Annotated in this window: 40 protein-coding genes (1 of these 40 running past the window's edge); 28 read left to right on the plus strand and 12 right to left on the minus strand. The window is 71.2% G+C overall.

What is annotated here, in order from left to right; all coding sequences use genetic code 11:
- Positions 1-359: 359 nt before the first annotated feature.
- Positions 360-4,145, plus strand: coding sequence for a BREX-2 system adenine-specific DNA-methyltransferase PglX (gene pglX / locus ACWEQO_RS27635; protein WP_452985653.1), 3,786 nt, complete (start codon positions 360-362; stop codon positions 4,143-4,145).
- Positions 4,146-4,191: 46 nt separating this feature from the next.
- On the opposite strand, the gene ACWEQO_RS27640 is transcribed toward pglX, so the two are convergent.
- Complete coding sequence (locus ACWEQO_RS27640; protein WP_452985654.1) at positions 4,192-4,383, minus strand: DUF397 domain-containing protein; 192 nt, start codon at positions 4,381-4,383, stop codon at positions 4,192-4,194.
- On the minus strand, positions 4,380-5,273 hold the full coding sequence (locus tag ACWEQO_RS27645) for a helix-turn-helix domain-containing protein (protein WP_452985655.1): 894 nt from the start codon (positions 5,271-5,273) through the stop codon (positions 4,380-4,382). Before ACWEQO_RS27645 ends, ACWEQO_RS27640 begins: the two co-directional genes overlap by 4 nt.
- A 208-nt stretch (positions 5,274-5,481) precedes the next feature.
- Here ACWEQO_RS27645 and ACWEQO_RS27650 point away from each other — a divergent pair, with 208 nt between their 5' ends.
- Both ACWEQO_RS27650 and ACWEQO_RS27655 read left to right on the plus strand, forming a co-directional pair.
- Complete coding sequence (locus tag ACWEQO_RS27650) at positions 5,482-5,925, plus strand: ATP-binding protein (RefSeq protein ID WP_452985656.1); 444 nt, start codon at positions 5,482-5,484, stop codon at positions 5,923-5,925.
- A 213-nt stretch (positions 5,926-6,138) separates the two neighbouring features.
- Positions 6,139-7,734 carry a hypothetical protein gene (locus tag ACWEQO_RS27655; protein ID WP_452985657.1) on the plus strand — a complete coding sequence of 532 codons (1,596 nt, stop codon included), beginning with the start codon at positions 6,139-6,141 and terminating at the stop codon, positions 7,732-7,734.
- Between the two features lie 63 nt (positions 7,735-7,797).
- On the opposite strand, the gene ACWEQO_RS27660 is transcribed toward ACWEQO_RS27655, so the two are convergent.
- Complete coding sequence (locus ACWEQO_RS27660) at positions 7,798-11,088, minus strand: AAA domain-containing protein (RefSeq protein ID WP_452985658.1); 3,291 nt, start codon at positions 11,086-11,088, stop codon at positions 7,798-7,800.
- A gap of 209 nt (positions 11,089-11,297) precedes the next feature.
- Between ACWEQO_RS27660 and ACWEQO_RS27665 the strand changes: the two genes are divergently transcribed.
- From ACWEQO_RS27665 to ACWEQO_RS27710, 10 genes are all read left to right on the plus strand, one after another.
- On the plus strand, positions 11,298-15,269 hold the full coding sequence (locus ACWEQO_RS27665; protein WP_452985659.1) for a PglY protein: 3,972 nt from the start codon (positions 11,298-11,300) through the stop codon (positions 15,267-15,269).
- Positions 15,269-18,070 (plus strand): BREX-2 system phosphatase PglZ, encoded by a 2,802-nt coding sequence (pglZ, locus tag ACWEQO_RS27670; protein WP_452985660.1) that lies wholly within the window; start codon positions 15,269-15,271, stop codon positions 18,068-18,070. The genes ACWEQO_RS27665 and pglZ overlap by 1 nt, the downstream gene beginning before the upstream one ends.
- On the plus strand, positions 18,067-19,401 hold the full coding sequence (brxD, locus tag ACWEQO_RS27675) for a BREX system ATP-binding protein BrxD (protein WP_452985661.1): 1,335 nt from the start codon (positions 18,067-18,069) through the stop codon (positions 19,399-19,401). The genes pglZ and brxD overlap by 4 nt, the downstream gene beginning before the upstream one ends.
- Entirely contained in the window at positions 19,398-21,557 is a 2,160-nt protein-coding gene (locus ACWEQO_RS27680) for a DEAD/DEAH box helicase (RefSeq protein ID WP_452985662.1), read from the plus strand. The genes brxD and ACWEQO_RS27680 overlap by 4 nt, the downstream gene beginning before the upstream one ends.
- A gap of 113 nt (positions 21,558-21,670) precedes the next feature.
- Complete coding sequence (locus ACWEQO_RS27685; RefSeq protein WP_452985663.1) at positions 21,671-23,317, plus strand: TIGR02677 family protein; 1,647 nt, start codon at positions 21,671-21,673, stop codon at positions 23,315-23,317.
- Positions 23,314-24,561, plus strand: coding sequence for a TIGR02678 family protein (locus tag ACWEQO_RS27690; RefSeq protein WP_452985664.1), 1,248 nt, complete (start codon positions 23,314-23,316; stop codon positions 24,559-24,561). Before ACWEQO_RS27685 ends, ACWEQO_RS27690 begins: the two co-directional genes overlap by 4 nt.
- Before the next feature lie 8 nt (positions 24,562-24,569).
- The gene (locus ACWEQO_RS27695) at positions 24,570-28,859 is read left to right on the plus strand and encodes a TIGR02680 family protein (protein WP_452985665.1); all 4,290 of its coding nucleotides are present in this window, start codon (positions 24,570-24,572) and stop codon (positions 28,857-28,859) included.
- Positions 28,856-30,223 (plus strand): TIGR02679 family protein, encoded by a 1,368-nt coding sequence (locus ACWEQO_RS27700; protein ID WP_452985666.1) that lies wholly within the window; start codon positions 28,856-28,858, stop codon positions 30,221-30,223. The genes ACWEQO_RS27695 and ACWEQO_RS27700 overlap by 4 nt, the downstream gene beginning before the upstream one ends.
- Before the next feature lie 382 nt (positions 30,224-30,605).
- Complete coding sequence (locus tag ACWEQO_RS27705; protein WP_452985667.1) at positions 30,606-31,550, plus strand: SDR family oxidoreductase; 945 nt, start codon at positions 30,606-30,608, stop codon at positions 31,548-31,550.
- 118 nt (positions 31,551-31,668) lie between these two features.
- Complete coding sequence (locus ACWEQO_RS27710) at positions 31,669-31,998, plus strand: hypothetical protein (protein ID WP_361455268.1); 330 nt, start codon at positions 31,669-31,671, stop codon at positions 31,996-31,998.
- A gap of 55 nt (positions 31,999-32,053) precedes the next feature.
- Here ACWEQO_RS27710 and ACWEQO_RS27715 read toward each other — a convergent pair whose 3' ends face one another.
- Entirely contained in the window at positions 32,054-34,090 is a 2,037-nt protein-coding gene (locus tag ACWEQO_RS27715) for an ABC transporter ATP-binding protein (protein ID WP_361455265.1), read from the minus strand.
- 241 nt (positions 34,091-34,331) lie between these two features.
- Positions 34,332-35,465, minus strand: a complete 1,134-nt coding sequence (locus ACWEQO_RS27720) for a glutathione-independent formaldehyde dehydrogenase (RefSeq protein WP_361455262.1) — start codon at positions 35,463-35,465, stop codon at positions 34,332-34,334.
- A gap of 163 nt (positions 35,466-35,628) precedes the next feature.
- Here ACWEQO_RS27720 and ACWEQO_RS27725 point away from each other — a divergent pair, with 163 nt between their 5' ends.
- The gene (locus tag ACWEQO_RS27725) at positions 35,629-35,820 is read left to right on the plus strand and encodes a hypothetical protein (RefSeq protein WP_030931808.1); all 192 of its coding nucleotides are present in this window, start codon (positions 35,629-35,631) and stop codon (positions 35,818-35,820) included.
- Between the two features lie 48 nt (positions 35,821-35,868).
- Here ACWEQO_RS27725 and glpK read toward each other — a convergent pair whose 3' ends face one another.
- From glpK to ACWEQO_RS27740, 3 genes are all read right to left on the minus strand, one after another.
- Positions 35,869-37,386, minus strand: a complete 1,518-nt coding sequence (glpK, locus tag ACWEQO_RS27730) for a glycerol kinase GlpK (RefSeq protein ID WP_452985668.1) — start codon at positions 37,384-37,386, stop codon at positions 35,869-35,871.
- Positions 37,387-37,449: 63 nt separating this feature from the next.
- Positions 37,450-38,340, minus strand: coding sequence for an MIP/aquaporin family protein (locus ACWEQO_RS27735; RefSeq protein WP_452985669.1), 891 nt, complete (start codon positions 38,338-38,340; stop codon positions 37,450-37,452).
- 159 nt (positions 38,341-38,499) lie between these two features.
- Positions 38,500-38,904, minus strand: a complete 405-nt coding sequence (locus ACWEQO_RS27740; protein ID WP_452985670.1) for a YybH family protein — start codon at positions 38,902-38,904, stop codon at positions 38,500-38,502.
- 63 nt (positions 38,905-38,967) lie between these two features.
- Here ACWEQO_RS27740 and ACWEQO_RS27745 point away from each other — a divergent pair, with 63 nt between their 5' ends.
- The 5 genes from ACWEQO_RS27745 (at position 38,968) to ACWEQO_RS27765 (ending at position 44,280) form a co-directional block, all read left to right on the plus strand.
- Positions 38,968-39,909 carry a LysR family transcriptional regulator gene (locus tag ACWEQO_RS27745; protein WP_452985671.1) on the plus strand — a complete coding sequence of 314 codons (942 nt, stop codon included), beginning with the start codon at positions 38,968-38,970 and terminating at the stop codon, positions 39,907-39,909.
- A gap of 269 nt (positions 39,910-40,178) precedes the next feature.
- Positions 40,179-41,717, plus strand: a complete 1,539-nt coding sequence (locus ACWEQO_RS27750; protein WP_452985672.1) for a pectate lyase family protein — start codon at positions 40,179-40,181, stop codon at positions 41,715-41,717.
- A gap of 135 nt (positions 41,718-41,852) precedes the next feature.
- A complete protein-coding gene (locus ACWEQO_RS27755) occupies positions 41,853-43,076 on the plus strand; it encodes an MFS transporter (RefSeq protein WP_361455247.1) in 1,224 nt (407 codons plus the stop codon).
- A 52-nt stretch (positions 43,077-43,128) separates the two neighbouring features.
- Positions 43,129-43,710 (plus strand): sugar O-acetyltransferase, encoded by a 582-nt coding sequence (locus ACWEQO_RS27760; RefSeq protein WP_452985673.1) that lies wholly within the window; start codon positions 43,129-43,131, stop codon positions 43,708-43,710.
- Between the two features lie 12 nt (positions 43,711-43,722).
- Positions 43,723-44,280, plus strand: a complete 558-nt coding sequence (locus ACWEQO_RS27765; protein ID WP_361455241.1) for a TetR/AcrR family transcriptional regulator — start codon at positions 43,723-43,725, stop codon at positions 44,278-44,280.
- A gap of 76 nt (positions 44,281-44,356) precedes the next feature.
- Here ACWEQO_RS27765 and ACWEQO_RS27770 read toward each other — a convergent pair whose 3' ends face one another.
- Complete coding sequence (locus ACWEQO_RS27770; RefSeq protein ID WP_452985674.1) at positions 44,357-45,148, minus strand: GntR family transcriptional regulator; 792 nt, start codon at positions 45,146-45,148, stop codon at positions 44,357-44,359.
- 380 nt (positions 45,149-45,528) lie between these two features.
- On the opposite strand from ACWEQO_RS27770, the gene ACWEQO_RS27775 reads away from it, so the two are divergent.
- The 4 genes from ACWEQO_RS27775 (at position 45,529) to ACWEQO_RS27790 (ending at position 50,214) form a co-directional block, all read left to right on the plus strand.
- Positions 45,529-46,803 (plus strand): extracellular solute-binding protein, encoded by a 1,275-nt coding sequence (locus ACWEQO_RS27775; RefSeq protein WP_452985675.1) that lies wholly within the window; start codon positions 45,529-45,531, stop codon positions 46,801-46,803.
- An 88-nt stretch (positions 46,804-46,891) separates the two neighbouring features.
- Entirely contained in the window at positions 46,892-47,878 is a 987-nt protein-coding gene (locus ACWEQO_RS27780; RefSeq protein ID WP_361455232.1) for a carbohydrate ABC transporter permease, read from the plus strand.
- The gene (locus ACWEQO_RS27785) at positions 47,875-48,705 is read left to right on the plus strand and encodes a carbohydrate ABC transporter permease (protein ID WP_361455229.1); all 831 of its coding nucleotides are present in this window, start codon (positions 47,875-47,877) and stop codon (positions 48,703-48,705) included. The genes ACWEQO_RS27780 and ACWEQO_RS27785 overlap by 4 nt, the downstream gene beginning before the upstream one ends.
- Before the next feature lie 9 nt (positions 48,706-48,714).
- Positions 48,715-50,214: a glycoside hydrolase family 3 protein gene (locus tag ACWEQO_RS27790; RefSeq protein ID WP_361455226.1), complete on the plus strand. Its 1,500-nt coding sequence runs from the start codon at positions 48,715-48,717 to the stop codon at positions 50,212-50,214.
- Positions 50,215-50,290: 76 nt separating this feature from the next.
- Here ACWEQO_RS27790 and ACWEQO_RS27795 read toward each other — a convergent pair whose 3' ends face one another.
- Both ACWEQO_RS27795 and ACWEQO_RS27800 read right to left on the minus strand, forming a co-directional pair.
- Positions 50,291-50,878, minus strand: a complete 588-nt coding sequence (locus tag ACWEQO_RS27795; protein WP_361462991.1) for a YdeI/OmpD-associated family protein — start codon at positions 50,876-50,878, stop codon at positions 50,291-50,293.
- Positions 50,879-50,945: 67 nt separating this feature from the next.
- Positions 50,946-52,592 (minus strand): MFS transporter, encoded by a 1,647-nt coding sequence (locus ACWEQO_RS27800; RefSeq protein WP_361462994.1) that lies wholly within the window; start codon positions 52,590-52,592, stop codon positions 50,946-50,948.
- 345 nt (positions 52,593-52,937) lie between these two features.
- On the opposite strand from ACWEQO_RS27800, the gene ACWEQO_RS27805 reads away from it, so the two are divergent.
- A complete protein-coding gene (locus tag ACWEQO_RS27805; protein ID WP_361462996.1) occupies positions 52,938-53,579 on the plus strand; it encodes a TetR/AcrR family transcriptional regulator in 642 nt (213 codons plus the stop codon).
- A 140-nt stretch (positions 53,580-53,719) separates the two neighbouring features.
- Here the strand turns inward: ACWEQO_RS27805 and ACWEQO_RS27810 are convergent, their stop codons facing one another.
- Positions 53,720-54,496, minus strand: coding sequence for an IclR family transcriptional regulator (locus ACWEQO_RS27810; protein ID WP_452985676.1), 777 nt, complete (start codon positions 54,494-54,496; stop codon positions 53,720-53,722).
- Between the two features lie 107 nt (positions 54,497-54,603).
- Between ACWEQO_RS27810 and ACWEQO_RS27815 the strand changes: the two genes are divergently transcribed.
- From ACWEQO_RS27815 to ACWEQO_RS27830, 4 genes are all read left to right on the plus strand, one after another.
- Positions 54,604-55,773: a cupin domain-containing protein gene (locus tag ACWEQO_RS27815; RefSeq protein ID WP_452985677.1), complete on the plus strand. Its 1,170-nt coding sequence runs from the start codon at positions 54,604-54,606 to the stop codon at positions 55,771-55,773.
- Positions 55,770-56,615, plus strand: a complete 846-nt coding sequence (locus ACWEQO_RS27820; RefSeq protein WP_361463003.1) for a fumarylacetoacetate hydrolase family protein — start codon at positions 55,770-55,772, stop codon at positions 56,613-56,615. The genes ACWEQO_RS27815 and ACWEQO_RS27820 overlap by 4 nt, the downstream gene beginning before the upstream one ends.
- Positions 56,615-57,325 (plus strand): maleylpyruvate isomerase family mycothiol-dependent enzyme, encoded by a 711-nt coding sequence (locus ACWEQO_RS27825; protein WP_361463005.1) that lies wholly within the window; start codon positions 56,615-56,617, stop codon positions 57,323-57,325. The genes ACWEQO_RS27820 and ACWEQO_RS27825 overlap by 1 nt, the downstream gene beginning before the upstream one ends.
- 65 nt (positions 57,326-57,390) lie before the next feature.
- Positions 57,391-57,671, plus strand: partial view of an FAD-dependent oxidoreductase gene (locus tag ACWEQO_RS27830; RefSeq protein ID WP_452985678.1) — the start only. 1,027 nt of this gene lie beyond the right edge of the window; 281 of the gene's 1,308 nt are visible here — the first part of the coding sequence; it begins with the start codon at positions 57,391-57,393; its stop codon lies off the right edge, out of view.

Here is a 57,671-nt window from a genome sequence, read left to right on the forward strand (position 1 = left end):
GTCAGCCCGCCTCCCTGTGGATACCGCATGCCCCGGTGATACCGCACGGGCGACGAACCGTCAGCCCCTACGACACCACGAGTTCAACTTCAGTAACCGGTCGGCGGCGGCCAGCCTGGCCGAGTGGTAATGATGGCCGCTCGCCGCCCGGAAGGCCGGTGGCGGGGCGGCGGAAGTCGTCGGAGCCGTCACGACGATCACCTTATCGGCGTGATCGGCGGGAAAGGGAGCGTTTCCGCACACCAGGCGTCCTGCGCTCACCGTGAGCGACCTGGCAGGATTGGCGTTCTGAGCGCGGACCGCAACGGTGGACGAGGGAGCCGTGAGGAACGCGCAGTGCGTCGAGAAGGAAGCGGAACGTGACGGACGTCAAGGCTGGTGTGGACCCGACGGCCCTGCTCAAGGACCTCAAGCGGCAGGTCGTGGCCCTGGAGGATGACCTGCGGGCGCGCACGGAGTCCGTGGACGAGATCCGCGACCGCCTGGAGGCCGAGTACCGGCACGCCCGGGAGGCCCGGCGCACCGCGGCGACGTACGGCGCCTGGCGCGACGAGCGGGTCACCCAGTCCGCGGCGGCCTGGGTGCTGGCCTGCGTCTTCGTCCGCTTCTGCGAGGACAACGGCCTCATCGACGAGCCGTACATCGCGGGCCCGGGGGAGCGGCTGGCGGAGGCGGAGGCCCGGCACGAGGCGTACTTCCGTGAGTACCCGACCAAGAACAACCGCGACTGGCTGTTCGCCGCGTTCGACGCCATCCGCAAGGCGAACGACACGGCGGCTGGCCTCTTCGACGAGGCCCACAACCCCCTGTGGGATGTCACGCCCAGCTACGAGGCGGCGACCGAGCTGCTGTCCTTCTGGCGACGGTGGGGTGCCGAGGGCGAGATCCGCTACGACTTCACCGACCCCGAGTGGGACACCCGCTTCCTCGGTGACCTGTACCAGGACCTCAGCGAGCACGCCCGCAAAACGTACGCGCTGCTCCAGACCCCGGAGTTCGTCGAGGAGTTCATCCTCGACCTCACCCTCGAACCGGCGGTCTCCACGGACGCGTTCGGACTGAACCCGGTGTGGGAGGGCCCGGACGGCGAGGAACGGCGCGGCCTGCGCACCATCGACCCCGCCTGCGGGTCCGGGCACTTTCTGTTGGGTATCTTCCACCGCCTGTTCGACAAGTGGCGTGCGGTCGAGCCGGGGACCGATGTGTGGACGCTGGTGCGCCGCTCACTGGAGTCCGTGCACGGCTGCGACAAGAACCCGTACGCGGTGAGCATTGCGCGCTTCCGGCTGCTGGTGGCCGCGATGCGGGCGGCAGGGGCGGAGAGGCTGAAGGACGCGCCGCCGTTCCCGATCAACGTGGCGGTGGGGGACTCGCTGCTGCACGGGCGGGATGCGGCGGGTATCCAGACGGACTTGGACACACTGTTCGCCGAGATGCAGATCGGGCGGGAGGAGGGGGCGTTCGCGTATTCGACGGAGGATGTGTGGGAGTACGCGAAGCGGGTTGATCTGCTGGGGCGGGGATCTTATCACGTGGTGGTGGGGAATCCGCCTTACATCACGGTTAAGGATAAGCAGGAGAGCGATAATTATCGCGCTGCGTACGATGCGTGCGCGGGGACTTATGCATTGTCGGTTCCTTTTGCTCAGCGGTTGTTCGAACTGGCGGTGAAGGGAGTGGGTGGTCGTCGCGGTGGTGGCGGCTTCGTAGGGCAGATTACTGCGAACTCTTTCATGAAGAGGGAGTTCGGTAAGAAACTCATTGAAGTTGTTTTTCGGAACCGCGTCGAACTTTCTCACGTGATTGACACTTCAGGAGCATATGTTCCGGGGCATGGGACGCCTACGGTGATTCTTGTCGGGCGGAATCGAGTTCCCAGCCCTGAGCGAACTATGCGAGCGGTACTTGGTGTGCGCGGTGAGCCTGATCAGCCGAAGGTTGCAGCGCAGGGGCGTGTTTGGCAGGCGATCGTTCGACAGGTGGGTGACCCTGGCAGCGAGTCCGACTGGGTCACGGTGGAGAATATCCTTGCTGCACGTTTCATGGATCATCCGTGGGCTGTGACCGGGGGCGGTGCAGGTGAGTTGCAGCAGTTCATTGAAAGTCACTCGGCCTCGGTCTTGGGTGCACGTGCCTCCTCTATTGGGTTCGGTGCCGTGACGCGAGCGGACGATGTTTACACGCTAGGAGAAAGGGCTCTCTCGCGCGCCCGTGTTCCGGGAAAATTCCAACGCCCGATGGTCGATGGTGAGTCGAGTCGGGACTGGCGTATTTCTGAACCGGTAACCGTTCTTTGGCCATATTCTGAGGTATTCCCTCATGTCGCGGTCGCTGATGAAGCGACCCTTCGGTTGGCGTGGCCCAATCGGGCGATCCTTCGGGATCGCGTTGCATACGGTAAGACCCAGTTGGAGCGAGATCTCCAATGGTTCGAGTATTCGATGTTTTTCCACCGTCGATTCGGTGGTTTCAGTCTCGCTTTTGCGTGTGTTGCGACCCATAATCATTTTGTTTTGGGGCGAGGTGGGGAGGTGTTCAACAGGCATGCCCCTATCGTCAAGTTGCACGATGGAGCTAGTGAGGATGAGTACCTGGAACTTATGGGGGTGTTGAATTCTTCCACTGCTTGCTTCTGGTTGAAGCAGGTCAGTCAGGACAAGGGAAATCGAGGAGGCGAGCGATCCACGGGGCGGTATGCCTGGGAAAGCTTCTATGAGTTCACTGGTACCAAGCTTCAGGAGTTCCCTCTTCCCGAGCGGCTTCCGCTTGCGCTCGGCCGCATGTTGGACTCGGCGGCGAGCGAGATCTCACTGCGTGAGCCAGGGGCTGTGGTTGCAGAGCAAGTCCCGTTGAAGCGTGTGCTTAGCGAAGCGCGCATCAGCTTTGGACGTATTCGTCGTGGCATGATCGCTTTGCAGGAGGAGCTGGACTGGCAGGTCTACGGTCTCTACGGACTGCTTAGTCCGGCAGACGTGGCGAGGACTACCGTTCCTTCGGAACGGCTGGCTGATTGCCCCGAGGTCGACTTGGGGCAACGCGCCTTCGAGCTCGTCATTGCACCCGACGCTGAGCAGGATGAGGCCGTCGAGCAGTGGTTCAAGCGGCACGGGTCCACCCCCGTCACCGAGATCCCTGCCCACTGGCCCGACTGGTACCGGGAGATCGTCCAGGCACGTATCGACATTATCAATTCCCGCAAGGACATCGCCCTCATCGAGCGCCCCGAGTGTAAGCGGCGCTGGGCTGCCGGGCCGTGGGAAGAAGGGGACATCGCCTCAATTGAGCGCTCCGAGGGTAAGCGACGCTGGGCTGCCGGGCCGTGGGAGAAGAAGGAGCGGGCCGCGCTGCGGAACTGGTTGCTGGACCGGTGTGAGAAGGCCGAGCTGTGGTACGAGGTCCGGGACGGGCTCAGGCGGCCCCGTCCGATGACCGTCAACTACCTTGCCGACCAGCTCAGTACGGACGAGGACTTCGTCTCCGTCGCCGCGCTCTACGCCTCCGACCATCTCGGCAAGCCCGACCTGCCCCTCGCGCAGATACTGACCGAGGTGATCGCCGACGAGCACGTGCCCTACCTCGCCGCGATGCGTTACAAGGACCCTGGACTGCGCAAGCGCGCTCAGTGGGAAGAGGTCTGGCGGCAGCAGCGCGAGGAGGACCGTACCGGGCAGCGGCTCGACATCCCCGTACCGCCCAAGTACACGTCCGCCGACTTCGCCCGCGCCTCCTACTGGTCGAACCGTGGCAAGCTCGACGTGCCCAAGGAGCGGTTCATCTCGTACCCCGAGGCCGGGCCCGACAGTGACTCGACGCTGATGCTCGGGTGGGCCGGTTGGGACCACAAGGACCAGGCGCAGGCCCTTTTCGAGCTGCTGGCTGCCCGCACGACACGGGACGGCTGGAGTTCCGAGCGGATCGTTCCGCTGCTCGCCGGCCTCCACGAAGCCATGCCGTGGGTCAAGCAGTGGCACGGCGAGTACGACGACGAGTGGGGCGACGTACCGGCGGACGAGCTGGAGGCCGAGTACGAGAACCAGCTCCGCAAGCACCAGGTCGGCGTGGAGGAGCTGAAGGCATGGCGTCCGGTGCGGAAGACCCGTGGCCGTAAGGCGGCAGCGAGGCAGCCCGCGCTGGACGTTGAGTAGTCGAAGAGGTTGGTGGGGCAGTGACGCACACTGCCCCACCGGAAGTTCAAACGCGCGAGTCGGCCGCCAGCGTCGTGAACGTCGACCAGGCATCACGGGACACGGCCAGCGCCTGCCTGTCTGTGTCCTTCGAGTCCCGGACGAGAACGGCCTCAGTGCGTACGGCGACCTCGACGCAGTTGTCGCCAGAGCTGCCGCTGTAACTGCTCTTGAACCAGGCCAGTTCAGAGGTACTCATAGTGCTCCTCGCATCTGCTCCAGCAGGCTTACTGTGGCTTCACGGCCGAGGGCCTGCGAGCGCAGCTTGCCATAGCGCTGGAGCATCGCGCTGACGTCTTTCGACGACGTGATCAAAATGCTCGACTGCTGGCCTTCGGAGTAGCCCACCCACTCGTGCCGAGGTGTCTCCGCCAGGTACATCAGACCGTCGATGCCCGCGTGATCGTACTGACACAAAGGCATCACCTGGATCTCAACGTTCCTTCGAGCACCTTCCCGCAGCAGGTGGTCCAACAGGTGACGTGCGACCTCCGGCCCACCCATCTGCCGCTCCAGGAGAGCCTGCTCGATGACGAAGCTGAAAGCTGTGTTCGGGCGATCAGTCAGCAGCTGTTGCCGTTCCAACCGTGCAGCGACCTGGGTTTCGATCTGATCCTCCGAGAGGGGTGGCAGTCGCCGCTCGAAGATGGCCCTGATGTACGGCTCAGGCTGCAACAACCCTGGAATCGCCCGGCACTCGTACGCATACAGCGAGACCGCCTCCTCCTCGACCCCCGCCCACTGCCGGAACCACGACGCCAGCCCAGCCTTCCGCGTCAGGCTCTTCGCCGCCGCCCGCAGTACCCGCCCTGCGACCGCCCCCAGCGCCTCCTCCGACCGCTCCAGCAGGTCCCGTGGCGGGAACCGCTTGCCCTGTTCGATCTTGGCGATGTATGCGACCGAGTACCGCACCAGCGGCGCGAACTGCTCCTGTGTCAGGCGGGCTTCCTCCCGCAGGGCCTTGAGGACCGCGCCGAAGGTCTTCAGGCTGTCGGAGAGTTCCGGTTCGCAGGTGTTGCCCCCGTTCCCGCCTCCGCCCCCGCCCTGCCCGGCGTTCCCGCCCGTCCCGCCGCCGTTGCCCGTCGTCATCGCAGCCGCCTTCCCCTGTGCCGCCGGGCCGTACCCGTGCCGGGCCCGGACGCTTGCCGTACCGTCTGCCGTACGCGCTGCGCCACGCTCGGCACACTCATCGTCACGTACGGCGACCGACCCAGTCCAGCGAGTCGACCAGTACAACGCGATCTGTATCGGCGCCGGGCCTGCCGACGGACCGTCACTTCTCGGCAGGGTGGCTGCCATGTCAGTCCCCCACACCCAGAGCCCCACCCCGGCGCGTACGTTCGCCCAGCGCTTCTCCGCCACCCGCCGCGGTGCGCGCCTCGCCCGGCTGCTCGCCGCGCACCAGTTCACCGAGTGGGGCCACCCGCACGGCACCGAGGCGCACGACACCGCCGTTCTCGTCGTCGCCGAACTCACCGCGAACGCCGTTCTCCACGGCCGCGTCCCCGGACGGGACTTCGCCCTGTCTCTTTCCCACGACGAGGGCCGGGGTGTCGTCCGGATCGAGGTGACCGACACCCACCCCGCCCGGCCGGCGCGGCTGGCCCCCGGCACGGACGAGGACGGCGGTCGCGGCCTGCTCCTCGTCGACGCGCTCGCCGCCGACTGGGGCGTACACGACCGCCTCGGCCCCGGTAAGACGGTGTGGGCCGAGTGCGCGTTGGGCAGCTCCCGGATCTGACTGTCGTTGACCGTGGACGTTCCGTCCGGACCTGCCGCACCCGTACGGGAGCAGGCTGCCCGCCCGAGGCCCTCAGGCCGGGCCTGCGCCCCGCCCGAGGCATTGGGCCCTCGGGCACAGCGGCATTACGGTGACCCTTCAAGGGATGCCCCGACCGCGTTCGAGGAGGAATCGGTCACCTTTGCAGGGCATCCGGGGGCGAGGGGAGCCACCGTGCAGGTGCTGTATGCCGTCAGTTTCGATGTCCAGGACGCCCAGTCCGCCCAGGAGCCGGGGCATGTCTTCGAGCGTCTCCGTCACCATCTCGCCGACTGGATCGGTGACCGCGGGCGTATACAGGCGCCGGCCGTAGCCGAGCTGGACCACGCCGGGAGGGCGGTGCTCGTCGGAAAGTTTCCCGGCCACGGCGAGCGGAACGTGAACTGGTCGGTGGCGGGTGACGAGCGCACCCGTGCGCTGCGGATGACCATCCACCAACCGCTGTCCGACAGCCCGGCCCAGTTCGTCACCCGGGTCACCGTCTCCCAGGCGGAGGAAGGCGGCGGTGGCCTCAGGATCGTCATGGGCAGGGAGATTCCCGACGGCTGGATCGCGCCTGTGCAGGACCCGCGGCTCAGGCGCCCCAACCTCCTGCGGGCCGTACTCGCCGACGAAAATCTCGATGTGCGGGTACTGGGCCAGCGCGCCACAGGGCGGTACGAGAGGATCCGGGAGGAGGGGCATGCGGACGTGCTTCTCGAATCCCTGGCGCTGAGCACCCGTCTGCCCATCCTCCTGGTGCATCCCCGGGATTCGGCGGGTTGGAACGCGGCAGCCGAGGCCTCGGGGCAACTCGCCGGACTGGCTCAGGTGGTGACCTTGAACTATGTGACCGCGCAGGCCGTCCGTCGGATCCACGAGCAGGTGGCCGTCCCCAGCGGTGGTGCCCGGCTGGTCTGGCCCAACCTCGACCTGGAGCATCCCGCCTACTCGCGTGAGGAGGTGTCCCAGCCGTCCTTCGTGGAAAGTCGGCTGATGCCGTCGCTCGCCCATCTCTCCGTCATCGCGCGTGGTAGTGACACAGCGTGGGAGAGGGCGCGGCAGGCCTCGTACCGTGCCGGGGCGCGCAGGGCGGCAGAGCAACTGTCGCGCGCGCAGGCCGCCGGGGACAGGAACGCCGAGCTCGAAGCGTTGAAGGAACGTGCACAGCAGCTGGAAGAGGACGCCAAGTCGTGGGAGGACATGGCACAGAGCTGCATGGAGGAACGTGACAAGGCGCAGTCCGAAGCTGCCGCCGCCGAGGTGCTGCGCCAAGACCGGGACTACTGGAAGCAGCTGTATCTGGACCTGTCGAAGGGCGGAACCGGGCAGGCGGCCGAGTTCGACGCCTGGAGCGAGATCCCGGCCCTGGGAACGGACGCCCTGCCCACTTTCGATTCCCTCGTCAAAACGTCGGAGAAGCACATCGTGTTCACGGCAAAGGCGGCGCGCGCCTGGAAGGCCTCTCACTATCCGTATCCCCAGGAGATGACCGACCAGCTGATCGCCCTCGCGCAGGCCGCGATGGACCTGTACGCCAAGCCCGGCAACATACCCCGGCTGACGCAGTGGTTCTACGACAACCACGGGCTGAAGTACGCGCCCAACGACGAGAAGCTCAGCAAGGACAAGGACAAGCGCTACTTCACGTTCGACGGGAAGCGCTGCGACGGACTGCCGCACATCAAGGTCCGGGACGCCGTGTCGCCCAACGAGGTCGGACGGATCTACTTCGCCCTCGACTCCGAGGGCAAGCGTTTCATCGTGAACCACGTCGGACTTCACCTGTAGCCGGCTGCGCGGGCCACCCGCCCGCAGGCCGTACCTCCGGGCCGTACCGGCCTCGCAACGTCCTCAGTTCCTCCCTCCACCCACCCTGATGTCCTGGTTCCAGGCGTCGCTGCGGCCGTTGCGTCCCGTCTTGCAGACCGTGTCGTAGCAGCGCCAGAACCAGACGCCGTTCCTGCGGCGGCGCAGTTCGATGCTCGTGCCGCCGCAACGGCCGCACTTCGGCGGGCACGTGAACAGTTCGGCGTGCTCGTGCTCCAGGAGCTTGCGGGCGAAGTGGCCGCCGCGGATCGTCACCATGACCTCGCGGGTCCACGACTGGGACAGGGTGTTGAGGCTGCCGAGCATCACCGTCCGCTCGTCGATCACCGCGATCTTCTGGTGCATGACGTTGACGGGAACGACCGTGTGGACGACGGCCCGGAGGTCCGCGATGAGGCTCTGGCTGGCCGGGCGGGCCTGGAGCTGGTCGGTGTCGTCGCGGACGAACACGTTCACGCGCACGCCGCGTCCGGCCGCCTCGCGCAGCAGGGGCAGGATGCCGCGCACCCGGTTCGCCACCCACGGCGCCCACAGCCAGACCGAGGCGCGAGCCGTGCGGATCTCGTCCTCGAAGGTGCTGAAGAACGTCGTCTCGTCGTCGATGCCCGTGATCTCGACGTGCCGGGCGAGCACGTCGGCGAGGGCGGCGCCGAACGCGCCGCGGTTCGGCGCGTCCTCGTGCGGCGGAGTGATCAGGTGGCCGGCCCGCAGACGCCGTACGCCCGGGGTGCCGACCAGGTCGGCCAGGTGGGAGAAGGCCGTGCCCTTCTTCGCGGAGCGGATGCGCTCCCAGCTGCCGATGACGTAGAGGCGGGTCCGGACGCGGGTGGCCGCCACGTTGAACAGGCGCACGCCGTTGCGCGCCCAGTCCGACGCACCCGGCTCCCGGTGCGCCAGTGACATCCACAGCTCCTTGCCGTCGGCGCCCTCGACCGTGTCGAAGACGACGACGGGGAACTCCCGGCCCTGGAAGCGGTGTGCCGTACCCACCTCCGCGAGCGGCCCGCCGCCGCTCTCCACGTCCCGCAGCGCCTCCAGGGTCGCCTCCGCCTGGACGCCGTACGGAGTGACGATGCCGGTGTCCTCGCCCCTCGCCCGGTGGTACTCCACCAGTGCCCTTGCGATCAGGGAGCCGGCAGGCCACCATCCGCTGCGGCTTCCGGTCAGATGGGGCCTGGCCAGTTCGTGCAGTCCGTCGGTGTCGACGACGACGATCTCCGGGTCGTCGAGGGGCCGTGGTGCCGCGGTCTGCTTGCCGCCCCGCAGCATTCCCCCGTACGCCAGCGAGTTCGCCAGGCCCATCACCGCCGGGCCGAAGCGGTGCTGCTCGGTCAGGGCGACGCAGGCCGGATGCCGCCGGGCGTCCTCGGGGTCCTGGATGCCGCAGTGTCGGAAGACGTCCGGGAGCAGCCAGCGCCTGACGTCCGGGCGGTCGAGATCCTTCAGCCGCTCCTCGACGACCGGGCCGAGCTGCATGAAGTCGCCGAGCAGGACGGCCGTCCGGGTCGCCTTCGCCGTCGCCAGGATCACCTCGGGCAGTGTCGCCGCGCCCGCCTCGTCGACCAGGACCACGTCGTACGGGCCCTCGAAGACCGCCTTGTTGGTGCGGAACCGGGCGAGTGTGGTGGCGACCAGTTTCGCGCTCCTGACGATCTCGCCCTCGGCATTGCGGGCGAGGCGTTCGTACTCCTCCTGGACCTGCTGGAACTCCTCCTCCAGCGCCGGGCGGCGGGCGGTGCCGGCCGTCACCCGGGGCCGTAATCGCTCGGCGCGGGCGTGACGGGCGGGCCAGTCCTGCTGCTCTGCGTGGGCGGTGAGCTCCGCGGCGTCCAGGGCGCGCACGACGGCCCGTTCCAGCCGGGTGGTCTCCTCGCGACGGGCGGCCACGAGGTCCAGGGCCGACCTGTACACGGACTGCGCCGAGGCCAGTGCCTGTTCCAGGGCCGTGATCCGCTCCGGGGTGTGAGTGATGCCGGCGACCAGGTCCGCCAGTTCCTTCTCCAGCGCGACGACGTGCGCCTCGGCCGTGGCGCGCGCGGCCTGCGCCGCCCGGCGGGTGCGGGCGACGTCCTCCTCGGTGACGGTGAGCTGCTCACGCAGCTCCTGCCGTTTCTCCCGGGCGCGCCACCGGGCCACCGACCGCTGGGCGTCGAGCTGCCCCAGCTCCTCGCGCAGCTCGCGAAGGTATTCCTCGGCCATCAGGGCGTCGGCCTGCTTGCGCTCCGCGGCCTGGAGGACACGGAACTGCTCCTGGCGCAGCCGTTCGACTTCGGTCCACTTCCGGCGCGACTCCTCCGCCGCGTCCCGGCGCCGCTGAGCCGCCACCGCGGCCTGCTCCGCGGTCTCCCTGCTCGCCACGGCCTCCTCCAGCAGGGCCGCCGCCGTCTCCGCCCGCTCCCGTACGGACACCGGATCCTGGCCGGGCGTGCGCAGCAGCTTCAGCGCGTCGAAGTACGCGGCCGGATCGAAGCGGACGAGGGAGGCGTCCAGCGCGGCCAGTTCCGCCGCACGGGCCCGGACGTCGACCAGCGCGGCCTCGATCGCGCGCCGCCGCCCGGCCGTCTCGGCCAGGCGCTCGCGCACCATGAGCGGTAGTGACACCTCGGGGTTGTCGGCGACCTCCCGCAGCTGCGGCGGGCCCACGCGGACGATGTCACCCGGGCCGTGCCTGTTCTCCTTCACCACCCCCGACAGGGCGTTGTCCACGGCGATGTTGGTGGCGGAGACCAGCAGGACCCGGTCGCCGCGGGCCATCAGGTCACCGATGGCACGCTTCAGCACCGTCGTCTTGCCGGTACCCGGCGGACCCCACACCAGATGAACCCCCTGGCCCAGGCACGCGCGGTAGGCGTCCCCCTGTGCCGGGTGGAACCCCGGGGGATCCGGGACGGGAGCGGACGCGCCGCCGATCGAACCGGCGGCCAGGGCGCTCGCCAGCGGCGCCTCGCCCAGCCCGGCGATGCCGTCGCGCAGGGCGGTGACGAGGAAGGTCGGCGGCTGCTTGAGAAGCCACAGGTACGCGTCCGCGAGGTCGGCGAACTCGGCGACCTTCAGCGTCAGCAGGGAGCCGTTCTGCACCGTCTCCGAGACGGTGAAACCCTCCGTCTCGATGCCGTCCGGCTCCGGCCCCGCGAGGCGCAGCGCGTCCAGCTGGTCCGGCCCGATGTCGGAGCCGCGCAGGTCCACCGCGTACCAGCCGGCCTCCTTGGTGCGGACCGCGCGCCCCACCCGGTGCCAGCGCGGCTGCCTGCCGGTGCCGCCGGTGATCGCCACCAGTTCGCCCAAGGCCGCGGCGATCTCCTCGCGCCACCCCACCCGCCGTCGCCCCCGCTCCCCGTGCCGCCGACAGATCCCGCGCCGACCCTACCCAGCGGAAGCTGCCCGTGATCCCGCGGGCACCGTCGGTACGGAGAATCCGCACCGACGGACATACGTGTCGATGCCACCTGGCAGGATGGGGACGCGTCGAGAAGTGCGCGAGCCGTGCAGCCGAGCCATGAGCCGAGAGAAGGAACGACCGCCTGATGCCCACGAGCGAGTTCCTGCTGAAGGACGTCATCGAGATCAAGGAAGACGTCCACGCCGGCGACTTCAAGATCGAGCTTTCGCAGGGTTTCAGCGAGACCGACGCCCGGGTGGCCGAGTACGTGGTCACCGAGCAGCTCCAGGAGGCTTTCCGGCAGGCCCTGGACCTCGTGGCGGCCTGCGTCAGGTCGGGCAATTCGGAAGCCGCCTACCTGCACGGTTCCTTCGGCTCCGGCAAGAGTCACTTCCTGACCGTGCTGCACGCCGTGCTCAACAACCACCCGGCCGTCCGCACCAAGTCCCGGCTGGTGGAGGTGGTCGCGCCGCACGACGAGTGGCTGCGGCGGAGCAGGTTCCTGATGGTGCCGTACCACCTCGTCGGCTCCGCCGACCTCGACTCCGCTCTCCTCGGCGGCTACGTGCACACGGTGCGCGAACTGCACCCCGACAAGCCGCTGCCCCCCGTCTACCGGGCCGACGCCCTGCTGGCCGACGCCCGTAACCAGCGCGAGTTCCTCGGCGACGACGCCAAGTTCCTGCAGTGGCTCGGCAAGGGGGCCGCGGCCCTCACCCCGAGCGCGGCCGCGCCCGTGGAAGCCGACCCGGACGACATGCCGATGATCGACGGCGAGGCCGTGGCGCTGCCCGCCGGGACGTGGACCGGCGCCGACTTCGACCGGGCCTTCGCCGGAGCACCTGACGACCCCTACCGCGAGCGGCTGGTCTCCGCCCTGCTCAGCGGTCCCATGGCCGCCTACGCGCAGGGCATGCGCGGCGAGGCCAGCGCGTTCCTGCCGCTGGAGAACGGCCTCAAGGTAATCTCCCGGCACGCCCAGTCCCTGGGGTACACCGGAGTCGTCCTCTTCCTCGACGAACTCGTCCTGTGGCTCCAGGCGAAGATGGGCAACCAGGACTTCGTACGCGACCAGGTGCAGCGGCTGGTCAAGCTGATCGAGTCGGGGGACAGCGGCCGGCCGGTGCCGATCGTGTCGTTCATCTCCCGCCAGCGCGACCTGTCCCAGCTGATCGGCTCGGACGTCGTCGGCGCCGACGTGACCAACCTCGAAGCCCAGATCGAGTACCTGGCCGAGCGGTTCAACGTCGTCGACCTCGAGGACAGCAACCTCGTCGAGATCATCAAGCACCGCGTGCTCGCCCCGAAGCCCGGCATGGAGTCCGTGCGCGACGACGCCTTCAAGCTGGTGGAGTCCTCCAACGACGAGGTCCGGCAGATCCTCCTGGACGCGCAGGGCCGCACCGAGGCCTCCTGGGACGACTTCCGGGAGCTGTACCCGCTCTCCCCGGCGCTCCTCAACGTCCTCGTCGACCTCTCGGGCGCCCTCCAGCGCGAGCGCACCGGCCTCAAACTCGTCCAGGAGCTGCTGCGCCGCCGCCGCGACGACCTGAAGCTCGGCGAACTCATCCCGCTCGGCGACCTGTGGGACGTCATCGCCCACCGCTCCGGCGCCGCGTTCACCCCCCGGCTGCGCAAGGACGCCGAGACCGCGGACGACTTCCACGGACGGGTGCGCGAGGAACTGCTGCGCAAGTACAAGACCCCCGACGACAAGCGGTTCCAGGCCGACGAACGGCTCGTCAAGACCCTGCTGCTGGCCGCGCTCGCCCCCAACGTGCCCGCCCTGACCCGGCTGACCGGCACCCGGCTCGCCGCCCTCAACCACGGTTCGATCCGGACCCGGGTCGGAGACGCCGGCTCCGTCGCCGCCAAGCGGCTGCGGGAGCTGCAGGTCTCCTTCGACAGCGAGCTGCGCAGCGAGGGGGACAGGACCGACCCCGTCTTCCACCTGCACCTCTCCGACATCGACGTCGAACCGCTCCTCGAAGAGGTGCAGGGCGTCGCCGACCAGCTCGGCTACCGGCGGCAGTGGATCAAGGACCAGCTCTGGCGCGAGCTGGGCATCCAGGACACCCAGCCCTTCGTCTGCGAACGGGACGTCGTCTGGCGCGGCACCAAGCGGACCGTCGAGTTCGTCTTCGGCAACGTGCGCGACCCCCACCTGCCCGACGACGAGTTCGCACCCCAGCAGGCCGGGAATCTCCGCATCGTCTTCGACTACCCCTTCGACGACGGCGACCACGGCCCCATCGACGACCTCCAGCGCGTCAAACGGCTCCGGGGAGCGGGCCGCACCGAGCCCACGCTCGTCTGGCTGGCCGACTTCTTCTCCGAACAGACCTCCCGGCAGCTCGGCCGCCTGCTGAAGATCAACTATCTGCTGGAGCGCGACCGGCTCGAAGAGCACACCGCCACCCGCCCCGCCGAGGAGCGGGCACAGATCCGCAACCAACTCAAGGCGTCCCGCGACAACATCAGCGGCCACCTCACCGAAGCACTGCTCCAGCTCTACGGGATCAACCGCGCCGAGCCGGAGACCGTCGGAGCGACCGTCCCCGACGGCCAGCACCTGGTCTCCCTGCTGCCGGGCTTCACCCGCACCCGCCCCGAGCCGTCGGTCGGCTTCGAACAGAACCTGCTGCTGCTCGCCGACGGCATGTTCGCCGCCCGCTACCCCAAGCACCCCGACTTCGACCCGCGGCTGACCCGCAAGGCCATCACCGTGCGCGAACTCAAGACCACCATGGAGTGGATCGCCCGGGCGATGGAGGACGGCTCCCGGCGGGTCGTCGTGGACAGCCACCCGCTGCCCGTCGTCAGGAAGATCGTGCACGCGCTCGGTCTCGGCGAGGTCCACGACGGACCGCTCAACGTCAGCAACGACTGGCGGCTGCGCATCAACAAGAAGGCCGCCGAGAACCCGGACAGCGGCGACGACCTCGCCGTCGAGACGATCCGCGACTGGATCACCGAGCTCGGCTACGAGGGCCTCGACCGCAACGTGGGCAACCTGATCATCGCGACCTACGCGCTGCTCGACGACCGCACCTGGATCTACCAGACCCAGGTGGTCCCGCAGGCCCCCGAACTCGACCGCATAGTCCCCGGATACGGACTGCGGGCCGTCCCCCTCCCCGACGAGGACACCTTCGCCACCGCACTGCGGCGCGCAGGGGCGGTCTTCGGGCAGAGCGTGTCGCCGGTGCTCTTCGCCAGGAACGTCTCGCGGCTCGCCGCGCAGGTGCGCACCGTCGCCGAAGAGCACCGCACCGCCGTGGGGGAGACCCGGACACTGCTCCAGGACAACGCCGTACGACTCGGTCTGGAAGGAGCCGGCGGTGTGGACGCGCCGCGGCTGAAGTCCACGAAGGCCGCCGCCGACCTGATCGCCCGCCTGCTGCGCACCACCGACGCCACCAGTCTCACGCGGGAACTCGCCGAAGCCGCCTACGAGGTGACGGACCGCCAGATCGGTGCTGCTCTCAAGCAGGCCCCCGAGGTGCTGCAGGTGCTGCGGGCCCAGCGCGACGGCCGCTGGTCCGACCTGGACATGGTCCGCGAACTCGCGGGCCGGGACGACGGCGTCGGCGACCGGGCACAGCGGCTGCTGGACACCGTCCGCCGGGTGGCCAACGCCCACGAGGAGGACGAATCGCTCGTCCCGGTACTGGACTCGCTGCAGGAGTCGGCCGTGGCCCTCATGCGGGAGGCCACCCGGCTCGCCCAGGCGGCCCGGCCGGTGGAACCCGTACAGCCCGCCGAGCCGACCGCGGAAGACGTACGCCTCACCGAGCACGGCACACCCCCGGTGCCCGTGGCTCCCGCCGCCGTCCCCGCCGAGCCGGACCGGGACCGCCCGCGTTCCGGACCGGCTCCGCGGGACCCGCGCGTGGGCTACGCGGCCGAGTCCGCCCGCCGCCCCGGCGCGTACGTCGTCGAACCCACCCGGCTGGAGAGCACGCTCGCGGCGACCGTCGACGGGCTCAGCGCCGACATCCGCCGCTTCCTCACCGCGCACCCCGGAGCCCGCGTCCAGGTCACCTGGCAGGTGGTCGAGGACGCCCACGGCGAGGCCGGCGACACCGACCGGGACGAGAAGGAGACCGAACGCTGATGGCGCTCCTGCCACAGGTGGGACGGCGCACCGTCGAGGCACTCCTGGACCGGCACGCCAAGAAGCTGGCCGAGCACAGCCTCATGCTGGTCCACGGCCAGTACGCGGCCGGCTCGGCCACCACCTTCACCGCCGAGGTCGGTGAGCGGACCCGCCGCGTCACGGTGCGCGACGAGTCCTCCGTCCTCGGCATCCTGACCGCCTGGCACAGCCACCGCGACGAGGCCGCCCCCGGCGACCTGCTGGTGGTCACCACCGGCGTCGACGACGACCAGCTCGGCTGGGACGTGCGCGGACACGCGGTGCACCGGCGCACGCTCAACGTCGAGAAGGCCGAGATCGTGACGCAGCGGTTCGGGGCCACCGGACTCGACGTGCGCATGTACCGCGAGGACTGGCTGCTCCAGGCCCTCGTCGACGCCGAACCCGCCGGACGGGGATGGCCGCGCACCGCGGGCACCCTCACCCGGGACGCCGCCCTGCGCGCCCTGGTCGTCGAGCGCCTCGGACTCGACCACCCGGACATCTCGCCCCACGCCCCGGCGGAGGCCGCCGTGGACGCGGACGTGCTGCTCGCCTGGTCGCGCACTCCCGCCGGGCCGCGCCGTTTCGCCGAACTCGGCGACACCGAACGCGCGGAGCTGAAGAGGTGGCTCGGTGAGGTCGCCGGGCCCGCCGTCCCCGTCCTGCTCACCCTCGCCGAGATCGGACGGGGACACGACGCGATGGCGCTCGGCCTGCTCGGTGCCGCGCTGCGCGACCCCGCCGCCGACCCCGACGTGGCCCTCGCCGTCGGCGGACTGTTCGGCAAGGCCGGACCGCGCCGGGGCGAGATCGGCGCCTTCACCGACGCGGTGGAGGGCACCCTCCTGCGCTGGATAGGGGAGGCCGCGGGTTCGGTCGACGCCCGCCACAAGGTGTTCGCCGTACTGCAGCGCGCCGACGATCTGGCCCGGGACGCCGGTCTCACCGCAGGACTCGACACCAGCCGTTTCCTCCTGTCCAGCTTCGCCGCCCAGCTCGCCGCTGTCGTCGAGGGCGCCCGCAGGTCCCCCGCGCAAGGCGAGAGTGCCCTGGCCGAGCTGACCGGGCACGCCTTGGCCGGACTCTTCCCCGACCGGGTGCGCGTCGCCGAGATGGCCGTGCGTCTCGCACGGTGGTTGCGTCAGGGGCCGCCCGCCGTCACCTCCGTGGCCACCGGCGTGCGCGACCACGTCGCCGAGTGGGGGTGGGTGGACCGGGCGCTGTCCGTTCTCTGGGTCGGCGATCCCGGCGGTGACCCGGCTGTCGCACGAAGCCTGCGCGACCTCTACGAGGACGGACGGGCCCAGCGTGAACGCCTCGACGAGCAGTTCGCCCGGCACCTGGTCGGCTGGACCCCGAACGCCACAGCCCAGCAGCCGGGCGGCTGCCTGGTCGTCGAGAACGCCCTCGACACCGTCGTCCGCCCCCTGACGACCGGCGGAGCGCCTCTGGTGATCGTGCTCGACGGAATGAGCAGCGCCGTCGCCGCCCAACTGGGGGAGGAAGCCGAACGCGAAGGCTGGCAGGAGATCGTGCCCCGGCCCGGTGAAGGCGCACGGCGTACCCGCCTCGCAGCCGTCTCCATGCTGCCCTCGATCACCCGCACGAGCCGGGCGTCCCTGCTCAGCGGCACGGCCATTCAGGGAGGACAGTCCGTCGAGGCCTCCGGGTTCGCGACTTTCTGGAAGAAGCGGCGCAAGGACGCGGTCCTCTTCCACAAGGCGTCGATAGGGGGAGACGCGGGCCACTTCCTCGCCCAGGAACTCACCTCCGCGCTCGCCTCCGACGCGGTCGTCGGCGTCGTCCTCAACACCATCGACGACGCGCTCGACTCCGGCCAGCAGGGGCAGCGCACCGTGTGGTCCCTCGGCGACATCACCTACCTGCGGGAACTGCTGGCCGCCGCCCGCAGCTACGCGCGCCCCGTCGTCCTCGTCGCCGACCACGGACACGTCATCGACCGCGGCCGGGGCCGGGTCACCCCGGCCGCGGACGGGGGCGGCTCGGCACGCTGGCGGCCGGACGCCGACGCCGGCGACGGCGAGGTCGTGCTGAGCGGACCGCGCGTCCTCGAAGGCGGCGGCACCATCACCGTTCCCTGGCACGAGGACATCCGGTACGCCGCCCGCCGGGCCGGCTACCACGGCGGGGCCTCCCTCGCCGAGATCACCGTCCCGGTCCTCGTCCTCCTCCCCTCGAAGGAACTCGCCCCGCGCGACTGGGAACCGCTGCCCCGCGAACAGGCCGCGCCCTCCTGGTGGAAGGCCACCGCCGCGCCCCCCGTCGAGGTGCCGGAATCCCGGACGGAGAGCGCCGCGCAGCCGGTGCGGAAACCCGCGAAGCCGACACGTCGGCAGGACGAGGAGCTGTTCGGCACCGACGACGTGGTGATGCCGGAAGCGGCACCGGAGACCACGCCCGCTCCCGCGACCCTCGGCGGGCGCGTGGTGGCGAGCGAGGTGTACGAGGCGCAGAAGGAGTACGTGCGCAAGGCCCCGGAGGGCAAGGTCGTCGCCGCCGTCATCGACGCGCTCGCCGCCGCCGGGGGCACCATGTCGCCCGCCGCCCTGGCCGCCGCCATCTCGGCGACCGGCCGGGTGCGGCGCAACATCGAGGGCTTCGTCGCCACCGTGCAGCGCCTGCTCAACGTCGAGGGGTACCCGGTACTCGGCTTCGTCGACGCCGGTCACGCGGTGAAGCTCGACGTTGCCCTGCTCCGGGACCAGTTCCTGGCGGACGAAGCCAGGGCCGGATCGTCGAAGAAGGAGACGTCATGAGCGCGGCGGCTCCGGCCAGCCCCGTACGCATGCGGGAGGTCGTGGACGCGCTGCGGCGCGGCACCGTACCGCAGGCCGGGCTGGACCTGCTCGCCGTCGGCCTGGACCGGTTCGAGACCGCGCTCGACGACGACCTGGCGGCAACGGCACGGGGCGGGGCCGCGTTCCACGCCATCCGCGGCGAGTACGGCTCCGGGAAGACGTTCTTCGCACGGTGGCTCGCCGAACGCGCCAAACGGGCCGGACTGGCCACGGCGGAAGTCCAGATCTCCGAGACCGAGACTCCGCTGCACCGGCTGGAGACGGTCTACCGCAGGCTCACCGAGCGCCTGACGACCGCCACCCACCAGCCCAGCGCACTGCGCGCGGTCGTCGACTCGTGGTTCTACACACTGGAGGAAGAGGTCCTCGACGCCGGGGAGACGGACGAGGATGACGAGGCGGCACTCGCCGCGGCCGTCGACGCGCTCATGGAACGCAGACTCGCCGACGTCGCCAGGACTACTCCCGCCTTCGCCGCCGCACTGCGCGGCTACCGGCGGGCAGTGATCGCCGGAGACGGGGCGACGGCGGAAGCACTCATCGCCTGGCTCGGCGGCCAGAAGTCGGTCGCGGCCTCCGCCCGCCGCAGCGCCGGCGTCCGCGGCGACCTCGACCACTTCGCGGCCCTCGGCTTCCTGCAAGGACTGCTCACCGTGCTGCGCGACTGCGGCCACCCGGGCCTCCTCCTCGTCCTCGACGAGATCGAGACCCTGCAACGGGTACGGGGTGACGTCCGGGAGAAGGGCCTCAACGCATTGAGGCAGCTGCTGGACGAGATCGACGCGGGCCGGTTCCCGGGACTCTTCCTCGTCATCACGGGAACCCCGGCGTTCTACGACGGACAACAGGGGGCACAGCGGCTGCCTCCGCTCGCGCAACGACTGGCCACCGACTTCACGACCGACCCGCGCTTCGACTCCCCGCGCGCCGTCCAGCTCCGGCTCCCGGGATTCGACCTGTCCCAGCTCGGCGAGCTCGGCCGTACCGTGCGCGACCTGTACGCCCGGATCGCACGCAATCCCGAGCGGGTGGCCGAACGGGTCGACGACGCGTATCTGAGGGAGCTGGCCGGAGCCGTCACCGGCGGGCTCGGCGGCAAGGTCGGCGTCGCGCCCCGCGTGTTCCTGCGCAAGCTGGTGGCCGACGTCCTCGACCGCGTCGACGAGTTCGAGGACTTCGACCCCCGCACGCACTACGCGCTCACCATCACCTCGTCCGAACTCACCGAAACCGAACGCAACGCGGCCGCGTCCGGCGACGCCGGCGCCATCGAGCTGGAACTGCCGTGAGCTCAGGGGACCTGGACCCGGCACTCCTCCACCACATCGTCAACACCCTGGGATGGCGGAACCTGCGTCCACTTCAGGAAGCAGCCGTCACCCCCCTGGTCTGCGGAGACGACGCCGTCCTGCTCGCTCCCACCGCAGGCGGCAAGACCGAGGCGGTCGCCTTCCCCCTGCTGACCCGGATGACGGGGGAGCGGTGGAACGGTACGTCCGTCCTCTACGTCTGCCCGCTCAAGGCCCTGCTCAACAACCTGCTGCCGCGGTGGGAGACCTACGCCTCCTGGCTGGGCCGCACCGCGGCCCTGTGGCACGGAGACACCACGGCCGGTGCCCGCAAACGGATCCTCGCCGCACGTCCCGACGTCCTGCTCACCACGCCGGAGTCGCTCGAAGCGATGCTGGTGAGCGCCAACGTCGACCACACCTCGTTCTTCTCGGGACTGCGGGCCGTCGTGGTGGACGAGGTGCACGCCTTCGCCGGCGACGACCGGGGATGGCACCTCCTCGCCGTACTGGAACGGCTGCAACGGGTTGTGGGCCGACCGGTGCAACGCGTCGGCCTCTCGGCGACCGTCGGCAATCCCGACGCACTGCTCACCTGGCTGCAGGGCTCAGGGGCGAGCAAGCGGCCGGGACAGGTGATCGCCCCCCACCTCACCGAGTTCCCCTCCACGGCAACCGAGGGTGCTTCCCCATCCGCAGCAACCGGTGGGACGGTCACCGTCCCACCGGGAGACGTCCAACTCGACTACGTCGGCTCGCTTGACAACGCGGCCACCATCATCGCCGCACTGCATCGTGGCGAGAAGCGCCTCGTCTTCTGCGAGTCACGGCGATACGTGGAGGAACTCGGTGAGAAGCTCCTGGCGAAGGGCGTCACCACCTTCCTCTCGCATGCCTCGCTCTCCCTCGACGAACGCCGACGTGCCGAGGCGGCCTTCGCCGAGGCCCGCGACTGCGTGATCATCTCCACCAGCACGCTGGAACTCGGCATTGACGTCGGTGACCTGGACCGGGTCATCCAGATCGACGCCCCCGCCTCGGTGGCTTCCTTCCTCCAGCGGCTCGGCCGTTCCGGACGCCGTGAGGGCACCACACGCAACTGCCTGTTCCTCGCCCTGGACGAGGAAGGCCTCCTGGGAGCGGCCGGACTGCTGCTCAAGTGGTCGCAAGGATGGGTGGAACCCGTCGTGGCACCACCGGAGCCCCGGCACATCGTCGCCCAGCAACTCCTCGCCCTGTGCCTGCAGGAGAACCGTGTCGGCGAGCACCTGTGGCAGGAATGGTGGAACGGACTCGGCCCCTTCGGCGCGTCGGCCGAGCCGATCGCGCGCCACCTCGTCGACCAGGGGTACCTGGACCGGGACGGCGGCATGCTGTTCATCGGCCCGGAGGCGGAACGGCGCTTCGGACAACGCCACTTCATGAACCTCACTGCCGTGTTCACCGCGCCCCCGCAGTTCACCGTCCTGCAGGGGCGTACGGAGATCGGCCGGACCGACCCCAGCCTCCTCACCGAACGGGTCGACGGCCCGCGTCGACTTCTGCTGGCCGGGCGGAGCTGGCAGGTCACCTACATCGACTGGCGGCGCAAGCGCTGCTTCGTCGAACCCGTCGACGGGGGAGGCAAGGCCAAGTGGAGCAGCCCCGGATTCGGTTCGGCGGGCTCCTACGAGCTCACCCGCGCGGAACGCCAGGTACTGCTGGGTGAGGATCCGCCCGTGAAGACGACGGGGCGGGCGACCAGCGCCCTGCGGCGGGCCCGTGAGGAGTACCTGGAGCGGGTGCATCCCGGAGGAACCCTGATCGTTCAGGACACGGGGGGACAGGTGCGCTGGTGGACCTGGGCGGGCCACCGCGCGAACGCCACACTTGCTGCGACTCTCGACACGGTTGCTGTGCCGGGACAACACATCAATGACCGCTGGATCCGGCTGCGCGAGGACGTCACCGTGCACACCTGGAGTGATGTGAAGAAGGACGCGACCGACCGGTTGTGCCTGCCGGACGTCGATGAACGCGCGGTACGGGGCCTGAAGTTCGGTGAGGCCCTTCCACCCCGCCTGGCCGAGGCCACACTGTCGGCCCGGCTGGCCGACACGGAGTCCGCCGCCGCCGTGCTCACAGAACCGGTGCGCTTCGTCCGGCACGAACGGTGATATCGCCCGGTGTTCCGGCGGGGCGAGGAGAAAGGGCAGCCGGACGGACTGAGCATACGAAAAACGGACATCGAGCACAGTCGCTGCCACAGATCCGGAACAATGAACCGACGATGACCTCGCAGACCTCCTCCTCGGCTTCCCGCCTCCACAGCCCCACCCCCGCCGACTACGCCCCCTTCGCCCACCTCACCGCCCCCAATGTGGCCCTCTACCGCCAGGTGATGCGCGCCTTCCTCGCCGCCAAGGAGCGGTTCGCGGTGCATCTGCGGCCGGAGGACGTGCACGCCGCACTGGACGCGGGGAGTCGGCCCGCCGACCCCGAGGCGGTGACGCAGGCGCTGGACAAGCTCGTGGAGTGGGGCAACCTGCGGGCCGATCCGGACCACGCGCGGGTGACGGCGGTCGAGGACTTCTACCGCAGGCGGTTCATCTACCAGCTCACCCGGGCCGGTGAGGCCGCCGAGGCGGCGCTGGGGACGTACGACGAGGTGCTGGGGCGGCGAGGGGAGCTCCAGGCGGTCGCGCTGCACGACATCGTCACGCAGCTGCGGGCGCTGCTGGTGATCGCCGCGGAGGAGGAGCCCGACCCGGCCAAGACGTACGTCGCCCTGTCCGTGCTGACGGCGCGGTTCACCAACCTCGCGGACAACGCCCGCGCCTTCATGGGCTCGCTCCAGCGCACCATCGACCTGCACGACATCGAGGTCGAGGCGTTCCTCGCGTACAAGGACCGGCTGATCCAGTATCTGGAGCGGTTCATCCAGGACCTGATCACCCTCGGCGGGCGGATTGCCCTGCTGATCGGCGAGTTGGAGGAGCAGGGGAGGGTGCGGCCGCTCCTGTCGCTCGCCGCCGCCCGTGAGGCCGCCGACGCCGCTCCCGAGGATGCCGGGCGCGCTCAGGCGGTGGCGTACGAGCGGTGGGCGGCCCGGTGGTCCGGGCTTGCCGAGTGGTTCGTGTCGGGGGAGGGACGGGAGTCGCAGGCCAGGCTGCTGCGCGGGCGGGCGCTCGGTGCGATCCCGCAGCTCCTGGCCGTCGTGCGGCAGCTCAACGAGCGGCGGGCCGGGCGTTCCGACCGCTCGGCCGACTTCCGTACCCTGGCCCGCTGGTTCGCGCAGGCGCCGGACGACGCGGCGCGGCACCGGCTGTGGCGGGTGGCGTTCGGGCTGCACTCCTCGCGGCACCTCACCGTCGACGCCGACACCCTGGCCGAACGGACGGCCTCCCCGGAGCCGGCATCCACCCCGTGGAGCGAGGCGCGACCACTGCGGATCAGCCCCCAGCTGCGCCGCACCGGCAGCTACGAACGGCGCGGCAAACCCCGCAAGGTGGCCGACCGGGGCGAGGCGAAGCGCAGGCTCGCCGAACTCGCCGCCCGGCAGACGGAGGAGACCCGGCGGGCCCGGGACCGTCTGGTGACGGGCGGGCCGGTGCGGCTGTCCCGGCTCGGCGAACTCGACCCGCTCGCCTTCCAGTTGTTCCTGCGGCTGCTCGGGGACGCGCTCGCCACCTGGCGGCCGGACACGACCACCATCGCGGCCACCAGCGGGGACGGTTCGATGGAGATCCGGCTGACCGCGCTCGACGACGGAGCGAGGGCCGAAGTGCGCACACCGGAAGGGGTGTTCAGCGGTCCCGACCACCTGATCGACATCGTCGACCTCACGGCGGGGCACGGTGACCGCGCCGCACCCGCCCCCGTTCCCATACCCGCCCCACGAGAGGGCACCTCTCCCCGGCTCACGGAGGACCGATGAGCAGCGGCCCCCTCGCCGAGGTCCTGGACGGCCAGCGGCAGGCCGACCTCCAGAAGGCCGCACGCGCCCTGCTGAAGGAGCCGCTGCTCACCGCCGACGGACCGTACGCCGACGAGTTCCGGCTGGTGCGCCGGCACGCCGCCGAGCTGCGGGAGTGGTTCGAGCGCAACGTCGGCTGGACGCTGCGCACGGACGCCGACGCCGCACGGCTGCGCAAGACACCGGGCACCCTCACCGACGCCACGCACCCGGCGCGCGAGGCCGCCCGCAGTGCCCTGCCCTTCACCCGCCGCCGCTACGTCCTGCTCTGCCTGGCCCTGGCCGCGCTGGAGCGGGGCGAGGCGCAGGTGGCGCTCGGACGTCTCGCGGAACAGGTCGTGCTGGCCGCCGCCGATCCCGAACTCGTCGCCGCCGGGATCACGTTCACCCTGGAGCGGCGCGACGAACGTCTCGACCTCGCGGCCGTCGTCCGCCTGCTGCTGCGGCTCGGGGTGCTGCGGCGGGTGGCCGGCGACGAGGACGCCTACGTCAGCGGATCGGGCGACGTGCTGTACGACGTGCGGCGGCGCGTGCTGGCCGGTATGCCGGCGTCCCTGCGGGGCCCCTCCATGGTCGAGGCCGAGGGTTTCGAGGAGCGCCTGACGGAGATGACCGCGCGGACCGCGCTCGACAGCGACGAGCTCAGGTTCCGGGCGATCCGCTGGAAGCTGACCCGCGTCCTGCTGGACGACCCGGTGCTCTACTACGACGACCTCACCGACGACGAACTGGCCTACCTCACCCGGCAGCGCGGTTTCATCACCGCGCGCATCAACGAACTGACCGGGCTCGTCCCGGAGGTCCGGGCGGAGGGCGTCGCCATGGTCGACCCCCTGGACGACCTCACGGACGTGCGCATGCCGGAGCAGGGCACCCACGGCCACATCACCCTGCTGCTGGCAGGACACCTGGCACGGGCGGGCAGGCCGGTCGAACCGGCGGAGCTGGCGGCCCGCGTACGGGAACTGGCCGTGGAGCACGGCGGGTTCTGGTCCAAGTCGGCGAGGGAGCCGGGAACGGAACCCGAACTCGTCGAGAAGGCGCTGACCAAACTGGTGGCGCTGGGACTCGCCGAGCGCACGGAGCGGGGCGTCGTCCCGCGGCCGGCCCTCGCACGGTACGCGGTCGGCAAGCCCGTCGTCAGGGAACCCGGGCGGGCCCGTCAGCCTTCCACGCTCGCGCAGACCGTGCAGGACGAAAGGTGAACCGCCCCGTGACCGCGCTCCCCGGCCCTGGATCCCCCGGCCTCGTGCTCCCCGCCCCCGCGCCCGGTCGGTGGCGGCCGCTGCGTATCGGGCTCGTCGACCTCTTCCACTACGACGTCGAGGAGTTCTGGTTCCGCGACGGCCGGCTGCTGCTGCGCGGAAACAACGGCACCGGCAAGTCGAAGGTGCTCGCCCTCACCCTGCCGTTCCTCCTGGACGGCGACCTCTCCGCCCGCCGCGTCGAGCCCGACGGCGACCCGGGCAAGCGCATGGAGTGGAACCTGCTCCTGGGCGGCGCGCACCCGCACCCGGAACGCCTCGGCTACACCTGGATCGAGTTCGGACGGCTCGACGGGACCACGGGCGAGGCGCACTTCCGCACCCTGCTGTGCGGCCTGAAGGCGGTCGCCGGACGCGGCATAGCCCGCCACTGGTTCGCGGTGACGGACCAGCGGATCGGCGCCGGTCTCGACCTGCTGGACGCCACCCGGACCGCCCTGTCCCGGGACCGGCTCGCCGAGGCCGTCGGCGACCGAGGCATGGTGTACGACACGGCGAAGGCTTACCGCAGGGCGGTCGACGAAGCCCTCTTCGGGCTCGGGGAGCGGCGCTACGGCGCCCTCGTCGACCTCCTGATCCAGCTGCGCCAGCCCCAGCTGTCCAAGCGCCCGAGCGAGGCCGCCCTGTCCCGGGCGCTGACCGAGGCGCTGCCGCCGATGGACCAGGCGGTCGTCGCCGACGCGGCGGAGGCGTTCCGGTCGCTGGACGAGGAGAAGGAGGAACTGCGGGCGGCCCGCGAGGCCGAACAGGCATCCTCGGCGTTCCTCGACCACTACCGGCGCTACGCCCGTCTCGCCTCCCGGCGCCGCGCCCGCCTGCCCCGCCGCGAACACGCCCGGTACGAGAACCTCCAGCGGGAACTCTCCAAAGCGCAGGCGGACCGGGACCGGGCCGCGGCGGACCGGGAGGAGGCCCGGGCGAGGGGCGCCGCCCTCGACGAGCGGGCCGCGCGGCTGGCCGCCCAGGACGCCACGCTCCGTTCCCGGCCCGAGATGCGCGACGCTCGCGCGCTCGACCGGGCGGCGGACGACGCCTCCCGCACGGCCGGGGAGCTGAAGAGGGCCGAGGTAGACCGGCGTACGGCGGCCGAGGCGCACACCCGGGCCCTGGGCCGGCTCGCCACCGCGGACAACCGGCTCACGGCCGCCCGGGAGGCCCTGGACGACATCCTGGACCGGGTGGCCCGGAGCGCCGCGGCCGCCCGGCTCGATGTCCCCAGGACGGAGGGAGCCCCCGAGGCGGTCCTGCGCAGGGAGGCGGACGGGGCGACGGAGAGCAGGCGGCGCGCCGTCGAGCACGTGACGGAACTCGCCGCACGGGCCGAGCGGGCCGAGGAACAGCATCGGGTCGCCCGGCTGCGCGCCGACGAGGCCGACGAGGAGGCCGTGCACGCCGAGGAGCGGCTGGCCGAGGCGGAGGAGGGCGTCGCCCAGGCGGGACGGGCGCTGGTCACGGCCGTGCGGGAGCACCTCTCCGGGTGCGGGGAGCTGCGGGTGCCCGGACTGCCGGGGGTCCTGGACGCGGTACAGGACTGGGCGACCTCCCTGGACGGCCCGCTGCCGGCCCGTACGGCGGCGACCGAGGCGCATCGCGCCGTCGCTTCCCGCCTGGCCGACCGGGCGGCCCTGCTGGCCCACCGCGAGGAGACGGCGGCGGAGCGGCAGCGGCTGGCGACCGAGGAACTGACCGCCCTCGAAATAGGCGGGGAGCGTGGCCCGGCGGCTCCTCACACTCGCACCCCCGGCGTACGGGACCGGGGCCCCGGCGCTCCGCTGTGGCGGCTGGTCGACTTCCGTCCGCACGTCACCGAAGCCGACCGCCCGGGACTGGAAGCCGCGCTGGAAGCGTCGGGACTCCTCGACGCCTGGGTGCGGCCGGACGGTTCCGCGGTCGCGGCGGACGGCCACGACGTGCTGCTCGACCCGGTCGGGCTGCTCGGCGGGGCCGGCCTCGACCGCGCGCTGTGCCCGGCGGTCGACCCCGCGGACGCGGGGGCCGCCGCGGTGGGGGAGGAGACGGTCGCGCGCCTGCTCGCGTCGATCGGGCTGGCCGCGGACGACGGCGACGGGCCCGGGGAAACCTCCTGGGAGGCCGGCGGCCACGACACCTGGGTCTGCGCGGACGGGCGCTTCCGCGTCGGGGCGCTCACCGGAAGCTGGGCCAAGGACAGTGCCCAGTACGTGGGGGAGGGTGCCCGGGAACAGGCACGACGCGTCCGGATCGCAGAAGTGCGCGCCGAGATCGACGACTTGGCGGCGGAGCGCGAACGACTGACCGAGGAGGCCCGCGCCGTTGCCGGGCGCCGTGCCGTGCTGGACGCCGAACTCGCCGCGCTGCCGGGCGACGACGACCTACGGCACGCTCACGCACGCGTCACCGCCGCGGCCGACGCGGCCCGCCGCGCCCGCGCCCGGCGGGACGAACGGGCCGCGGAACTGGCCCCGGCGGCGGACCGGGCCGACCGTGCGACGGCCGAACTCGCCGACACCGCGGCCGCCCTGAACCTCCCCACCGACCGCACGGCACTGGGCGCCGTGCGCCAGGCGCTCGCCGACCACACCGTCCTCCTGGCGGCCCTGTGGCCCGCACTGCGCGAACGCACGGAGGCCGAACGCGCGGTGACCGGCGAGCAGGAGGAGACCCGCCGGGCCGGACTCCTCGTGTCCGAACTCGCGGAGCGTGCGACACAGGCGGCCCGGGTGGCCGCCGCGGCGGACGAACACCTCACGACGCTCCGCTCCACCGTCGGAGTGGCCGTCGCCGAACTCCAGCGGCAACTGGAGGAGACGGCCGAGGCCGTCCGGGTCTGCGCGCACGAACAGGAGCGGACCCGGGCGGAGTACGGTGACGCCGACCGGCGGGCCAGCCGCGCCGAGGGGCGCATCGAGCGGCTCGCCGAGGACGTCACCGAGGCGACCGCCGCACGGGAGGAAGCCGTCGCGGCGCTCCAGCGGTTCGCCGGTACGGGGCTGCTCGCCGTCGCGCTGCCCGATCTTGCCGTACCGGACGACGGCGCGGGGGCGTGGGCGGCGACCCCCGCCATCGTCCTCGCCCGGGCCGTGGAGTTCCGGCTCTCCTCGGTCGACGACACCGACGCGGCCTGGGAGCGCGTACAGAAACGGCTGAGCGAGGAGTTCGGCAGGCTCCAGGACGCGCTGTCACGGCACGGCCACACCGCCACCGCCCGCCCGAGCGAGGACGGCATGCGGGTCGACATCGTCTACCAGGGCCGGGAACGGGCCGTGCCCGAACTCGCCGAGGCACTGGCGGTGGAGGTCGCGGAACTGACCCGCATCCTGTCCGCACATGAGCGCGAGATCCTCCAGACCCATCTGATCACCGAGGTCGCCGGCACGCTCCAGGAGCTGATCGGGGCGGCCGAACGGCAGGTGGCCGCCATGAACAGGGAGCTGGAGGAACGTCCGACCTCCACGGGGATGAAGCTGCGGCTGGTGTGGCGGGCATCCCGCCGGGCCCCGCAGGGACTGGCCCAGGCCCGTGAACGGCTGCGCCAGTCCGCCGACGCCTGGTCGATCGAGGACCGGGCCGCGGTCGGCGCGTTCCTTCAGGAGCAGATCGCCCGCCGGCAGGCCGACGACAGCGCCGGCAGCTGGCTGGAGGACCTCACCGCCGCACTCGACTACCGGGCCTGGCACGAGTTCGGGGTCGAACGCCACCAGCACGGCAAGTGGGTGCCGGCCACCGGGCCCGCCTCGGGCGGGGAGCGGGTCCTGGCCGCGTCCGTGCCCCTGTTCGCCGCCGCGTCCTCCCACTACGCGAGCGCGGGCGGCGCGCACGCCCCGCGCCTGGTCACCCTGGACGAGGCGTTCGCCGGCGTCGACGACGACTCGCGCGCCAAGTGCCTCGGCCTGCTGCGCGCCTTCGACCTCGACGTCGTCATGACCAGCGAACGCGAATGGGCCTGCTACCCCCAGGTGCCGGGCATTGCCATCGCCCAGCTCTCCCGCGTCGACGACGTCGACGCCGTGCTGGTGACGCGGTGGGAGTGGGACGGCACCGAACGGCGGCGCGGCCCGGAGCCCGGCGCACCGGCGGACACGTCGAGGCCGGCTCCCCTCGCCGACGGGCTCGGCGAGGTGGTCGAGGAACCGGTGAGTTCCTTCGGTGGGCCGGGGCGGACCGTCATCGGAGGCGCCGGAAGTGCCGGAGGTGCTGGAAGCGCTGGAAGTTCCGGAAGTATCGGAGGCGCCGGAGGCCAGGAGTCCCGGTGGGCGTGAACCCTGCGACGAATTCGTCCGCCCACGACGGTCGTGTTCCCCCGGCCCACGCGGCGGCCGGGCGGGAGACACCGGTGGCCGGCACCGTCGCGGACACGGCGCCGACTGTGCCGCCGGAGGCCGGGGACCGGGCCGGCATCGACATCGAGCGCCTCGGCCGTCTGCTCGGGGCTCCCGGCCTCGCCTGGCTCGTGGACCGCGCCCGGCAGCGGATGACCCGTGGGCGACCGCTCACCGGCTCCGTCACCCTGTCCGACCCCGATGCGTCCCAACGCTTGGCCGTCGAGCGCCTGTTGGGGCGGGCGCCGCGAGCAGGCGGCTCCCTGAGCGTCCGCCTCGACACCGTGGACGCGGTCCTGCGCCGCTCCGGCGCCAGCCCCGACGGACTGGCGGCCGCCGTGGTGGCCCTCACCGGTCCCGTCCCCCTCCGCGCGGAGACACGGGACAGGGAGGAGAGGGCCTGGGCGGAGGCCTACGCCCCGCTCGACACCCTCGGTGGCGAACTGGCACCCTGGGCCGAGCGGGCCCGCGGGGACGGTCTCGTACGGCGCCTCGCCCGTACGCCGGAGGTCGCGGGGCCTCTGGTGGAGGCCGCCGTGCGCGCGTTGCGTGCGCTGCCCGCGTCACCCCCGGTCTCGCGAGCGACGTTCGCGGCACAGAACCTTTCGGGTGCTCATGCCCTGGACGAGGGGAAGCCGCTCGCCACCCTCGTCCTGTCCGGTATCCGCTTCCTCACCGGCTTCCCCGACGGCTCCGGTGCGCGGTGGCTGCGGGAGGCATGGGCCTCGGCGGGGCTGCTCAAGGACGACGTGTCGTCGACCGTTCTCACTCTCAATCTGCGCGGCACCCCACCCCTCGACTGGATGGCCGACGCGGGGGAGCCGGCGGTGCTGACGCTCCGCTCCCTCACCCGTCGCACACCGGTTGCCGCCGTTCCGGCGACGGGAACCGTCCACATCTGCGAGAACCCGGCCGTGCTGTCCGCCGCCGCCGACACCCTCGGCCCGGCATGCCCGCCCCTGGTGTGCCTCCAGGGGCACCCGTCGGCCGCCGCTCTCACCTTGTTGCGCGACCTGTCCGCACGGGGAGCCGGCCTTCTCTACCACGGCGATTTCGACTGGGGCGGTGTACGCATCGCCGCGGCGCTGGCGGGAAACGTCCCTTGGCGGCCGTGGCGCTACGAGGCCGTCCACTACCGGGCGGCAGTGGCCGCACTGGCCGAAGCCCCGGCGCTGACGGGCCCGCCCGCCGCGACTCCCTGGGACCCGGCCCTGGCCGTGGCTCTCGCCGAGCACGGTGTCCGGGTCGAGGAGGAAGCGGTGTTGGACGACCTGCTCGCGGACCTCGGGCCGGGATCCCGCTGAGGCGCGTCCCCCGCGTGTGGCGGGCACGGAATCCGACGCGTACCGAGCCGGGGGCGACCGGAGCTCCCTCGTCGTCGGACGTCCTTCCGATGCCGCGCCATGGGGAGTGCGTGGCGCTCCTGGAGCCTGCGGGAAAGAGCGGCTGACCTGCGGTTCGGTGGTGGCGCAGGTGGTCTCGGCCTGGTGCACGGTCTCCGGCGGGCCGAGCCGATCGGGCTCGCCTCACCCGGAGATGTGTGCTGGAGTGACGGGTGGGAGCGGCTGCGCGCTGCCCGGCCGTCGGGACTCCTGACGCCCGTACGACGCTCGATTCCCGTCGGCGAGGCCGACCGGAGCGGTGCGTGGTGACGCCCGTGACGGGCGGGGGAGAGAAGAGGAACGCATGCGCACCTTCACCGGTACACGGGTACATGCCGCGGCTCACGACGGCCCCTTGTACGGGCGCGTCGCCGTGGTGACCGGGGCGGCCCGCGGCGTCGGTGAGGCGCTCGCCCGGCGCCTGTCCGCGGACGGCATGCGCATCGCCCTGCTGGGCCGCGAGGAGAAGACCCTCGCCCGGGCGGCGGCCGCACTGACCTCCCCGAGCGTCTGCGTCGAGACGGACGTGACCGACCAGGCCGCGCTCGACGAGGCCGCACGGCAGATCGAGGAGCGGCTCGGGCCGGCCTCCGTCGTCGTGGCCAACGCGGGGATCGCCGCAGGCGGCCCGTTCAGCCGTACGGCGGCCGACCTGTGGCGGCGCGTCGTCGACGTCAACCTCGTCGGGTCGGCGAACACGGCCAGGGCCTTCCTGCCGCAGCTCACCCGCACCCACGGCTACTTCCTGCAGATCGCCTCGACCGCCGCCTTCGGGTCCGCACCCATGATGAGCGCGTACTGCGCGTCCAAGGCGGGCGCGGAGTCCTTCGCCCAGGCCCTGCGGGGCGAGGTGGAGCCCGACGGGGTCGCCGTGGGCATCGCCTACCTCCACTGGACCGGCACCGACATGGTCGCCGGCATCGACGACCATCCGGTCCTGCGGGCCCTGCGCCGGCACCAGCCGTGGTTCGCACGCCGGGTGCACAGCCCCGATCAGGTGGCCGACTGGCTCGCCACCGGCATCGCACACCGCGCCCGGCACGTCTACGCCCCGCCGTGGCTGCGCTGGTGCCAGCCCCTGCGACCGGTCTTCCCGTCCGTGGTCGCCCGCGTCGCCCGGCGCGAACTGCGGGAGTCGTCCACCGGCGAGCTCGGGGCCGATGTCGGAGTGCTGGGCGCGGGCGGCCGCGCCGACTGGGAGACGTTCCTGTCCGCCGACCGTTCCGGCACCGCTCCGGGGCGGGAGTAGGAATTCCGGCGGCGGACGGTTCCGGTCGAACACCTCGACCGGCGTCCTCGTCGCCTCGACCGGACAACTGGACGACCGGGACAGCCGAGCGGGGTGGTGAGGGGCAAGAAGGGACGTCATGGACACGGGTCGGGTTCCGGAGAGGACCCCCGACGGGCACTTCGTCGTCGTCCGGGGACGGAGATGGCGGGCGACGGATCCCTCGGTTCCGGAGGAGGCCGCGGCCCGTCTGCGCCGTCACCTCATGGCGGCCCGGCGTGCGGTGCGTGCCGCGACGGCCGCGGGCGACACCCGGGCCGAACGCTCCGCACGCGCCCGCGTCCACCGGGCGAAGGTGGCCTTGGGGGAGCGGGGGACGCCGTGGTGGGAGCAGTCCGGGAGCGACCGCCGTCAGCGGTGGGAGCAGGGGCTGGAGCAGCTCGACGCGGACGCGGACGCGCCGCGTTGAGGCACCGGGTGGGGGGAGGGGCCGGCACGGGGAGCGGGTCCTTCGGGCGGAGGGGTCAGACGGGGTCCGCGACGGCGGGTGCGGCGGCGGGCGCGGCGGGTGCGGCGGGGGTGGTGGGTGCGGCGGGGGAGGTGGGGTGGGGGACGGGTGCGGCGGGGACGTACTGGGCGGCCTGGGCGTCGAACATCGCGGCGTAGCGCCCCCGGGCGGCCATGAGTTCGTCGTGGCTGCCGTGCTCGGCCAGACGCCCGTGGTGCAGGACGTAGATGCGGTCGGCGTGGCGGACGCCGGACATGCGATGGGTGACGAGGACGACGGCGCGGTGCGGTGCGGCGAGCCGGCGGATGCGGTCGAACGCCTCGATCTCGGCCTCCGGATCGAGGGCGGAGGTGGGTTCGTCCACGATGAGGACGCTGTCGGCCGGCGAGGTGGAGCTGCGCCAGTGGGTGCGGGCCAGGCCGATCTTCTGCCATTCGCCGCCGGACAGTTCGACGGCCCCGCGGAACACCCGGGCCAGCAGGCTCTGCAGCCCGTCGGGGAGTCTGGCGACGACCGAGTCGGCCCTCGCGTAGTCGACGGATGCCTGCAGGTCCTTCGGGGAGGCGTCGTGGGCGGGGCGCCCGATGCGGATGTTCATCGCGGCCGTCACCGGCCAGCGTTGGAAGTCCTGGGTGAGCAGGGCGACGCGGTCGAAGACCTGGGAGCGTTCCAGGCCGACGAGGTCCGCGTCGCCCCACCGCACGGTTCCCTCCTGGGGCAGCAGCAGGCCCGAGAGGATCTTCATGAGGGTGCTCTTGCCGGAACCGTTCTCGCCCACCACGGCCGTGACCGAGCCCATGGGCAGGGTGAGCGTCACCCGGTCCAATGCCGGGGCCTCGCGGTCGGGATAGCGGTAGGTGACCCGGTCGAGGGTGACCTGCTCGACCTGCTGCGGGAGCGGATCGCCGGTTGCGGGGATGGCGTGCTGGACGGCCTCGGTCAGGAAGCGTCCGTGGTCGCGGACGTAGAGGGACTCCTCGTGCAGCGTGTTGATGTTCATCACCAGGGCGCCCAGGCTCGCCGAGCCGGAGCGGACGGCGATCACCGCGGTGCCCGCCACCGCCAGGCTCATGTGCCCGCTCATGATCAGCCAGATCATGGTTCCGTAGGTGGCCGCCATCGCCACTCCGGACAGCGCGGCGGCCACCCACTCGGTGACCGCCTTGCTGGAGGCCAGCCGCTCCTGCTCGGCCTCGGCGCTTCGGGCCATGTGCTTGTACCGGCTCAGCAGGAAAGGACCGACGCCGTGGATGCGCACCTCCTGGGCGGCGGTGCGCTCGGTCAGGAGGTTGCCGATGAGACGGCTGGCCCGCAGGTGCTCGATCCAGCTCATCACCGACACGTAGCGCTCCTGGGCCACGCGCATGGCGCCCCAGCCGCGCGGCGCGGCGATCAGGATCAGCATGGGCAGCAGCGCCGGGTGCAGGACGGTGAGCACGCCGGCGGTGGCCACCAGGGAGATGGTGCTGTTCAGCGCGGCGACACAGGCGCTGATCATGCGGCGGGCGGAAGCCGGGCCGTACTGGGCGATGTCGATCAGACGGCGGAAGTCCGGGTCGTCGATGGCCTCCAGTTCGACGGAGGTGGCGGCCGCCAGGTACTGGGTGGTGGCGATCCGTTCGACGAGCGGTTCCAGGCGGCCCGCCCGGGACGTGGACCATCCGGCGAGAACCGAGTTGACGACGGCGATCGCGGCGACGGCGAGCAGAGCGGGCAGCAGGGCGTGCAGCCGTTCCACGGCGCTGCCGGAGCCGAGGAGGGCGTGCATGACGGCGTTGACGGCGAGCAGTCCGACGGCGGCGGCGATGCCCTGTCCGACCTCGCTGATCCCGACGGCGACGAGCGCCCTGCGGTCCGCCCTCCACGCCATGCGCAGGGTCGCGCCGACCAGGTTCGGCATCGACCGGAGGGCGGACAGCATGGTCAGGTCCAGCCGCGCGTGCTCGTGCTGGGACCAGCCCATGTCGTAGCGCAGCGGGCCGCCGAACAGTTCGCGCTCCGCGTCGGACACCTCCGGCTCGGCCGGCCGGACCTTCCCTGAGAACCTCTTCACCGTGCGCCTCCCGGGGCGAATTCGCAGTTCGCCAGAGAGTTGCGCGGTGGCCGTGCCTTTGAACAGGGAGCAGTCACCACCGCCGGTTGCACACCCCCGGGTACACGCCCGCGCACACCCCCTTCTGATCACCCCGTGGCGGCAGGGAAAGCGGCGGGTAAAGCGGCAGGGAAAAGCGTGAGCACTCGAGCGGTTCGGTGCTCACGCTTTCGCCTCCCGGGCCGGAGCGTCGTCGTGGTGCTTACGGGTGCAGCACCACCTTGGTGTAGCCCTCGATGCGCTTGTCGAACTTGTCGTAGGCCGACGCCGCCTGGTCCAGGGGCAGTTCGTGGGAGACGACGAAGCTGGGCTTCGCCCTGCCCGCGATGATCATGTCGCGCAGCTGCCGGTTGTAGCGCTTCACGTTGCACTGCCCCGTGCCCATCCGCAGGCCCTTCTCGAAGAGCTTGCCGATCGCGACGAGGAGCATGCCCTGCTTGGCCTGTTCGTCCGGTCCTCCGGGGTCGGACGGGACGTAGAGGCCGGGTATGCCGAGCGCTCCGGTGGCCCGGACCGTACCGACGAGGGAGTTCAGGACGGTCGCCGGTTCCTCGTGGTCCGCGCCGTGCGCCGATGCCTGGTAGCCGACCGCGTCGACGCCCTTGTCCGTGCCGATGCCCTCGGTCTGGTCCTTGATCTGCTCCACCGGGTCGCCCTCGGCGAAGTTGATCGGAATCGCGCCTATCTCCTCGGCCTTCTGCAGCCGCTCGGGGACCCGGTCCACGGAGAACACCTTCCTCGCGCCGCGCAGCAGGGCCGAGTAGGCGGCCATCAGGCCGACCGGCCCCGCGCCGTAGACCGCGACGCTCTCACCGGGGCGGACCTGGGCGAGTTCACAGCCGTGGTAGCCCGTGGGGAAGATGTCCGCGAGCAGGATGAAGTCGGTCTCGTGCTCCTTGCCCGCAGGCAGTTTCAGGCAGTTGAAGTCGGCGTAGGGGACGCGCAGGTACTCGGCCTGGCCGCCCTTCCAGGGCCCCATGGCGACGTAGCCGTACGCGCCGCCCGGGAAGCCCGGGTTGACGGTCAGACAGTATCCGGTGAACCCCTCGACGCAGTTGGTGCAGAAGCCGCAGGCGACGTTGAAGGGCATGACCACGCGGTCGCCCTCCTTGAGCGAGGTGACGCCCTGGCCGGCCTCCTCGATGATCCCCATGTTCTCGTGGCCGAAGACGATGCCGGGCTCGGCAGCGGTGCGGCCCTCGTACATATGCAGATCGGAGCCGCATATCGCGGTGGAGGTGACCCGTACGATCACATCGTTCGGATGCTGGATGCTGGGCTTCTCGACGTCCTCGACCGCGACGCTGAACGGCTCCTTGTACACGACGGCCTTCATGGCTGAGACCTCCACTCGACGGCATACGTGTGCGACGGCCACGCCCCCGCCCGCTGTCCGCGTGACTCATCTCTCATGATTCTCCGGTCTCCTCGATCGGGCAAACCGGTAATCTCCCGATATGCGAATAATCGGCGTCGCGCCGAGAAGGGAGTGGTGGAACATGGCAGCACAGAGGCTGGGGACCCTGCTCGTCCCCGTGCCGGGGTTGTCCGGCACCACGTACCCGCCGGGAACGACCGTGACGGTCCGTGGTCGCGGCGCGACGGTGGACGCCTTCGTCAACGGCGACTGGCTCCCGCTGTCCTGGTGGGAGTTCTCCGACGGCCTCCGCGAGGACATCGCCGACCGATGACCGCCGACCGATGGCCGAGGACCGCCGAGCCGGCGGCCGGCCGCCGGGTCAGGTGACCTTGACCCAGTCCAGGGTGCGTTCCACGGCACGCTTCCAGTCCCGGTAGCCGTTCTGGCGCTGCTCCTCGCTCCACACCGGGCTCCAGCGCTTCGACTCCTGCCAGTGCGAGCGCAGTTCGTCGGTGTCGCGCCAGAATCCGGTGGCGAGCCCGGCGGCGTAGGCGGCGCCCAGCGCGGTGGTCTCGGCGACCACCGGACGGCTGACCGGCACGCCCAGCACGTCGGCCTGGATCTGCATGCACAGGTCGTTCGCGGTCACGCCGCCGTCGACCTTGAGCACGTCCAGGTGCACGCCCGAGTCCTGCTCCATCGCGTCGACCACGTCACGGCTCTGGTAGCAGATGGCCTCCAGCGTGGCCCGTGCGATGTGGCCCCCGGTGTTGTACCGGGCCAGGCCGACCATGGCGCCGCGGGCGTCGGAGCGCCAGTAGGGGGCGAACAGACCGGAGAAGGCCGGCACGAAGTACATCCCGCCGTTGTCCTCCACCGAACGCGCCAGCCGCTCGCTCTCCGGGGCGCTCGTGATGATCTTCAACTGGTCGCGCAGCCACTGCACGGCCGCGCCGGTGACGGCGATGGACCCCTCCAGCGCGTAGACCGCCGGGCTGCCGGCGAACTGGTACGCCACCGTCGTCAGCAGCCCGTGCTGCGAACGCACCAGCTCCGTGCCGGTGTTGAGCACCAGGAAGTTGCCGGTGCCGTAGGTGTTCTTGGCCTCGCCGGGGGAGAAGCAGACCTGGCCGACGGTCGCCGCCTGCTGATCGCCGAGTACGCCGGTGATCGGCACGGGGGCGCTCAGCGGCCGTGAGGTGCGGGCCTGGCCGTACGCCTCGGGATGGGCCGAGGGGTTGATGACCGGCAGCATCGCGCGCGGCACGCCGAAGATCTCCAGCAGCTCGTCGTCCCAGTCCAGGGTCTCCAGGTTCATCAGCATGGTGCGGCTGGCGTTGGTCACGTCGGTGGCGTGCACCCCGCCGTTCGGTCCGCCGGTGAGGTTCCACAGCACCCAGGCGTCCGTGTTGCCGAACAGGGCGTGGCCCGCCTCGGCGGCCTCGCGCAGTCCGTCCACGTTCTCCAGCAGCCACTTGATCTTGCCGCCGGAGAAGTAGGTGGCCGGCGGCAGACCGGCCTTGTGGCGGATGACCTCGCCGTGGCCGTCGCGCTCGAGGGCGGCGGCGATGCTGTCGGTGCGGGTGTCCTGCCAGACGATGGCGTTGTAGTACGGGCGGCCGGTACGCGGGTCCCAGACCACGGTGGTCTCGCGCTGGTTGGTGATGCCGATCGCCTTGAGGTCGGTGGCCGACAGGTTCCCGGCGCGGAGGGCGTTCTGGATCACCGTGTTGGTGCGCTCCCAGATCTCCACCGGGTCGTGCTCGACCCACCCCGACCGCGGCAGGATCTGGCGGTGCTCGAGCTGGTGCTTCGCCACCTCGTTCCCGGAGTGGTCGAAGATCATGAAGCGGGAGCTGGTGGTGCCCTGGTCCACCGCGCCGACGAATTCGGGCATCGTGGCCACTCTCCTCGTGGTCGTGGGGGAAGGGGGGCGGGCGGGTCCGCCCGTGGCAGGACCCTAGGAGGGCTCCTCGGTGGCCGGGCCTTCCTCGGCCGCACTGAGCCGGGCCTTGAGCACCGGGCTGATGAGCAGGTCGTACACGAGGGTCCCGATGACTCCGCCGATGAGGGGGCCGACGATGGGGATCCACCAATAGTTGCTGAACCATCCGAAGGTTCCGGGTAGGGCGATGGAGCCCCAGCCTTCGAAATAGGTGAACAGCCTGGGGCCGAAGTCCCGGGCGGGATTGATCGCATAACCTGCGTTGGTGCCGAATGTGAAACCGATCCCGACGACGATCAAGCCGATGAGGAAGGGTCCGAGATTGGATCCGGGAGCCATGTTTCGGGTGTCGATGAGCGCGCAGATCAGCAGCAGCAGAATTCCGGTGCCGATGATTTGATCGAGCAGAGGGCCCCACCAGGAGTTTCCGAAGTATTCGGCGGGGAATGTGGCGAAGATCGAATATGTCGCCAGTGACTCGTCCCGTGGGAGTCCCGCCTTGGCGTTGGCCAAGTCGATCGCCCACCGGTAGGACGAGTAGACGAGCGCGGCACCGACGAACGCCCCCACGAACTGCGCCAGCCAGTAGGGCAGGACCTTCCGCCAGGGAAAGTCCCGCCGGACGGCGAAACTCAGCGTCACCGCGGGATTGATGTGGGCGCCGCTGATGCCGCCGGCCACATAGACGCCGAACACCACGGCGAGACCCCAGCCCCACGAAATGATGAGCCAGTTCGCGGGGCCGAAGGCCACCGTTTCTCGCCCGGATCCGGGCAAGCCGACAACGGCGACGGCCACCGACCCGGTGCCCAGGAGGATCAGGACGAACGTTCCCAGGAATTCTGCGATCATCTCGCCGGCGAGGCCTTCTCGATAGCCGCGTCGACGGGCAATTCGTTCAGCCATCGGTTCTCCTCGGCTGGAATGGCGCAGTCTTGCCCTCCCCATTGCCGGAAGCCTATGGCGATCAGAGGCGACTCGCCTGCGCGGCACCGGATTTCGCTCCCATGGAGTAATGCGCCGTTTCCGCGCGGCCCGTCGCGAAGGGCCGGAGCCGGTGGGCCGTCAGCCGGTGGGCGGGCGGAATTCCGGCTGGTCGATGAGGCGCAGCCAACTGCCGTCGGCCTGCCGCCGGACCACCTGGGCACGGGCGCCCGAACCGTCCTTCGGCGGTGTGGCGGTCAGCGCGATGTCGCCGCAGACGAGAGTCGGAAGCGGATTCTCCGGCTCGAAGTGCGGCGCGTCGGCGAGCACCTTCTCCCACAGGTGGCGAATGGCCTCCCGGCCCACCGTGGTGCTGCCGGGCGGATAGGCCATCACCGCGTCCTCCTCGTACAGCGCGGCGAGGCCGGCGGCGTCACCGGCATTGGCGCGTTCCACGAAGAGACGGGTGAGGTCCTCCGGTTCCATGGCCTTCTCGTTCTCGGACACGACGTTCCCTTCGGCGGGGATGAATTCGACTGTGGTCATCGTCCGACGCCGCTTCGGAAGAAGTCCAATCAATCGTTTTGATCGCCTCTATAATCTGAGGTTATGGAACTCAGGCAGTTGAGGTATTTCCTGGCCGTCGCCGAGGAAGGCGGCTTCACCCGGGCGGCTGAGCGCGTGCACATCAGTCAGCCCGGGATCAGCGCCCAGATCCGTCAACTGGAGAACGACCTCGGCGCGACCCTGATCGACCGGTCCGGCCGCCGCGTCGGGCTGACCGCGGTGGGGGAGGTGGCCCTCGGCCACGCGCGCACCGTGCTGGCCGCGGCGGAGGCGCTTCGGTGCGCGGTGGACGAGATGAACGGGCTGGTCCGTGGCCGGCTGGTCGTCGGCATGGTGACGGCCTGCACCGTCACCCCGCTGTTCGAAGCGCTGTCGAGCTTCCACCTGGCCCATCCCGGCGTCGAGATCAGCCTCGTCGAGGACGACTCCGCCAAGCTGGTCGAGTACGTCCGCGAGGGCGCCGTCGACCTCGCGCTGATCGGCGCGGCCGGCCGATGGCCGGAGGACCTGGAAGGGCAGCAGGTGATCAGCGAGGCGATCGTCGCGGCGGTGCCGCCCGGACACCCGCTGGCCGGGACGGGCGGCGTCACCCTCGCCGAGCTGAGCGCCCACCCCGTCATCTGCCTGCCCGAGGGCACCGGCGTCCGGGCGGTGCTGGACCGGACGTCGGCCGCGCGGGGCCTCGCGCCCACCGTGGCCCTGCAGGCCGGCGCGCCGGGAGCGGTGGTCCAGCTCGCCGAGCGCGGGCTGGGAGTGGCCGTGCTGAGCGAGTCCATGCTCGCCCGGCACCCGCAGATGCGGGCCGTGCCCATCACCGACGCCGACATCGCCGCGGTGCTGGCCCTGGTCTCCGCGCCCACCAAGAGCCCTGCGCTGCGGGAGCTGCTTGTGCACTGCCGGAAGTCCTTCGGCGACCCGGCCGCCGAAGCGCCCCTGCCGGCCGGTGAGGCGCCCCCGTCGGCCGGTGAGGCCGCCGCCGGATAGCGAGGGCAGACCTCCTCTCCGTCCGGCACCAACAGGGCGCCCCGCTGCCGAGACCCCGTACCGGAGCCGCATCCGCGGCCTCGGACGGGAGGTGAACGGCGGCTGGTGTATGAGATACGAAAGGGCGGACTCATGGCGTCCGGAGCCTTGTCAGCCCGGACGGGGCCGCCCTATTCTCGCGGCGAGAAAGCGCTTTCCATCGAGTCGACGGCGTTCGACGGCACCCTGCATGACATGTCCATGACGTTAAGTGAACAGGGAGAGTCTGCATGAAGAGATCAGCAGCACTGCGGTTCCACGCGACGCTGGCCACCGCGGCCCTCGCGGCCGCGACCGGACTGGTGGTGGCGGGGCCCTCGGCGTCGGCCGCGACCGGCAGCGCCACCGGCTACGCGACCCAGAACGGCGGGACCACCGGCGGCGCGGGCGGGCAGACGGTCCGGGCCACCACGGGCACCGCGATCCACGCCGCCCTGTGCAACCGCGCCAGCAGCAGCACCCCGATCACCATCGAGGTCCAGGGCACCATCAACCACGGCAACACCACCAAGGTGTCGGGCAGCAGCTGCAACACCGCCGCCGGTGTGATCGAGCTCAAGCAGATCAGCAACGTCACGATCGTCGGGGTCGGCAGCGGTGCCGTCTTCGACCAGCTGGGCATCCACATCCGGGAGGCCCGCAACATCATCATCCAGAACGTGACCGTCCGGAACGTCAAGAAGTCCGGCTCGCCCACCTCCAACGGCGGCGACGCCATCGGCATGGAGAGCGACGTGCGCAACGTCTGGGTCGACCACGTCACCCTGGAGGCGTCCGGCGGGGAGTCGGAGGGCTACGACGGCCTCTTCGACATGAAGGACAACACCCAGTACGTGACCCTGTCGTACAGCACCCTGCGCAACTCCGGCCGCGGTGGCCTCATCGGGTCCAGCGAGAGCGACCGCTCCAACGGCAACATCACGTTCCACCACAACCTGTACGAGAACATCGACTCCCGTGCGCCGCTGCTGCGCGGCGGCATCGCCCACATGTACAACAACCACTACAAGCGCCTCAACGACTCCGGCATCAACTCCCGGGCCGGGGCGCGCGCCAAGGTGGACAACAACTACTTCGAGGACTCCAAGGACGTCCTGGGCACCTTCTACACCAGCGAAGCCGGCTACTGGCAGGTCAGCGGCAACATCTTCGACAACGTGACCTGGTCCGGCCGCAGCGGCGACAACCAGCCCGCCGGCCCCGACCCGACGTCCAACACCTCGGTCTCCATCCCCTACTCCTACAAGCTCGACGCCGCCAACTGCGTACCGGACGTGGTGAACCGGACGGCGGGCGCCAACAAGGGCCTGAGGGTGTCGGACGGCAACTGCACACCGCAGAACCCGGGCCCGACCGACCCCACGGACCCCACCGACCCGACGGACCCGACCGATCCCCCCACCGGGACCAACCTCAGCCTCGGTGCCGGCGCCGACGGCTCCAGCAAGGGCAGTGGGACGAGCTACGGCAACGTGATCGACGGCAACCTCGGCACCTCCTGGTCGCCGAGCGGCTCGACCGGTTCCGTCTCGGTCAAGTGGTCGTCCGACACCGCGGTGTCGAAGGTCAACATCCGGGAGGCGTCGGGCTCCGAGGGCGCCGTCCGGTCCTGGCGGCTCCTCAACCACGACACCGGCGCCGTCCTGGCCTCCGGCAGCAGTGCGGGCGTCGTCTCCTTCGCGCGGACCTCGCTGCGCAAGATCACCTTCGAGGTCACCAGTGCGAGCGGCACGCCGCGGATCGCGGAGTTCGAGACCTACGGCGGATGACGGACGGGGACGGGCGAGTCGCCGTCCCAGCCCTCGGGTGCCGGGCGTCGGCTCGGCGCCCGGGGGCTCGTGTTTTCGGACGGTGCCGCCCGAAAGGAGTGTACGTTCGTACGCTCCATGGATAAGGTCAGGCTCATGACCACTGACGTACTGCGCCGGCCCGCCCTGGCCGAACGGCAGGCTCGCGCAGCCGTTGCCGTCCTCTTCTTCACCAACGGGGCCCTGTTCGCGAACCTCCTGCCCCGCTATCCGCAGATCAAGGCGGACCTCGGCATCGGCAACGCCGCCTACGGGCTGGCCGTCGCGGCGTTCCCGACGGGGGCCATCGTCGCCGGTCTGGCGGCGGGGGTCCTCATCCGCCGCCTGGGGTCGGCGCGGGTGGCGGTGGTGAGCACCCTGCTGACCGGGGCGGGGATCCTCGTCGCGGGCATGGCGCACTCGGTGGTGCTGTTCGCGGGAGCGCTGTTCCTGGCCGGAGCGATGGACGCGATCACCGATGTCGCGCAGAACGCCCACGGTCTGCGGGTGCAGCGCCGCTACGGGCGCTCCATCATCAACTCCTTCCACGCCATCTGGTCCATCGGCGCCGTCACCGGCGGCTCCATGGCCGCCGCCGCCATAGCGCTCGGCCTCTCGCGCGGGGCGCACCTGACGATCTCGGGGGTGCTCTTCGGTCTCGCCGCCTGCGTCGCCCTGCGGTTCCTCCTGCCCGGCCCCGACACCGAGCCGGTCGAGGACACGGACGAGAAGGGCGCCGGGAGCGGGGCGTCGCAGCGCGACGGGCGTCCGGCCGTGGCCGCACGCGTCCGCTACGTGATGATCGCGCTCGTCCTGATCGCGACGGCCGGCACGCTCGTCGAGGACGCGGGCAACTCCTGGGCCGCGCTCTACCTCTCCGACTCGCTGAACGCCTCGGCGGCGCTGGCGGCGTCCGGCTTCATCGCCCTGGTGGGGGCCCAGTTCGTCGGCCGGATCCTCGGCGACCGGCTCGTCGACCGGTTCGGGCAGCGCGCGGTGGCCCGCGCGGGCGGCCTCATCGCCGCGGTCGGCATGGGGCTGGCGCTGGCCGTGCCCACGGTGCCCGGGACGATCCTCGGCTTCGCCGCGGCCGGGTTCGGCGTGGCGACGCTGGTGCCCGCGGCCATGCTCGAGGCCGACGAACTGCCCGGCCTCAAGCCCGGATCGGGGCTCACGATCGTCTCCTGGCTGATGCGGCTGGGCTTCCTGCTCTCCCCGCCGGTCGTCGGCCTCGTCGCCGACCAGGCCGGCCTTCGGCTGGGCCTGGTGGTGGTGCCCCTCGCCGGCGCGCTCGTGGTCGTGTGCGCGGGGGTGCTGCGGACCGTGAGCGCCAGGCGGTAGTCCTCGGCGCGGGGAGTGTACGTTCGTACGCTCCGGGTGTACGGTCGCTTCCATGGCGACGGACTACTTCGCGCAGGACCCCCGTACCCACCTGGAACGGATGCAGGCGGGCGATCTCTACATCGCCGACGACCCCGAGATCGCCCGCCGGCAGCAGCAGGCGGTACGCCTGGCCGCCCGCTACCAGGCGGCCTACGTCGAGGACGCCGAGGCGGCGGGAGCGATCCTCGCCGAACTGCTCGGCGCGGTGGGCGAGCAGGCGCATGTGCGTCCGCCCCTGTACGTCGACTACGGGAGCAACATCACCATCGGGGCGCGCACCTTCGTCAACTACAACCTGACCGCGCTGGACGTCGCCGCCATCAGGATCGGCGAGGACTGCCAGATCGGCCCGAACGTCCAGCTCCTCACCCCCACGCACCCCCTGGAACCGCAGCCCCGGCGCGACAAGCTGGAGGCCGCGCAGCCGATCACCATCGGCGACAACGTCTGGATCGGCGGGGGAGCGATCGTCCTGCCCGGCGTGACCATCGGGGACAACTCGGTGATCGGAGCGGGTTCGGTCGTCACCAAGGACGTGCCGCCGAACGTGGTCGCCGTCGGCAGTCCCGCCCGTCCGGTCCGGACCCTCTGAGACGCGACGCCCATGGCCACCGGACACACCGACCCGCAGCGGCGCGCACGCATCATCGCCGCCACCCTCGACCTCATCGCCGAGGAGGGGCTGGCGGCGGTCTCCCACCGCAAGATCGCCAAACGGGCCGGGGTGCCGCTGGGGTCGATGACGTACCACTTCAGCGGGATCGACGAGTTGCTGCGGGAGGCGTTCAGCGACTTCACCGGCCACATAGTCGCCGTGTTCGACACGTACCTCGCGGCGCCGACCGGCCGTGCGGAGGCCCGTACGGCCGTGGCCGACCTCGTCCACGCCCTGTCCGAGGGCAGCTCGCGCGACCTGGTGCTGACCCAGGAGCTGTACTCGCTCGCCGCCCGCCGGCCCGCCTACCGGGAGCTCACCCATGAGTGGATGCGCCGCAGTCGCAGCCACCTCGAAAAGCACTTCGACCCGGACACCGCTCGCCAACTCGACGCGCTGATAGAGGGATTGACGCTGCATCGCGCCTTGTCGCGGGAACCGCACGACCGGTCCCTGACCCTCGAGGCGATCGCCCGCATCACCACCGCGGACCACCGGGAGCCCTGAGCGGCGGTCCTCCCCCCCCAGCCGCCCGTGCGGCACAGTCCTGACCCCTGTGCCGCACGGGCCCGACCGGGCCGGTTCACGGTGCCGGAGGCTTCGGCGGTGCCGGCGGTGTCGGCGGCGTCAGGATCGCCGTGAACCGGTAGCGCGAGCCGCGGTACACCGCGCGGACCCACTCCACCGGTGTCCCCCGCTCGTCCCGGGAGTGGCGGGACAGCAGCAGCATCGGCAGGCCCACGTCGGTGTGGAGCAGACCGGCCTCCCGCGGTGTGGCGGGGGAGGTCTCGATGGTCTCGTCGGCCTCCGCCAGGCGCACCCCGTACACCTCGGCGAGCGTCGCATAGAGCGAGGTGCGGCGGGCCAGGTTCCGGCGCAGGCCGGGGAAGCGGCGTGCGGACAGATGGGTCGCCTCGATCGCCATGGGCTCGCCCCCGGCCAGCCGCAGCCGCTCCACGCGCAGGACGCGCTCACCCCGTTCCACCTCGAGCAGGGCCGCCAGTTCCGCGTCGGCCGCGATGTGGTCGATGTTCAGGACCCGGGAGGCGGCGGTGAGCCCCTGGTTGCGCATGTCCTCGGTGTACGAGGTCAGTTGGAGGGTCCGGTAGATCTTCGGACGGGCGACGAAGGTCCCCTTGCCCTGGATGCGGACCAGCCGCCCCTCGCTCACCAGCTCCTGCAGCGCCTTGCGCACGGTGGTGCGGGAGGTGCGGAACTCGAGGGCGAGGAGGCGCTCGGCCGGCATCGGCGATCCCGGCGCGCGCGCCTCGGTCATCCGCAGTAACCGCTGCTTGACGCGGTAGTACTTCGGCACGCGGTCGATGCGGTCCGGCGTCCCCGGGACGGTCTGGGCGCTGCTGAGGTCGGTGCTCATGACCTGCCTTCCGGCTGCGGTGTCCGGCGCGCGGGCGGCAGGCGCCGACCGCGGTGCACGTCGGCGGACGGCCGGGGTCGGCGCCGCACACTCGGCGGTCCCGTTATAACCGCACGCCCCTCTTTGGTCTAGTCCAACCCTCGACACGTCTCCGTTTGGGGGGATTTCGGGAGGACTCGCAGGTCCGCGCGGGGGCGCTGGAAGCGGCCCGGGGGATCGGCGACGCGACCCTTGACAGGGCCATAGGTCTAGGCCAAGCTCCCCCTGCTGGTCTAAACCATTTAGAGGAAGCCGGGTCCCAGCCCGCCGAGTGTCGCGCCGTTGCGAGGGTCACCGCCGAAGGCGTGGGTGTGGAAGGCGTTCCTGAGGAGGGGTGGCGCGTGAAGCGCAAGCTGATAGCCGCGATCGGGGTCGCGGGCATGTTGTTCTCCGTCGCCGCGTGCGGGGGAGACGACGGCGACGGCAAGAGCACCGGGGCCAACGGGTACGAGGGCCAGACGCTCACCGTGTGGGTGATGGACGGCTCCTCGCCGGACGAGTGGCAGAAGGACCTGGCCACGGAGTTCGAGACGAAGACCAAGGCGAAGGTCAAGTTCGAGGTCCAGCAGTGGAACGGCATCCAGCAGAAGCTGACCACCGCCCTGTCCGAGGAGAACCCGCCCGACGTCTTCGAGATCGGCAACACCCAGACCCCGGCCTACGCCAAGACCGGCGGCCTCGCCGACCTCACCGACCTCAAGTCCGAGATCGGCGCCGAGTGGACCGAGTCCCTCAACGAGTCGTCCGTCTACGACGGCAAGCAGTACGCGGCGCCGTGGTACTTCGCCAACCGCGTCGTCCTCTACAACAAGAAGGTCTGGGCGGACGCGGGGCTGAAGGACACCCCCAAGACCCGTGACGAGTTCTACGACGCGCTCAAGACGATCGGCGACAAGACCGACGCGGAGCCGATCTACCTGCCGGGCCAGAACTGGTACCACTTCGTCGGACTCGTCATCGGCGAGGGCGGCGAACTGGTCAAGAAGGACGGCGACCAGCACGTCTCCAACCTCGACGACCCGAAGGTCGCCGCCGCCATGGAGACCTACAAGAAGTTCCAGTCGCTGTCCAAGGCGCCCAAGGACAAGGACGAGGCCACCCCGCAGCAGGGCCAGGTCTTCGCCAAGGGCAACGTCGGCGCCTTCATCGGCATGGGCTGGGAAGCCGGCATCGCCATCGAGGCCAACCCGAAGATCGAGAAGGAGATCGGCTACTTCACCGTCCCCGGTGCCACGGCCGACAAGCCCGAGGGCGTCTTCCTCGGCGGCTCCAACCTCGCCGTCGCCGCGGGCAGCAAGAAGCAGGACCTCGCCCGGGAGTTCCTGAAGCTCACTCTCTCCGACAAGTTCGAGGGCGCCCTGGCCAAGGCCAACGGCGTCATCCCCAACAAGGAGTCGCTGCAGGGCAACCTCGAGGGCAACGCCCCCGCCGAGGCCGCCGCCCCCGCCGCGGCCGTCGGTGGCACCACCCCGCTGATCCCGGAGTGGGCCGCGGTCGAGAACGCGCCCAACCCGATCAAGACGTACATGACCGCCGTGCTGAAGGGCAAGTCACCGGCCGAGGCGGCCAAGCAGGTCGAGGGCGAGTTCAACAAGCGCCTGGCGCAGCAGCAGTAGGAGCGCACGCGCTCCGACCGGTGCGGGGGCCGGCCACTCGACGGCCCCCGCACCGCGTTCGGGTACGTCGAGAAGAGAGATCGCGAGCATGACCGTGCAGACCGAACGGCCGCCCTCCGGCCCGGTGGACGTCCGCAAGGCGGACACCGGGCCGGCGCCCGGCAGGCCCCCATCGCGAGCCGGCGCGCTCGCCCCGTACCTGTTGCTGCTGCCCGCCTGCGTGGCCACCGTGCTGCTGCTCGGCTGGCCGCTGCTCAAGGACGTGCTGCTGTCGTTCCAGAACCTCAACATGGGGCAGCTGATCCAGCGGGTCACCGAGTGGAACGGCGTCGACAACTACCAGGAGACCCTCACCAGTGGGGACTTCTGGCGGGTCACCCTCCGCTCGATCCTGTTCACGGCGGTCAACGTCGTCCTGATCATGCTCCTGGGCGCGCTGGTCGGCCTGCTGCTCGCCCGCCTCGGCAAGCGGATGCGGTTCACCCTGCTGCTCGGCCTGGTCCTGGCCTGGGCCATGCCCATCGTGTCCGCCACCACCGTCTACCAGTGGCTGTTCGCCCAGCGCTTCGGTGTCGTCAACTGGGTCCTGGACAAGCTCGGCTGGCACTCCATGGCCGACTACAGCTGGACCAGCAGCCAGATGTCGACCTTCTTCGTCGTCACCACGCTGATCGTGTGGATGTCCGTCCCGTTCGTCGCGATCAACCTGTACGCGGCGACCACCACCATCCCGAACGAGCTCTACGAGGCCGCGTCCCTCGACGGCGCCGGCGCCTGGCGGAGCTTCACCGCGGTCACCCTGCCGTTCCTGCGGCCGTTCCTCTACGCGACGACCTTCCTGGAGGTCATCTGGGTCTTCAAGGCGTTCGTCCAGGTCTATCTCTTCAACAGCGGCGGCCCCGACCGGCTCACCGAGATCCTGCCCGTCTACGCCTACGTCGAGGGCATCGGCAACCAGCACTACGGCATGGGCGCGGCGATCGCGGTCCTGACCATCCTGATCCTGCTCGGCCTGACCGCCTACTACCTCAGGATCGTGCTCAAGCAGGAGAACGAAGAGGAGGCCGGGCTGTGAAACGCTCGCTCTTTGCCCGGGTCTGGCCCAACGCCACCGCCGTCGTCCTGTTCATCGGCTGCGTCTTCCCCGTGTACTGGATGTTCGCCACGGCCTTCAAGCCGACCGGCGACATCATCTCGGAGAACCCGGTCTGGTTCCCGACCGACGTCACCTTCGAGCACTTCAGGACCGCGACCGGCGTCGACCACTTCTGGACGTACGTCCGCAACTCGCTGACCGTCACCGTCCTGGCCGTCGTCTTCTCGATGATCATCGCGCTGGCCGGCTCCTTCGCCCTGGCACGGATGCGGTTCAAGGGGCGGCGCGGCTTCGTCATCGGTTTCATGATGGCCCAGATGGCGCCCTGGGAAGTCATGATCATCGCGATCTACATGATCGTGCGGGACGCGTCGATGCTCAACAGCCTCGTACCGCTGACGCTCTTCTACACGATGATGATCCTGCCCTTCACCATCCTGACGCTGCGCGGCTTCGTCGCCGCCGTGCCGAAGGAGCTGGAGGAGTCGGCGATGGTCGACGGCTGCACCCGCGCCCAGGCGTTCCGCCGGGTCATCCTGCCGCTGCTCGCCCCGGGCCTGATGGCCACCTCGCTGTTCGGCTTCATCACCGCCTGGAACGAGTTCGCGCTGGTCCTGGTGCTCAACAAGGACGCCGAGGCGCAGACCCTGCCGCTGTGGCTGTCCAGCTTCCAGACCCAGTTCGGCGACGACTGGGGCGCGACCATGGCCGCCTCGTCACTCTTCGCCGTCCCGATCCTGATCCTCTTCGTCTACCTGCAGCGCAAGGCCGTCAGCGGCCTCACCGCGGGCGCCGTGAAGGGATAACGCCCCCCGATGACGACATTCACCACCGGCACCGACACCCTCACCCGGGACGCCCTGGCCGTCTTGCAGCCGGGCTTCGCCGGCACCACCGCGCCCGACTGGGTGCTGCGCCGCCTCGGCGAGGGCCTCACCTCCGTGGGCCTCTTCGGGCGCAACGTCGCCACCGCCGAGCAGGTCGCCGCCCTCACCGCCCAGTTGCGGGCCGAGCGGGACGACCTGCTGGTGGCCATCGACGAGGAGAGCGGTGACGTCACCCGGCTGGAGGTCCGCACCGGCTCCTCCTTCCCCGGCAACCACGCCCTCGGCGCCGTCGACGACACCGGTCTCACCCGGGGCGTCGCCCGGGAGCTGGGCCGCCGGCTCGCCGAGTGCGGGGTCAACTTCGACTGGGCGCCCTCGGCCGACGTCAACGCCAACCCCGACAACCCGGTCATCGGCGTGCGTTCCTTCGGCCGGGACGCCGACCTGGTGGCCCGGCACACCGCGGCCTGGGTCGAGGGCCTGCAGTCCACCGGCGTCGCCGCCTGCACCAAGCACTTCCCCGGCCACGGCGACACCAACGTCGACTCCCACCACGCCGTGCCGCACATCGATCTCGACGCGACGACCCTGTACGAACGCGAGCTCCGGCCGTTCCGGGCGGCGATCGCGGCCGGCACCCGGGCCGTCATGAGCGCCCACATCAGGGTCCCCGTCCTCGACCCGGACCGTCCCGCCACCCTCTCCCGCCGCATCCTCACCGACCTGCTGCGCGGCGAACTCGGCTACCAGGGGCTGATCGTCACCGACGGCATGGAGATGCGCGCCATCTCCGGCACCTACGGCCTCGAACACGGAGTCGTCCTGGCCGTCGCCGCCGGCGCCGACGCCGTCTGCGTGGGCGGCGGACTGTGCGACGAGGACACGGTGCAGAGCCTCCAGGACGCGCTCGTCACCGCGGTCCGCTCCGGCGAACTCCCCGAGGAACGGCTCGCCGACGCCGCCGCCCGGGTACGCGCCCTGGCCGACTGGACCGCCCGGGCGCGGCGGTCCCCGGCCCCGGGCGACCCCGCACCGGAGATCGGCCTCACGGCGGCCCGCCGCGCGGTGACCGTCACCCGCACCGGACCCCCGGCACCGGTCACCGCACCGGTGTACGTGGCCACCTTCAGTCCCGAGGCCAACATCGCCGTCGGCGACGAGACGCCCTGGGGCGTCGGCGCGGAACTGGAGCGGCTGCTGCCCGGCACCACCACCGGCCACTTCACCGACGCCGACGCCGGTGCCGGGGGTCCGGTGCGGGTGCTCGAGGCCGCGGCCGGCCGGCGGGTGGTCGCCGTGGTCCGCGACGAGCACCGGCACCCGTGGATGCGCACCGCCCTGGACACCCTGCTCGCCGCCGCGCCGGACACCGTCGTCGTGGAGATGGGCGTCCCGCAGTCCGCGCCGCGCGGCACCCCGCACATCGCCACGCACGGCGCGGCCCGTGTCTGCGGTGTGGCGGCGGCCGAGGCGATCGTCGCGGGCTGACAGGGAGGGGCGGCCCGGGCCCCGGGGCCCGGACCGCCCCTCCCTGTGCCTGCCGGTCCGTCACGTGGTCACGTCGTCAGGGATGGAGCTTCTCCCCCTCGGCGAGCATGGCGACGAACTTCTCGATACGGGCCGCCCTGGTCTGCGGGCGCTTGGCCTCCTGGACGCGGTGGAGGATCGCGTACCGGTTGCGGCTGTCGAGGGCGCCGAAGAAGTCACGGGCCGCCGGGACCGCGTCCAGCGCGGCCCGCAGGTCGTCGGGGACGGTCGCGGTGCTCTGGCTCGCGTACGCCGCCTCCCAGCGGCCGTCGGCCCTGGCCCGCTCCACCTCGCGCAGCCCGGGCTCCCGCATCCGGCCCGCCTCGATCAGCGCGGTGGCCTTCTGCCGGTTGATCATCGACCACCTGCTGCGCGGCCGCCGGGGAGTGAACCGCTGGAGCCAGTGCGTGTCGTCCAGCTTCTTCTTGTGCCCGTCGATCCAGCCGTAGCACAGTGCCGACTCCAGGGCGGCGGCGTAGTCGGGGCCGGGCAGTCCCGAGTCCTTCCTCGGGATCCGCAACCAGACCCCGGGCAGCTCGTCGTGGTGCTCCTCCAGCCACTTCTCCCACTCGCCCTGTGTCCCGACGGCGAGGACCGGGTCCCCCGTGTGTGCTTCATCAGCCATGGCACACAGGGAACCCGGTCCGCACCGGCGGGGTCAACGCGCCGGACCCCGTCGGCGCGCCGGTCGGCTACGCCGGAGTGGTGGTCGGGCTCCAGGACGGGTCCGCCGGTTCCTGCCCGGCTGTGTGGTCGGCGTGTTCCGTGTCCAGGACGCGGGGGGCCCGGATGCCGGCCATGCCGATCACGGTCACGGCCGCGGCCACCGCGGCGGCGACCCCACACACGGTGTAGGCGAGGCTGAAGCCACTGCCCAGCGCGTCGAGGGCGATGCCCTGCGCGGCCGCTCCGGGGGCGTCCGGCGGCAGGCTGTTGACGGCGATCGGTCCGGCGGCCCGGCCGATCTCCGTGGCGGCGCCCAGCTGGTCGGGCGGCAGCTCCGCGCCGGCCAGGTTCGAGGCGAAGGTCTTGCCCGCATGGCTGAGGGCGACCGCGCCGACGACCACCGGGCCCAGGGCGAAGCCGAGGTCGCGCAGCATGTTGGTGGTGGCGCTCGCCATGCCGGCCAGCCGACCCGGCACGCTGTTCAGCGCGACGGCCGTGATCGAGCTGACGGACAGCGCGAAGCCGATGCCGATGAGCAGGGTGGGCACGAGGAACGGGGTCAGGCTCCGGTCGGTGACGTCCAGCCGGGCGCACAGGAACGCCCCCACGGCCATCAGGCTGAAGCCGGAGGTCAGCAACCAGTTCGGGGAGACCCGGTGGAGCAGCCGGGAGACGACCGGGATCAGGACGAACGCCGGTCCCTGGAGCAGCAGGAAGGGGAGGGCGACGCGCAGCGGGTCCTGGTGCTGCACGGGGCCGAGCCACATGCTCGTCGCGAAGCACGCGCCGAGGAAGGCGATCATGCCGATGACCGCCACGACCGAGCCCACCGCGAAGGCGCGGTCCTTGAACAGGGAGAGGTTGAGGATCGGGGACTCGGCGCGGCGCTCGATCAGCAGGAAGGCGATCAGGAAGGCCGCGCCGACGGCGAACGCGCCCACGATGTCCGGCTCGCCCCAGCCCTTCCCGGGTCCCTCCACGGCCGCGTACAGCACCAGGATGAGACCGACGGCGAAGGTGATCTGGCCCGGGACGTCGAGCCGGCGGCCCTCGGCGGCCTTCGACTCGGTGGCCAGGGCCAGTGAGAGCACCATGCTGACGAAGGCCAGCGCGACGAGGACCAGGAACGAGCCCCGCCACGACCCGACCTTGGCGAACACCCCGCCGATCAGGGGGGAGATGGCCGCACCGGCCGACAGGAAGCCGCTCCACAGCGCGATGGCGCGGGCCCGCTCCAGGGCGCTGCGGGCGACGTCCGCGATCATGGTGAGCGATCCGGGGAACATGGCGCCGGCTCCGAGACCGTTGAGCGCGGCGCCGACCCACAGCCACTGCACGGTGGGTGAGACGGCCGAGACGATGCTTCCGGCGACGACGAGTGCCGCACCCGAGGCGATGAGCTTGCGGCGTCCGAACAGGTCGCCGAGGACACCGAAGGTGAACTCGAAGACGACCACGGCGATCATGAAGGAGGCCGTGATCCAGGTCAGCTGGGACCCGTGCGTGCCGAGGTCCTGCTGGAAGAGGCCGTTGAGCGAGGCCGGCAGGGCGTTGGCCAGCTGGGCCACGAACACCGCGGCGCTCGCGGCGGCGAGCGTGCCCGCGTAGCCCGGCTTCCGGGCAGCCCCCGCGGAAGGGCCGGAGGACGTCGTCGTCCCGTTGTTGAGCGTCACTGCAGTCTCCCTGGCTGGGATGGTGAGACGGCCCGGCCCCTTGTGGCCGGTTCCGGTGGGTGTGACGGGGTGGGCGCGACCCGTCGAACCACGTGGTGACGTGGTGTGGAGTGGGGGGAGGGACGCAGACCGGGCTTCTGGGAGGTGGCGAACGAAGCGCGGTGACGGCGAGAATGGCACTAGCTTTACGCCACGTCAAGGAACTGTATGGAGGGTACGGAAAGCGATCGTGAAGTAAGGCGAGCGCTGTCGAACGGGAGACCGGCGATAGGATGAGCGCCATGATCGCCCTCATGGCCGAACCGGCCCCCAAGCCGTCCGACGCCAGGAAGCGGGGGCGCTGAGATGGCCGGGCTGCGCGAGGCGCAGAAGCAGATGACCCGCAAGCTCCTGCTGGACTCGGCACTGGAGCTGTTCCGCACCAAGGGCTACGCCGCCACCACGGTGGACGACATCGCGGCCGCGGCGGGCACCACCCGGGTGACGTTCTACGCCTACTTCCCGTCCCGCAGCGACCTGATGCGGGCCCTCATCGGCGAGCTGAACGAGAAGCTCGAGCGCACCGACTCACCCGTCCACGGCTCGACCGCCCGGCGTCTGGTCGAGGTCGTCCACGACGGCAGCCGCGAGGCGATCACCGAGTGGCTGTACGGCATCTCCGGCCGCTGGGAGGCGATCCGCCCCTACACGGTGGCCGCCTTCGAGGCGGCGGCGGTCGATCCGGAGCTGCGCGGCCTGGTGAACGCGTGGCTGGAGGAGGCCGTCAGCGACATCGAGGAAGGCCTCGACCAGGCCGACCGCTTCCCTCCCGAGAGCCGCCACCTGCGCGGTGTGCTCGCGATGGCCCAGCTCGACCACGTGGCCCGCACCTGGACCCCCGGCCGCTGGGGCGCCGACCGCGCGTCCGTGGTCGACGTCCTGGCAGAGAGCTGGACCGGCCTGCTGAGCACCGGCGCCCCGGACGCACCGCAGGCGCGGCGCGACTGACCGCGGGGCCGGGGAGGGGCGGGCCGGGCTCTCGGGTCGTTCCGGCGGGTCCCCGGGTCGTTCCCACCGGGTCTTCAGGCCGTTCCGGCCGAGTGCTCAGGCCGTTTCGGCCGGGTCCGCAGGCTGTTCCGGCCGGGCCCTCAGGCCGTCTCGGCCAGGTCCGCGCTCAGCGCCCGCGCCGCCGTCTGCAGGGTGTTGACCAGGAACTGCAGGTCGAGGGGGTCGTAACGGGTGCCCGGCATGGAGATCGACAGGCCTGCCCGGACCGTGCCCCCGGCGTCACGGACCGGGACCCCGACGGCCACCAGACCCCGCTCGGAGCGGCCCCGGTTCACCGCGAAGCCACTGCGGGCGATGCCCTTCAGCTCCGCGGACAGCGCGCCGAGGTCCGGGCGCTCCTGGGGCCGGTCGCGGTAGTGCTCGCTCGCATACACCTCCGCCAGCTCCTCCTCGCCCAGTTCCGCGAGCAGCAGCAGACCGCCCGTCGTCCGGTGGGCCGGGAAGACCATCCCCTCCCGGGACCCGACCCGCAGCGCCCGGTCGCACTCCACGCTGGCGATGAACCGGGCCGTGTCCCCCGTACGGATGGTGAGGTTCGTGGTCTCGTTCAGCCGGTCCACCACCCGGTGCAGATGGGGCAGGGCCGCCGTCCGCAGCCGGGACACCAGGGAACGCGAGTGCGTCGCCAGCTCCAGCACCGGGCCCGCGCGGTAGACCCGGTTCTCGTCCCGGACCGCGAAGTCCCGGTAGACCAGCATGGCCAGCAGCCGGTGCGCGGTCGACCGGGCCACCCCGAGTCGCTCGGCGACCTGCGTGACGGTCAGCGAGCCCTCCAGCTGGAGCATCGTCGCGGCCCGCAGCGCGTGGTCGACGCTGGCGATGGCGTACGGCGGCGGTGTCTTGAGCGGCTTGTCCACGGTGAACCTCCCGGTGCGGCCCGTTCCGGATCTCGTCGTTCCTCATAACTGTTCTGCTCTCCAGAATTTACATGTCCGTTCCGCGGACGTGGCGCACAGTGGGAGCTGTGACCACCTCCTTCAGCACCCCCCCTGCCACGGGCTCCCCCGTCCGCCTGAGCGCCGTCAGCGCCGCGGACCAGCCCGACGTCACCCCGGCGCTCGAGGAGCTGTACCGGGGCTTCGAAAGCGAACTGCTCGTCCCGCTGTGGACCGAGATCGGCGACCTCATGCCGGCTCATCCGCGCTCCCGCGCCGTGCCCCACCTGTGGCGCTGGGAGAAGCTGCGGGAACTGGCCGCCCAGGCCGGTGAGATCGTCCCGGTCGGCCGGGGCGGCGAGCGGCGCGCCATCGCACTGGCCAACCCGGCCCTCGGCGGCCGTCCCTTCGCCACGCCCACCCTGTGGGCGGCCATCCAGTACCTGATGCCCGGCGAGGACGCCCCCGAGCACCGCCACACCCAGCACGCCTTCCGCTTCGTCGTCGAGGGCGAGGGCGTGTGGACGGTCGTCGGCCGTGACCCGGTGGCCATGCGGCGCGGCGACTTCCTCCCGCAGGCCGGGTGGAACATGCACGCCCACCACAACGCCACCACCGAGCCGATGGCCTGGATCGACGGCCTGGACATCCCGTTCCAGTACACCAACGAGTCCCAGTTCTTCGAGTTCGGCCGCGACGAGATCAGCGACGCCGAGCGGATCACCCCGGACCGGTCCCGCTCCGAGCGCCTGTGGGGCCACCCGGGCCTGCGTCCGGTCGCCGCCGGCTCGGCCGCCCCCGGCACGCCCCTGCTGGCGTACCGCTGGGAGCACACCGACCGGGCGCTCACCGACCAGCTCGCCCTGGAGAAGGAGGGCTTCGGCGGAACCGTCGAGCCCGGCCACGCCGCCGTCCGGTTCACCGACCCGTCCAACGGCACCGACGTGCTGCCCACCATCCGCGCCGAGGTGCACCGCGTGGCCCGCGGCGCCGAGACCGCCCCGGTGCGCGAGACCGGCTCGTCCGTCTACCAGGTCTTCGACGGCTCCGGCACCGTCACCGTCGGTGACGTGTCCTGGTCCGTGACGCGCGGCGACCTGTTCGTCGTCCCGTCCTGGCAGCCGCTCTCCGTACGCTCCGAGGCCGGCGCCACCGACTCCGACTCGGGCGCCCTGGACCTGTTCCGGTTCAGCGACTCCCCGATCTTCGAAGCCCTCCGGCTCGACCGTACCCACGTGGAAGGAACCACCCGCTCATGAAGCTCGCCACCCTCCGTACCGACGGCACCACCAAGGCCGTCCGGCTCGACGGTGACGTCCTGGTCGACCTCGGGTTCCCCGACGTGGGCACCCTGCTCGCGCAGGACGACTGGGCCGAGCGTGCCGCCGCCCCCGCCGGCGACGCGACGACCTACCCCGCCGAGGGCGCCGATTTCGCCCCCGTGGTTCCGCAGCCCTCCAAGGTCGTGTGCGTCGGCCTCAACTACCGCAACCACATCCAGGAGATGGGCCGGGACCTGCCCGAACACCCCACCCTGTTCGCGAAGTTCGCCGACTCCCTGATCGGCGCGGGCGACGACATCGTCCGCCCCGAGGAGACCGAGCAGTTCGACTGGGAGGTCGAACTCGCCGTCGTCGTCGGCAAGCAGGTCCGCCGCGCCAAGGGCGAGCAGGCCGAGCAGGCCATCGCCGGCTTCACCGTGCTCAACGACATCACCACGCGCGACTGGCAGTTCCGCACCCGCGAGTGGCTCCAGGGCAAGACCTGGGACTCCACCACCCCCGTCGGCCCGTACCTGGTGACCCCCGACGAGCTGCCCGGCGGCGTCCGCCCCGCACTCGACGTCAAGCTCACCGTGGACGGCGAGGTCATGCAGTCCGACAACACCGGTGACCTGCTCTTCGACCCGGTCGCCCTGGTCGAGTACGTCTCCACGATCATCCGCCTCAACCCCGGCGACATCATCGCCACCGGCACCCCCGGCGGCGTCGGCCACGCCCGCAAGCCCGCCCGCTACCTGCTCGGCGGCGAGACCGTGGTCACCGAGGTCCAGGGCATCGGCCGGCTGGAGAACAAGGTCGTCGAGGAGAAGCAGGCCTGATGTCCCGCACGTTCGACGACGCCCGCCGCTGGGCGGAGCTCGGCACGGACCTGGTGCTCGAGGCCACCGCCGGCTTCGACGACGAGGCCTACGACGCGCCCAGCGGCCTGCCCGGCTGGCGGCGCAGGCAGCTCGTCGCCCACGTCGCCGCCAACGCGGACGCCCTCGGCAACCTCGTGCACTGGGCCGCCACCGGCGAGGAGACCCCGATGTACGCCTCCCCCGAGGAGCGGGCCGCCGGCATCGAGCGCGGCCTCGGGATGCCCGCCGCCGAACTCACCGGGTGGCTGCGCGGGTCCGCCGCCGAACTCGCCGCGTCGACGGCGAAGCTCGGCGACGACCAGTGGCAGAACCAGGTCGTGACGGCACAGGGCCGCACGGTGCCCGCCACCGAACTGCCCTGGATGCGCTCCCGCGAGGTGTGCGTCCACGCCGTCGACCTGGACACCGGCATCACCTTCGCCGACCTGCCGGCCGACTTCCTCGCCGCGCTCTGCGACGACGTCATCGCCAAGCGCGCCAAGGCCCCCGGCCCGGCGCTGCGCCTGACGGAGACCGACACCGGAGAGGTCCGGGAACTCCCCGGCGACGGCGAACCGACCGTGCTCACCGGCCCGCTCGCCGAGATCACGGCCTACCTCACCGGGCGCAGGCACGCTCTCACCGCCCCCGACGGCGGCCCGGCACCCACCCTGGGGCCCTGGCTTTGACCGACGGCGCCGGACCCCGGCGCGGCCAGGCAGAGCAGGGTCCCCTGCTCAGACAGGAAAAAACGATGTCCCCTGCAACCCCTCCCACCGAAGGCCGACCCGACGTCCTCATCGTCGGCGGTGGCATCGGTGGCCTCAGCACCGCCTTCGCCCTCGCCCGGGAGGGGCTGCGCATCCGCGTTCTCGAACGCGCCCCGGAGTTCGGCGAGGTCGGCGCCGGCCTCCAGATCGCGCCCAACTGCACCCGCATCCTCGACGAGTACGGGCTGCTCGACGAGGCCAAGGAACTCGGCGTGGTCCCCGAGAGCATGGCCATGCGCGACGCGCTCGACTCCAGCGAGCTGGT

Source organism: Streptomyces sp. NPDC004051 (assembly GCF_053604275.1).

Excerpts from the sequence above, each read along its gene's own strand:
- ACWEQO_RS27720 (WP_361455262.1), bottom strand. The coding sequence starts at position 35,465 with ATGAAGGCCGTCGTGTACAAGGAGCCGTTCAGCGTCGCGGTCGAGGAC.
- ACWEQO_RS27705 (WP_452985667.1), top strand. The coding sequence starts at position 30,606 with ATGCGCACCTTCACCGGTACACGGGTACATGCCGCGGCTCACGACGGC.
- ACWEQO_RS27665 (WP_452985659.1), top strand. The coding sequence starts at position 11,298 with ATGCCCACGAGCGAGTTCCTGCTGAAGGACGTCATCGAGATCAAGGAA.
- ACWEQO_RS27740 (WP_452985670.1), bottom strand. The coding sequence starts at position 38,904 with ATGACCACAGTCGAATTCATCCCCGCCGAAGGGAACGTCGTGTCCGAG.
- ACWEQO_RS27770 (WP_452985674.1), bottom strand. The coding sequence starts at position 45,148 with ATGAGCACCGACCTCAGCAGCGCCCAGACCGTCCCGGGGACGCCGGAC.
- ACWEQO_RS27825 (WP_361463005.1), top strand. The coding sequence starts at position 56,615 with ATGTCCCGCACGTTCGACGACGCCCGCCGCTGGGCGGAGCTCGGCACG.
- ACWEQO_RS27645 (WP_452985655.1), bottom strand. The coding sequence starts at position 5,273 with ATGACGACGGGCAACGGCGGCGGGACGGGCGGGAACGCCGGGCAGGGC.
- ACWEQO_RS27765 (WP_361455241.1), top strand. The coding sequence starts at position 43,723 with ATGGCCACCGGACACACCGACCCGCAGCGGCGCGCACGCATCATCGCC.
- ACWEQO_RS27820 (WP_361463003.1), top strand. The coding sequence starts at position 55,770 with ATGAAGCTCGCCACCCTCCGTACCGACGGCACCACCAAGGCCGTCCGG.
- ACWEQO_RS27805 (WP_361462996.1), top strand. The coding sequence starts at position 52,938 with ATGGCCGGGCTGCGCGAGGCGCAGAAGCAGATGACCCGCAAGCTCCTG.
- ACWEQO_RS27725 (WP_030931808.1), top strand. The coding sequence starts at position 35,629 with ATGGCAGCACAGAGGCTGGGGACCCTGCTCGTCCCCGTGCCGGGGTTG.
- brxD (WP_452985661.1), top strand. The coding sequence starts at position 18,067 with ATGAGCGCGGCGGCTCCGGCCAGCCCCGTACGCATGCGGGAGGTCGTG.
- ACWEQO_RS27690 (WP_452985664.1), top strand. The coding sequence starts at position 23,314 with ATGAGCAGCGGCCCCCTCGCCGAGGTCCTGGACGGCCAGCGGCAGGCC.
- ACWEQO_RS27650 (WP_452985656.1), top strand. The coding sequence starts at position 5,482 with ATGTCAGTCCCCCACACCCAGAGCCCCACCCCGGCGCGTACGTTCGCC.
- ACWEQO_RS27710 (WP_361455268.1), top strand. The coding sequence starts at position 31,669 with ATGGACACGGGTCGGGTTCCGGAGAGGACCCCCGACGGGCACTTCGTC.
- ACWEQO_RS27735 (WP_452985669.1), bottom strand. The coding sequence starts at position 38,340 with ATGGCTGAACGAATTGCCCGTCGACGCGGCTATCGAGAAGGCCTCGCC.
- pglZ (WP_452985660.1), top strand. The coding sequence starts at position 15,269 with ATGGCGCTCCTGCCACAGGTGGGACGGCGCACCGTCGAGGCACTCCTG.
- ACWEQO_RS27750 (WP_452985672.1), top strand. The coding sequence starts at position 40,179 with ATGAAGAGATCAGCAGCACTGCGGTTCCACGCGACGCTGGCCACCGCG.
- ACWEQO_RS27685 (WP_452985663.1), top strand. The coding sequence starts at position 21,671 with ATGACCTCGCAGACCTCCTCCTCGGCTTCCCGCCTCCACAGCCCCACC.
- ACWEQO_RS27640 (WP_452985654.1), bottom strand. The coding sequence starts at position 4,383 with ATGAGTACCTCTGAACTGGCCTGGTTCAAGAGCAGTTACAGCGGCAGC.
- ACWEQO_RS27780 (WP_361455232.1), top strand. The coding sequence starts at position 46,892 with ATGACCGTGCAGACCGAACGGCCGCCCTCCGGCCCGGTGGACGTCCGC.
- ACWEQO_RS27795 (WP_361462991.1), bottom strand. The coding sequence starts at position 50,878 with ATGGCTGATGAAGCACACACGGGGGACCCGGTCCTCGCCGTCGGGACA.
- ACWEQO_RS27745 (WP_452985671.1), top strand. The coding sequence starts at position 38,968 with ATGGAACTCAGGCAGTTGAGGTATTTCCTGGCCGTCGCCGAGGAAGGC.
- ACWEQO_RS27755 (WP_361455247.1), top strand. The coding sequence starts at position 41,853 with ATGACCACTGACGTACTGCGCCGGCCCGCCCTGGCCGAACGGCAGGCT.
- ACWEQO_RS27760 (WP_452985673.1), top strand. The coding sequence starts at position 43,129 with ATGGCGACGGACTACTTCGCGCAGGACCCCCGTACCCACCTGGAACGG.
- ACWEQO_RS27790 (WP_361455226.1), top strand. The coding sequence starts at position 48,715 with ATGACGACATTCACCACCGGCACCGACACCCTCACCCGGGACGCCCTG.
- glpK (WP_452985668.1), bottom strand. The coding sequence starts at position 37,386 with ATGCCCGAATTCGTCGGCGCGGTGGACCAGGGCACCACCAGCTCCCGC.